Raw genomic sequence first — 48,707 nt, 5'->3', positions numbered from 1 at the left:
TGCGCCTATGGTACTGCCTTCACCGGTGGGAGAGTCGGTCGCCGCCAACCTTTTTTCAGTAATGCCCCTGCCGCTTTCACCAGCCGCAGGGGCATTTTGCTGTTACGCCAAGTTGGGATTTGAGGCAGCAGCATATCTGCTCAATCGTAGCTAGGTGGAGCAATGTTGTCTACCCAAGCCAATTAAGTTGGGCTTGTGTTGGTTACTTATATGGGAGAAGTCAGTGATAGACTTCAGCAGCGCTGATGGTCCCGATGCTGCTAGGGCTATTGTCGAGGGAATCATGTGCCGGACAAGACTTATGGAGGGGATATACGGTATAGTGGAAAAAGCAGCAGATGCCATGGCACGCCTTAATTAGAGGTACTGTTGAATTGTCAATATTGCAGGCATAAGCATGGTCAACGTATTAGTGCATTAGATGGATGAAAGCGTTAATAGTGAGTAAATTAGATGATTCTTGTAAGCGAATACTATTTGCGCATTCATAAAACTTTACCGTTGGGGCAATCCGCTGGATGAAGGAGTGGCGTAGGTGAGGCATCATTCAAAACATCCAAGCATTTCTTCATATCCATGAAAAAGACTCTGTTTTCGCTCGCTTTCGTTGCTTTGTTCAGCGTTGCTACCACTACTACTGTTTCGGCCCAATCCAAGACTAAGACTGTGATGGTGGGCGGTGCCGCTATGTACCCCACGAAAAACATTATTGAAAACGCGGTTAACTCGAAAGACCACACTACGCTGGTGGCTGCGGTGAAAGCTGCTGGTTTGGTAGAGACGCTGCAAGGTGCTGGTCCCTTCACGGTATTTGCTCCTACCAATGAGGCTTTCAACAAGCTCCCCGCTGGTACGGTGGAAACGCTGGTGAAACCCGAGAATAAGGCGACGCTAACCAAAATCCTGACTTACCACGTGGTGGCTGGCCGTATGACTTCGGCTGATATCGCAAAAGCCATTAAAGCTGGTGGTGGCAAGGCTACCTTCAAAACGGTAAGCGGCGGTACCCTGACGGCCATGATGAAAGGCAAAGCCCTTGAGTTGAAAGACGAGAAAGGCGGCATTTCGACTGTTACCATCGCCGATGTGCTGCAGAGCAATGGCGTTATCCACGTGGTGAATACGGTGCTGATGCCCCAGTAAGGCTTTCCGAGCTTCTGAATGCAACTTCGGCAACCGCCGCTGGCTTTGGCTAGCGGCGGTTGTTTGCGTTTATGGGAGGCGCTTTAATGGCAGGCGGCTTGGGCCGTGCGGGCGTATTCGTAGCCTAGGTTCAGGGCGCGACGGTAGAACTCGCAGGCGGCGGTGGAGTCGCCGGTGTGGGCGGCTAGTTTGCCGAGCAGGAAGTGGGTGCGGCCATCAGTGGGGTTGGCCTGGAGTACGCGGAAGTAATCGGCCCAGGCTTCGGGGTAGCGGGCGAGGGTAGCGAAGGCCACGCCACGTAGCTGTACGTAGCGCCAAGGGGCTTTTCGACCGGTGCGTTGGTACTGGCTTAGGCCGGTGGTGAAATCGACTACAGCCAGCGCGGGCTGATGTAGGTCGAGCAGGCGGATTTCGCCGCGGGCAAAGTAGGTGATGCTGCGAGTGCTGTCTAAGGAGAGGGAACGAGTGTAGTTGAAGTCGGCGGTGGTGGCGCGGCCGAGGGCGGCTTCGCAGCGGCCTAGCTGGTACAGCAGGTCGGCGGTGAGGCGGCGGGACTGGGGCTGTTGGAGGGCGGCCTGGAAATCGGCGCGGGCAGCATGGACATCCTGGAGGCTGAGGCGGGCCAGCTCGCCGCGCCGGCGCAGGGCAGGGGCGTAGTCGGGACGGAAGTGCAGGGTTTCATCCATGAAGCTGTACGCCGCTGACCAGTCGCCGCGGACGTAGGCCCGCAGGCCATCGGCGTAGTTGCTGTTGGCGGAGACGCGGTCCATGGTCACTTTCACGGCCATCGCAAAAAGCAAGATGCCGGCGATGAAAAGCAGCGTGAATAGCCAGTCGCGCCGATTGAAGGCGGGGCGTTGGCGCGGAATACGCTGGTAGTGCCGCTCACGGCTGCCGGCGGGCGGGCGAGTACGGAGCGGGGCTGGGGGCGGCATGGGCACGCCGTAGACGTGCTGCGAGACGGGCCGCTGCTGCTGTTGGCGCTGGGCTTCGGCGGCGCGGCGGGCGGCCTGGGCCAGCTGGAAATCATAGGTGGCGCGGCGGCCGGGGTCGCCGAGGATGCCGTAGGCCACGGCGACGGCTTTAAACTGCTCCTCGTAGCGGATGTCGCCACCGTGCTTGTCGGGGTGGAAGCGCACTACCAGCTGCCGGTAGGCGCGCTTGATATCGGCGGCCGGGGCGGTGGGGGCAACTCCAAGAATTTGATAATGATTCTGACTCACGCTAGCGGCAAACACAAAGGTGGGTGCAAAAGTCAGCCACGCGCCGAAATTTTCCGTAGAACCGGCGCGGTCCACTGCTTTTTTCTGCGAAATCAAAGAAACTGTCGGGCTTTTTTTCTTGTGTCACTCCATTTTCGCGCCGCATGTTCAACGACGACGATACCTCCAAAACTCCCCGTAACGACAGCCTGATTGGGAACCTCACAGGTTACCTTGATACCCGCATTGACCTAGTTCGGCTGGAAATTCAACAAAAAGTATCCACCATTTTCGTGGGTACCATTCACGGCGCAACCCTGGCTATTCTGGGGCTGCTGTTCGTCATCTTTGTGAGCATCTTTGCCGGACTGGCTCTTAATGCCGCTCTGAATAGCCCGTATTGGGGCTTTGGTATTGTGGCCGGCTTCTATCTGGTGCTGCTGGTGCTGGTGCTAGTAGGCGTTGATAAAACGGCTTTTCAGGGCCTCGCTAACAAAGTGCTGAAGGATACCATTTACAAATCTGACAAACGCCAAGCTTAAGCCAACCCTAGCATGAGTGAGTTGCAAAACCCCCTGTTCGAAGAGGAAAAGGAATTCCTTGAACGCAAAAAACTGGAATACGAGCGCGCCCTGCGGGGCGATGTGGACCACATCAAGGACCAATCGGTGGTGGTGGGCAAGGTGGCGCTGGTTGGCGCGGGCCTGGCCGGTGGCGTGTGGCTCATCACCAAGTTGATTGGTGGCAAGAAGCGCAAGCGTACTCCGAAGCATGCGGCTGAGCACAACGAGGCCGACCATGACTACGAGTTCGGCGCCGATTATTATTCCAACAGCAAAGGCAAAAAGGATAAGAAGGGCAAAAAAGGCGATGACCTGGCGCATAAGTCGGCCGAAGAATCGGCCCGCGCTTTTGTGGAACATCACGAGCACGCTCACGAAGCCGATGACCTGGGCTTTGGCTCTACAGGGGCACATTCGGGAGAGCATTCTTCGGAGACGGCTTCCAGTGCTCCTTTTGCAGCTGGCGCGGCATTTGCCGATGAGGAATTTGAGGAAGACCCGTTTCAGGATTTGCCTTACGACGACAGCCGCCGTTTGCCCGCTTCGCATGCTTTTGATGAGCCCACGCCGGCAGCCAGCCCGGCTAATTCGCGTTCGCGCATGGTAGGCTCAGTGCTGCAGGCGTTTTTGCAGTCTGATACGGGCAAGGTGCTGGTGGCGCAGGCAGCTGCCCTAGCCTTGGCCATGGTGACGAAAAAAGTAGGTGAGTTTTTCCCGGCGGACAAAAATGCCGACCTTGCGACTTCTCCCGGCTACGCCAAGGCCGAAACCGGGGCTTCTCCCGTCGCCTCGTCTGCTCCTTCTGACTCCTCGGATGCGTCCAACCCCCCTAAGTCTTTATGATGCGCTGCGCGCCCGGCAGCAGCACGGCCGCAAAGCGCTGGCCGTATTGCTCGACCCGGACAACCTAGATGAAACCAGCCTGCTGCACCTGCTCAGCCTGAGCGAGGTGCATCCGGTCGATTACTTTTTCGTGGGGGGCAGCCTAGTGCTTAGTGAGCACCAGGCTGCCCTCATCACGTTAATCAAGGCCCATTCCGATGTGCCGGTGTTGCTGTTTCCCAGCCATAGCATGCACCTGGATGGCCCGGCCGATGGATTGCTGCTGCTCTCGCTCATATCGGGCCGCAACCCTGATTTTCTGATTGGGCAGCATGTGGTGGCCGCGCCGCGCCTCAAGGCCAGCGGCTTGCAGCTGCTGTCGACGGGCTATATGCTGGTTGATTCGGGCCGGCAAACGACGGCTTCCTACATGAGTGGCACCACGCCGATGCCGCACAACAAGCCGGGTATTGCGGCATGTACTGCGCTGGCCGGCGAGCAGCTGGGGCTGAAGCTGATGTACCTCGATGGGGGTAGTGGAGCGCAGAACCCGGTGTCCGGCGCGATGATTGCGGCCGTGCGCGAAGCCGTGAGCGCGCCCCTTATTGTGGGCGGCGGGCTGAATTCGGGTGAGAAGGTGTACGCGGCTTTGGCCGCTGGGGCCGATGTGGTGGTGGTCGGCAACCACATTGAGGCCAAGCCGGAGTTTCTGGCCGAAGTGTCGGAGGTGGTTGCCTCGTTTAATCAGGTGGCAGCTTCGCGGCGCGTTTTTCAATAGCCTTGCGGCTGGCAATTCAATCAAATAAAAAGGCCCTGAAACCATTGTGCGGTTTCAGGGCCTTTTTATTTGGAGCCGATTATTGGACTCGAACCAACGACCTGCTCATTACGAATGAGCTGCTCTACCAACTGAGCTAAATCGGCTTGTGCCCGACCAACGGTTTTGGAAGGGGCTGCAAAGATAGGCAATCCGCCGGAAGCTGCGCAACCGCGCGGGGAGAAAAATTTATTGTTCGTGGCGTGGACTCGGAGTAGGGATAAACCCGACGGCCCGGTAAAATTGCTGCTGTGCTGGCCGTCCGCAGGCGCGGAACCGATAAGCAGGGACGGGCCGTTTGCGTAAAATAAAAGCACCGTTCGCTCGTCAGCAGGGGCTGACCGTACTTTGCAGCGGCGTTTACGTTTCTGACCACATGAAATTCTGGCTCATATTCATTCTGATTTTTTTCGCCGTTCGCTACCTGTTGCCCATCGTGCTGCGGTTGGCGCTGAGCGGCTTTGTACGCAAGCAGATGCGCAATGGGGGCTTTGTGGTGCCGCCACAGGCGCGGCCCGAGAGTGGCCCTACTTCCCGGCCCGGCGAGGTACGGGTGGAGTACGTACCGCCTACGGCAGCCCAAAACAAGCAGCCCCACGACTTCAAGGGCGGAGAGTACGTTGATTTTGAGGAAGTAAAATAGAAGCGCAACGTTTTGGGAAGTAAAAAGAGGTTTTGTCAGGCTAACGCGAGCGTAGCCCGGCGAAACCTCTTTTTATTTCCCAAAACGTCGTGGTGGAAGCGATAGCGCGGTTCTACTGTACCTTCGGGCACGTTTTCATTTTCCCCAAAATTGCCCTGATGGCTGCTGTTGTTTCTGCTCCTTCTGTTTCGTCCGCGCCGTGGTGGCAGCGGGCTTTGCCGCACGTGCTGGCGGTGTTGTTTTTCGTGTTGCTGGCCTGCGTGTATTTCGCGCCCATCATGTTCGATGGCAAAACCCTGGCCCAGCACGATATTACCCAGTTTCAGGGCGGCGCGCACGAGGCGCAGGAATATGCCAAGGCCATGGGCAAAGAGGCGTTGTGGACGAATTCCATGTTTTCGGGGATGCCGACGTACCTCATCAGCCTGCACTTTCCGGGCGACTGGTCGGGGTATTTGCAGAAGGCCATGACGCTGGGCCTGCCCGCCGTGGTAGCCAACCTGTTTCTGGCGCTGCTCTGCGGCTATATTCTGCTGGTGGCGCTGGGCGTGCGGCCGCTCATTGCGGTGGCGGGCGCGGTGGCGCTGGGCTTTTCGAGCTACAACCTGGCCATTCTGGCCGCCGGCCACAACACCAAGAGCCTGGCCCTGGCCTACGCACCGCTGGTGCTGGGCGGCCTGCTCGTGACGTACCGCCGCGATAAGTGGCTGGGCGCGGCCCTGTTTGCCGTCGGACTCACGCTGAACGTGCACGTCAACCACCTCCAGATTACCTACTACCTGCTGCTTCTGGTGGCTATTTTCGGCGTTATTGAATTGGTTTCGGCCGTGCGGGCGGGCCGCCTGCCCGAGTTTGCCAAGCGCACGGCGCTGCTGGCGTTGGGCGCGGCTCTGGCCGTGGGCGTGAGCTTCGGCCGCCTTTATACCACCGCCGAGTACAGCAAATACAGCAACCGTGGGCCTAGTGAATTGAAAACGCCGGCTCCGACTGCACCCGGCCAAGCCCCGGCTCCTAAAACTGAGGACGAAGGCTCGGGCGTGGACCGCGACTACGCTTTCCAGTACAGCTACGGCGTGGGCGAAACCATTACCCTGCTGATTCCCAACTTCTACGGTGGGGCCAGCTCCATGCCGCTCAGCACCGATTCTAACCTCGCCAAAGCGGGTTTGCCGCAGGAATACCTGGGCGCGATGCCAACCTATTGGGGGCAGCAGAGCTACACGGCCGGGCCGGTGTACATGGGCGCGGTGGTGTGCTTTTTGTTTATTCTGGGGCTGTTTGTGGTGGAGAAGCGCACGCGCTACTGGCTGCTGGGCGGTACTATTCTTTCCATTTTGCTGGCTTGGGGTAAGAATTTCGAGACGTTTAACTACCTGATTTTCGACCTGTTGCCAGGCTACAACAAGTTCCGCGCCGTGAGCATGGCGCTGGTGATTGCGCAGCTGGCCATGCCTATCCTGGGTGCGTTGGCATTGAGCCGGGTGCTGCGGCCTCGTCCGGCTACGGCTCCCACATTGCCCGGCACCAAGGCCCCGCTTTCGGCCGACGCGGCGGCTTTATTGCCCAAGGTTTTGTATGCTGGCGCTATCACGGCTGGGCTGTGCGTGCTGGCGTATATGGCGAGCTTCAGCTTCGATTTCGCGGCTCCCGTGGATGGCGAGCTGACCAAGCAGGGCTTCACGCCGCAGCTGCTGGGCGCGCTGCGCGCCGACCGTGCCGATTTGCTCCGCAACGACGTGTGGCGCGGGCTGCTGTTCATTGGCGCGGCGCTGGGTGTGCTGTATTTCCATCTGAAAGGGCAGCTGAAAGTGGTGCCAGCGGCGGCCATTATGGTGGTGCTGGTGCTGGTGGATTTGTGGGGCGTGGACAAGCGCTACCTCGGCGACAATAAATTCCAGCGCGAAACCATCGCCGAGGAATTCCAGCCGAGCCCGGCCGACCAGATGATTTTGCAGGATAAGGACCTGAGCTACCGCGTGCTCAACGTGCAGAATCCCTTCAACGAAGCCCAGACTTCGTACTTCCACAAGAGCATCGGTGGCTACCACGGGGCCAAGCTGCGCCGCTACCAGGACCTCATCGAGCGTCAGATTTCGAACAATAACCAGCAGGTGCTCAACATGCTGAACATGCGCTACCTCATCACCGGCGATGCCAAGCAGCCGGTGCAGCGCAACCCCGGTGCGCTGGGCAATGCCTGGTTTGTGAGCACGGTGAAGCCCGTGGCCAGCCCCGATGCCGAAATGGCCGCTCTCAGCACCCTGAACCCCGCCACCGAGGCCGTGGTGGATGTCAGCAAATTCCCGCAGCAAAAAGCCGCGACCTACGATATTGCCGGCTCCAGCATTGCCCTCACCGGCTACAGCCCCGATGAATTGAAGTACCGTTGCAACGCCACGCAGGCCGGGTTGGTGGTGTTCTCGGAAATCTATTATGCCGACGGCTGGCAGGCTTACATCGACGGCAAGCCGGTGCCGCACATCCGCGCCGATTATGTGCTGCGGGCGCTGCAGGTGCCGGCCGGCACCCACACTATCGAGTTCAAGTTTGAGCCGAAAGCCTACGCCGTGGGCAATGGCGTGTCGTTGGCGGCCAGCATTGCGCTGCTGCTGGTGCTGGTAGGCACGGGCGTGTACGTGGCGCGCCGCCGCGAGCGTAGCGGCGACGAGCTGGCCGATGCGCCGGTGCTGGCGTAGCTTCTGCTTTAGAAGGAATCAGGGAAGGGGATAGGGGAAACGGTTGTTTTTCCAGTCCCCTTTCTCATTTTACCGCCGCTTCGATGCCTGCTTCGTCTCTTCTTCAGCTGCTTGATGAGCCCGTTGCCGCTGCTCACGGTGTACGACTATTGTTGTGGCGCGACGACCTTGTGAATCCGGACCTGCCCGGCAATAAGGCCCGTAAGCTCAAGTATAACCTGATGGCGGCGCGGCATCAGGGGCACCACACGCTGCTCACGTTTGGCGGGGCGTACTCCAACCACATTGCGGCGGTGGCGGCTGCTGGCCGGCTGCTGGGCTTCCGCACCATTGGCCTGATTCGGGGCGATGAACCAGCGGTTGGGGAGAATCTCAACCCTACGCTGGCCCAGGCTGCCGCCGATGGCATGGAGCTGCATTACCTCGACCGCACGGCATACCACCGTCGGGGCGAGCCGGCGTTTATCGCAGAGCAATTGGCCCGCTTCGGCCCAGCCTACGTGCTGCCCGAGGGTGGTACGAATGCGCTGGCCCTGCCTGGCTGCGCCGAGCTGGTAGCCGAAATCCGGCAGCAGGTTGATTTTGATGCGCTGGCCGTGGCCGTGGGTACCGGTGGCACGTTGGCGGGGCTGCTCACCGGACTGGCTGGCCAGCACCACGCGGTGGGCGTGGCGGCGTTGAAGAACGGCGAATTTCTGCGCAGTGAAATCGATGCGCTGACGCAGGCGACGGCTGGACAAGCCTTCGATAACTACTCGCTCCAGACCGATTATCATTTTGGTGGCTACGCTAAATACTCGGCGGAGCTACTAGTGTTTATTCAGCAGTTTCAGGAACGGCACGGCGTGTTGCTTGACCCGATTTATACTGGCAAGCTGCTGTTTGGGGTGCTGGATTTGATTGGGAAAGGCTATTTCCAGCGAGGTAGCACGGTGGTGGCTATTCACACCGGCGGGCAGCAGGCCTGGGCCGGGTGGCAGGAGCGGTTTGGGAGCAAGCGCTAAGCTGTGGCCGTCTTTTTGCCAGCCCACCAGTTGGCTATTTCCAGCGAAGCCAGCACGAATACCACCGTCAGCACTGGGGCCAGAAACCGCACGTCCCAGTCATCGACGGTGAGCATTATGATGGCCGTTTGCAGGAGGAAAATGGCCGCCAGAAACACCCGTGCCGGCCGCCAGATGCTGGCCTGCCGTGCGCCGCGCGCCGCCAGCCAGTAGGCTGGCCACAGCACCACCACGCCGATAACCCGGTGCGCCAGTGAGTAGTGCGGCTTGAGGTAGCTGACGAATACGAACAGCTTGCCCAGCATCAACCGGCCCAGATACAGCGGATTATGCGCGCCGAAATACGCCACCCGCGCCACCGGGCCGGTGCCGGGCGGTGGCATATTGAGCGGTGCGGCTTGGTGCACAGCCCACAGCTGGTAGCGGAAAATCAACTCGCCGCGCTGGTAGGTGTCCATCAGGTAGTAGGTGGCGAGCTGGTGGTTGAGAGCCACCCAGAGCAGGGGCGAGAGCAGCGCCAGGGCCACCAGGGCCGCCCGCCACGGCCGGCGGTCGGGGGCACGATGCAGGGCATCGAGGCCGGCCAGGGCAGCGGCCAGCGCTACCAGAAAGCCGTTGGGGCGGGCCAGGGCGGTGAGGGTTAATACGATAATCAGCCACAGCCAGTCCTGCCGCTGGCCGCTTTGCAGCTTGGTGAAGGCCCCGAATGACAGCGCCACCAAGCTTATAAACAGCGACTCGGTAAGCAGGAAAACGTTAAAGGGCTGAATATCGGGCCAGGCAATGAAGAGAAGCGTGGCCAGCGCTGCCGCGCCGCGCCGGCCGTGACTCAACCGCCGCGTGCCCCGGTAAATGGCCCGCGTAGCCAGCGCCGAAATAGCCATCTGGCCCGCCACTATGCCCCACCAGCCCAAGCCCAGCCGCAGCCACAGGCTCTGGAATAGCGGGTAGAGCACGTAGCGCAAGTTGTGGCCGGGCTCGAAGTAGCCGCGCTCGGCAATATTGGCGGCGTAGGCCAGGTAACGGCCGCTGTCGTTGGCGAAGCGTGGCCCGTGAAACTTGCGCAGGTACACCAGCTGCACCAGAATCCACAGCCCCGCCAGCAGCGCCGGGTGATGCCGCCACAAGCGTTGGGCCAGCAAGCGAAAAGAAGTCGGAACGCGCATCAGCCTGCAAAGCTAGGCCAGCATCCGGCCCAACGCCGCGCCGCGCCCTGCGTACTTTACGCTATATGAATTTAGTCCGCCTCGTCCGCCGCCTGTTGCCGCTGTTGTTTCTCGTGGGGCTGGGGTGGTTTCTCTGGAAGAAAATTGGCCCCACGCTCGCCGACCTCAACCCGCTGAATACGGAGCCCAAAGTCACCGTGACGCACAACACCGTGCTCACCCAGGTCGAAGCCCTGGGCAAGCTGGAGCTGGTGCGCTACAAGTTCAAGGACATTGTGGAGTATCGCCGGGCCAGCCGCTACCCGTTGCTGCCCGATGCTAAAGTAGCCCTCGTGGTGGGCGGCGAAGCCGTGGGCTGCCTTGACCTGCGCAAAATCCGCCCGCAGGATGTCGTGTTCGAGGGCGACTCTATCGTGCGCGTGGTGCTGCCCGCGCCGGAACTGTGCTCCTTTCAGGTGAACCACGACCAAAGCCGCGTATTCAGCACCGAAAACGGCTTTTTTCAGGATGCCGACCTTGTGGACCAGGGTTACAAATACGCCGAAAAGCAGGTCCGCAACGCCGCCCTGCAATCCGGAATCCTGGCCGAAACCCAGCGCAACGCCGAGCAGATTCTCGTGCCCATGCTGCGCACGCTAACCGGGCGGCGTGTGATAGTGGGGCAGCAATTGGTGATGCCGGCGGTGGGAGCTAAGCAGTAAGTAGCGTGGACTCTGCGAGTCCGCGTCTCGCCGCTACGCGGCGAATGCGGGGCTGCGCATAACCCCAACGGCAACAACGATTATTTGCCGCGTGGCGGCGAGACGCGGAATCGCAGAATCCGCGCTACGTGCTACTCGTCATCTTCCGGCGCTTTGCCCAGCTCATCGAGCGCCATTTTTATCAAATCCTGCTCGTAGCCTTTGCCCGTCAGATACTGCGAGATTTTCATGCGACGCACGCGTGGATTTTTCTCCTTTTCCTGACGGTCCTTTTTCTCCATCACCTCCACCAGGTTCTGGTAATACTCTTCGCCATCAATCTCCTTCATACCCGACTTGATGCAGTATTCGCTGATGCCTTTCTGCTTCAATTCCTGCATGATGCGGCGGCGGCCCCACTTCTTCTGGCGGTAGTGGCCGCGCACGAATGCCTGGGCAAACCGCTCCTCATCCAGCAGCTTTTCGCGGCTCAGGCGGATGATGATTTCGCCGGCCTCGTCCTCGTCTAGGCCGTAGGATTTTAGCTTTTGCTCGACTTCCTTTTGGGTGCGCTCCTGATAGGCGCAGAAGGCGGCAATTTTTTGCAGGGCTTCGCCGGGTGTGTATTGTTTGGGGGCTTTGTCGGGGTTTTTGAACATGCGGAGGGGCTTTCGAAAGGCAAGTAACACTCAACAACGCATCAGGAGCTTCGTTACCAATCCGCAGGCAAATATTCGATGGCGCGATGGAATATTTGCCTGCGGCCGGGCAACTCATTGGCGCGCCTGAGAATCAGTAGGGGCAGGGCCGTAACTTGTGCGGGCCTTTTTCTGCCTTTTGCCCGTTGTATGTCACGCACACTGTTTCGTTGGGTTGTATTCGTCTTGCTGCTGAGCGGTGCGCCATTCCTCAGCCGCGCCGGCGTTATCCGGGGCACGGTGAGCGGGGCCGATAAGGCTGGCCTGGCCTTCGCCAACGTGGCCGTGCGCGGCGCGGCCACCAGCACCGGGGCCAATGAGCAGGGCCAGTTCCAGCTGCGGCTGCCGGCCGGGCAGTACGAGCTGGTGTTCCAGTATGTGGGCTACAAGCAACACATCGAGCCCGTGCGTGTGCCCGGCGGCGACTCCACGCTCACCGTCAACGTCACGCTTCAGCCCGAGGCCTACAACCTGGGCGAGGTGCTGGTGAAGTCCTCCGACCGCGACCCGGCCTACGCCATCATCCAGGAAGCGCAGCAGTGGCGGGCCTACCACAAGCGCGAGGTGGCCGCTTACCGCGCCCGCATCTACATCAAAGCCCTGGGCCGCATCACCGACACGCCGGCCAAAATCATGGGCCTGTTCAAGCTGGGGCCGGACATCAAAAAGGGCATTTTCTACCTCTCCGAAACCGTGTCCGATTTTAGCTTCACGCAGCCCAACATCATCAAGGAAAAGATGCTATCGAGCCGCATCAGCGGCGACTCGCGGGGCATCAGCTTCAACCGGGCCAGCGCGGGGCGCAACCTGAGCTTCTATGAGAATCTGATAAATCCCGGGTTTTCGGAGCGCGGGTTCGTGTCGCCTATCGCGGGCAATGCCATGCTGTTTTACAAGTACGAGCTGGTGGGCAGTACCCCGCAGGGCGGCGTGCTGGTGCACAAAATCCGGGTGTTGCCGCGCCGCCGGACGGACCCCGTTTTCGCGGGCTTCATTTACATCGTGGACGGCTCCTGGCGCATCCATTCCGTCGATTTGCACCTGGATAAGGATGCCCAGCTCGACTATGTGGACGAGCTGCACCTGGCCCAGCAATACGCACCCGCGCCGGGCAATGCCAACGTCTGGCTCATCCAATCGCAGCAGGTCACCGCTAATCTTTCAGGTTTGGGTTTCAAAGGTTCGGGCTATATCACGGCCGTGCTTTCCAACTACGCCAACGTGGTGCCCACTTACCCCACGCCGCCCGAACCCAAGGCCGCGCCACCCGTGGTGGCCGAGGGCAAAAATGCCCCCGTAGGCCAGGAAACCGCCGCCCAAATCCGCAAGCGCAAGCCCGACCTGCGCGGCCTCAACGCCCAGGTGCGCAAGAAGGTGAAACAGGCCCAGCGTGACTCGCTCAAAAACGACATCTTCGCCCAGATGCCGCGCGGCGAGGTGCAGCTGGTGGAAAAAGGCGTGAACGAGCGCGACTCGGCCTACTGGGATGCCGTGCGCCCGGTGCCCCTCACCGCCGAGGAACAGAAGGATTACCACGTCAAGGACAGCACCGAAGTCATCCGCCGCTCACGCCCCTACCAGGATTCGATGGACCGCAAGCGCAACGAGTTCGAGCCCATCAGCCTGCTGCTGGGCGGCTACACGCACGTCAATAGCTTCAAGAAAACGTCGTTCTACGTGCTGCCGGTGTCGCAGATTTTTCAGTACAACACCGTGGAAGGGGCCGTGCTCAACGCCCAGGCCACCTTCCGCAAGCGCACCGACGACCGGCGAAATTTCAGCATCACGCCGGTGCTGCGCTACGGTTTCAGCAGCACCGAGCTGAACCCCAGCCTGGAGGCCAGCTGGCAGCTGCACCCGGCCCGCCGCCAGCAAATCGGCCTGAAAGCCGGCCGCACCATCGAGAATTTCGACAAAAACTCGCAGGTGACGCCGCTCATCAACACGCTCTATACGCTGTTTGACAACCGCAATTACGCCAAGCTCTACCGCCGCGACGGGGCCGAGCTCAGCTACCTCACCGAGCCGCTGACGGGCCTCACGCTGCTCACCACCGCCGCCTACTTCGACCGCCACGAGCTGTACAACACCACCGACCGGCTCATCTACGACGTGCCCGGCCGCGCCTTCACCCCCAACCGGCCCGTGAGCGACGAGCTGCCCGATACCGGATTCGGCCGCAGCCGCATCCTCACCGTGGCGCTCTCGGCCGATTTCAAGCCCGGCCAGCGCTACATCAGCCGGCCCGATGGCCGGTTCAACCTCGGCTCCAAGTGGCCCACTTTCAATGTGCAGGGCCGGCTGGCCATCCCGCACGCGCTGGGGGCCGATGTGCGCTACCTGCTGCTGCAAGCCGGCGTGCGCGATGCCGTGCCGCTGGGGCTGCTAGGTACCAGTAATTTCCGTGTGAACGTGGGCGGATTCGTGGGCAAACAGGAGGGGATGACCTTCATCGACTACCGCCACTTTTCCGGTAACCAAACCATCCTGGCCGGCAACTTCAGCAACTATCAGCTGCTGGACTACTACCGCTTCAGCACCAACAACACCTACCTCGAAGCCCATTACGACCACCACTTCAACGGCTTTATCTTCAACAAAGTCCCGCTCTTCCGCAAGCTGAAATGGCAGGAAGTGGCCTCGCTCAATTATCTCACTACCGCCCAAGCCGGCCACTACGTGGAGCTGGGCGCGGGTGTGGAGCACATCCTGAAAGTGCTGCGGGTTGATTTCTACACGGCCCTGCAAAGCGGGGAGCGGCTGGGCACGGGCGTGCGGATAGGCGTGGGTTTCTAGCGGTTGCGGATTGCCCGTATCATATTCGCCAGCGCGGCGGCCGGATAGGCTTTGCCCCGCGAAATCACGGCATCGATTTTTTTGATGTTGGCGATGTCTTCCAAGGGGTTGGCGGTCAGGAGCACCAAATCAGCGTCCTTGCCGGGGGCAATGGCCACGGTTTGCTCGGCCACGCCCATGAAGCGGGCCCCGTTGAGGGTAGCGGCTTGCAGCGCCTGGAGCGGCGTGAGGCCGGCTTTCACCAGCAAAATCACCTCTTCCTGGAGCGAGGCCCCGGGGTAAATGAACGAGTTGAACGGGCCGCTATCGGAGCCGGCCAGTAGCGTGACGCCAGCCGCCTGCATGGCCGGAATCATGCTCATGAACTTGGCTTCCAGATTCTTGCTGAAGTTCTGGCTGGCCAGCGGCTGCACGCGGGCGTTGGTGAGGCGGCGCTGATAGGTGGACTGAATCTTGGGGTCGATATAGGCCAGGAGGGTATCGCGGGCATGGTCGTTTTCGGGCAGCTCGGTCAGCGTTTTGCCGATGTAGAGCGTGGGCACGGCGGCCATGTGGCGCTTGGCCATGAGGGCGAAAATGCGGGCTGCCGCCGCCGGGCTGTAGGTGTCGTACACGGCGGGCAGCGTGGCAAACAGGCCCAGCGGCTTGCTCGTGCTCAGGCTGTTGCGCACCAGCGTAGTGAGGCTGTCTTCTTTGCCGGAGCAGGCTTTGAACACGTAGTACAAGTGCTCCGTCGCATCGAGGCCGCGTTTCACGGCGTCGCTCAGCTTCACGGAGTAGGGCATGTGGCCGGTGGTTTTCAGGCCGCGCCGCTGGGCCTGCCGAATGGTTTCGAGGTAGGCCGCGCCCGAAATCTTGCTGTCGTAAATCTTCACGTAGTCCACCTTTAGCCGCTGCAATGAGTCGAGCGCCTTGCTGATTTGGGCTTTGGTTTCGACTTCCAATGAGCCCGGCCAATAGGCGCCCGGCCCGTCAATTTTGGGGCCGGATGTGAAGATGCGCGGCCCGGCCAGCCGGCCCGCGTCCATGTCGCGCCGCCACTGGAAAATGCTCGGGGTGAGGTCGCCACCCGCGTCGCGCACCGTCGTGATGCCGTGGGCCAGAAACAGCGTCAGGCTTTTTTTATTGGCGGCGGCCAGGCTGTCGCCACCCCGAAAGTGCACGTGCATGTCCCAGAGGCCCGGTATCAGGTAGCGGCCGTTGCCGTTCACGTACTGCCGGGCGGCGTAGCTGTCTTTGTCGGCCAGCTGCACGCTCACGATTTTGCCCTTCGCGATGGCCACCACCTGGTTGGGCGTGAGCTGGCCCGTGCGCACGTCCACGATGGTCACATGGTTGATAACCACGTCGTAAATCTCCAGCTTAGTGGGGCGGCGGGCGCAGGTAGTAAGCAGCGCGGCCGCCAGCAAACCAAAAACAACTCGGGACAATTTCATTGCGGGCGGTGACAAACAGGGCCGGCAAAGTTAGCCCGGCAGGCGCACCGTGAACCGGGTGAATTTTCCTTCCTGCGTTTCGACGGTCAGCGTGCCCTGGTGGCCCTTCGTAATAATATCATACGCCAGCGACAGGCCCAGACCGGTGCCATCGCCGGCCGGCTTGGTGGTGAAGAAGGGCTGAAACACCCGCTCCGCCACGCTGGCCGCGATGCCGAAGCCGTTGTCGTATATTTCTACTTCTATCCATTCGCCCACGCGGCGCGTCTGTACGCTCACCTGGGGCTGAAAGCCGGGGCCGCTGGTGTGCTGGTGCTGCCGCACCGCATAAAAGGCATTGGCAAACAGGTTGAGCAGTGCCCGACCCAATTCCTGGGGCACGGCGGCCACGGTACCCACGGCCGGGTCGAAATGGGTTTCGAGCTCCACGGCGGGCGTGATTTCCTGGGCCGGCGCGCCCTGGTAGGCCAGGCGCAGGTTTTCGGCCACCAGGGCGTTGAGGTCGGTGGGCACGGGCTGCCGGGGGCCGGGGCGGGCGTGGGCCAGCATATCGGCGATGATGGCCGAGGCTCGCTGTCCGTGCGCGCTGATTTCGTGCAGATTCTGCTTCAAGCCGTCCAGTATCTGCTGCTCCAGGCCTTCGGGCTGAGCCGTGCCGTCGTGGTTTAGCAGGCCCACGCTCACGTCGGCAAACTTGCGCATGAAGGCCAGCGGGTTCTGCAGTTCATTGGCAATACCGGCCGAAAGTTCTCCCACAAATGCCCATTTCTCGGCTGCCACCAGCTGTGTCTGGATGGCGCGCACCTCGGTCAGGGCCTCGTCCAGAGCGTTGCGTTGGGCTTCAATCTGGGCGTTGCGCTCGTTCAGGAGGCGATTGGCGCGGCGCTGGCGGCGGTTGGCCCAGCCCAGCACCAGCGCTACCGTTAGCACCACCCCCAACAAGCTTAGCAGGCCGGCGCGCTGGTAGCTGGCGGTTTGCTGCTCCTGCGCCGCCCGCTGCCGGAGCTGCTGCTGCTGCTCAGTGAAAGCCAGTAATTCCAGCTGCCGAAACTTCTCGGGGCCAAAAAGGCTGTCGCGCGCCACCCCCGCCAGGCTCTGGTAATAAAAGGCACTGTCCGGGCGGTGGCGGGCCTTATAAAGCCGCGCCAGCAGCGCCCCGGCATCCATCACCGTGAGGCGATATGAGACGGCCTGGGCCTGGTGCAAGGCATCGCGGGCGTGCAGCAGGCTCGAATCGGGCTGGTGCAACTGCTCAAACAGCAGAGCCATGTGGTAGTGCGCCATGGCCCGGTTGCGCAAGTCGTTGGTAGCCTGGGTTTCGTGCAAGGCGCGGCGGTAGTAGGCAAATGCCTCCGGGTAGTGGCCCAGACGGGCCTGCACCATGCCCATGTTGCGCAGGGCCAGCGCCACGGCCAGCCGGGGCCGCAGGTTTTGGGCAAGGAGCCTTTCGGCCCGCTGCTGGAGGGCCAGCGCCGAATCGAGTTGATTGAGCTTCTCATAGCAACTGCCCAAGTTGGTGAGGGTGCCCGCCACCCACGGCAGCCGGTGCAGGCGGCGGTACAGCCCTTCCGAAGCCCGGTAGTACCTGATGGCCTGAGGGTACTGGCGCAAATCGAGGCTGATATTGCCCAGGCAGTTTAGGTTGTAGGCTTCACCTTCCAGGTCGTGGCTTTGACGGCTGAGCTGGAGGGCGATTGACTGATTGGCGTAGGCCTGGGGCAGCTCGCCGCGCTCGCGCAGCACCATGCCAATCATGCCCTGGGCACGGCCCCGGCCCTTGTCAAAATTCAATCGGCGCGAGAGCTGCCAAGCCTCCTGAGCCAGGTACATGGTCGAATCGGGCTGCGAGGCCCGGTAGGTGCGGCCCAGCTCTAGGAGCAGCAGCACCCGGGCCGAGTCGGCCGGGGTGTGAGCCAGGATGCGCCGCAGGCTATCGGTAGCTGGGCTTTGGGCGCGGGCATAATGCCCCCAGCCAGCGAGGGATAGCCACACAAATAGCAGCAGCAGGCGTGCGGCCGGAACAGGCATTGGAGGAGCGGAAAGAAGGAAGCGGAAAGGACGAAAGGCTTGCAAGCCCCGGGCTGGGAGAGGAACGCTAGGACGGCTTGCGAATTGCAGGTAGTTACGTAAAAACCGAGATAGTCGGCTTGCCGATTAAATTGAAAACAAAATAGTCTGCAGAAGTATCCGAGGAATTTTTTAATAGGGCATAATGTGTTGAAAATAAATATAATGCCAACAAATTTTTCGGCTGCCAAGCTTGCCGCAATGGTGCCGCGCAGTGCGCGCCAGGGCTTGGCAATGGCTTGATTGGTCGTGCAGATTATTGGAGTGAGACATGAAAAAGGCCGTTTCGAGCAATCGAAACGGCCTTTTGAATTTTATTGTCAGCGCGTTGTACTCAGTGCTGTGCTACCGCGCTACATCGGCTTCTTGCGCGTCTCCTGAAACTTCTTCAGCTGCGGGTCAATCTGCTTTTTATCGCCCACCACCACAATGGTCATGGCTTCCGGCCGCACGTACTTGCGAGCGGTTTCGCTCACCTGCTGGGGCGTCACGGCGTTGATGTTTTTGACTTGCTCGGTGAGGTAGGTTTCGGGCAGGCCGTGGAGGTCGAGGGTGTTGAGCTGGCCAATGATGCCGCCGGGGTTGGAGTTGCGCAGCACAAACATGCCGCCCTCGTAGTTCTGAATGCCTTTCAGCTCCTCGGCGGTGGGCGGCGTCTTTTGCAGGCGCTCCACTTCGTTCATGATTTCGCGCAGCGAGTTATAGGTGTCGGCGGTGGTCACGTCGGCGTTTTCGCTCCAGTTGCCGGTGCGGTAGTGGGTTTCCACGTAGCTGTAGGGCGAATACGTGTAGCCCTTGTCTTCCCGGATGTTGCGCGTAATGCGCGAGCCAAACGAGCCGCCGAGCAGCGAGTTCATCACCCGCAGGCGGATGAAATCGGGGTTTGTGGGGTCGATGACCGGCAGGCCCACCACGATGGTGGACTGCGGCGCGTTGGGCCGGTCCTGGGTCAGCACATCGCCCCGCGTCAGCGGCTTGGCTACCTCGATGAGCGGGGCCGGGCCTTTGGTGAAGTCTTTCCACGCACTGGTAATGGCCTGGCGCAGAGCAGGGCTATCAAAGCGCCCGGCCGCGTACACGCTGATGCGCTGGGCTCCGTATTGGTTTTTGTAGAAGTTCTGCACCATTTCCAGCGTCAGCGCATCGAGCTGGGCATCGGTCGGCAGCGGGCGGCCATACGGGTGGCTGCCGTAGATGGCGGCCGAGTATTTCTGGCGGGCCTGGGTGCCGGGGTAGGAGCGAGCCAGGTTCATCTGGCGCTTCAGGTCGGCTTTGAGGCGGGGCAGCTCCGAGGCCGGCAGTGCCGGATTCATCACCACCTCGGCCAGGAGGGCGGCCAGCTGCGGCGCGTACTCGCTCAGGCAACTGGCCCAGAGCGTAGTCTGGTCGGCCCCCGCCGAAATACTGAGCGAGCCGCCCATGCGTGCCACTTTCTCGGCCAGTTGGGTGGCCGTCATGCTCGGGGTTCCTTCTTGCAAAAGCTTGGCCAGCAGGTCGGCCACGGCCACTTCGTTGGCGGCTTCGTGCACGTTGCCGGCCTGAATGGCCACCATCATGGTCACTTTGGGGACTTGGCCGTAGGGCACCAGCCGCGCCTTCAGGCCATTATCGAGGGTGAATTCTTCCTTGGCGGGCAGGGCAAAGTCGCGCGGGGCGCTGCCGGGCGGGGGCGTCTGCTTGGGCGCAGCCGTAGCGTTGGCGGCGGCCACGGCTTTGGCCACGCTGGCGGCCCGCGCGGTGGTGGGTTTGGCTGTTGGTTTGGATTTGGCTGGGGCTTTCTGGGCCTGCGCTCCCGGCGCAGCCGTAGCAACAAGGGCGGCACTGAGCAGCCCGATAATCAGCTTGTTCATGGCGATGAGTAGGAGGGAAGGCTAGCTCTTGGCCAGCGGGTTGACGGTGAGAATGGTGCGGTTGCCGGGCCGCAGGTATTCCTTGATGGTCTTCTGCATCAGTTCAGGCGTCACCTTGCGGAACTCGCTCTCGATGCGGTTGATGCGCGCCGGGTCGTTATCAAACAGCGCAAACGCCGCCAGCAAATCGGCCCGCCCAAAGTTGTCGGACCCGCTCACCTGGTCATAAAAAGCAGAGCGGATTTTCACCATCGCCAAATCCAGCGTGGCCTGGTCGATGCCGGTTTTGGCCAAGCGGTTAATTTCCTGGTCGAGCACGCCCACCACCGAGTCGGCCTGCACGCTGGGGTCGTACACGAGGCTGCCCATCCACAGCATCGGGCCGTTGTAGTTGAACTGGTTGCCGAGGTCCGAATTGATGCCGCCGCTCACGCCGTCGGAGTAGCCGCGTTTCTGCACCAGCGCCTGGTAGAGGCGGCTGTCGTTGCCTTGCAGCAGAATCTGGTCCAGCATCACCAGCGCATAATACTCGGGCGTGTTGCGCTCGGGCATGTGGTAGGCGAAGGCCAGCGCCGGCTTGTTGGCCAGCTTGTCGTCCTTCGAAAACCGCTGTTCCTGTTCCTGGCGCGGCTCCGTAAGGTCGGGCTTGGGCGGCTGCGGGGCGCTGGGAATATTGCCGTAGTATTTCTGCACCCAGGCCTTGGCTTCGGCAGGCTCAAAGTCGCCCACCACGGCCAGCACAGCGTTGTTGGGGGCGTAGTAGGTTTTGAAAAAGTCCTTGGTATCAGCCAGGTTGGCCGCGTCGAGGTCCTTCAAATCGCCGTAGAAATTGTGCGCGTTGTTCCAGTTCTTGTTGGCCTTCTGCGGCATATCCAGCCACGGAAAGCCGCCGTAGGGCTGGTTGAGTACGTTCACGCGCACCTCGCTTTTTACCACGCCCTGCTGGTTGGTCAGGTTGCTTTGGTTGATGGCCAGCCCGCGCATCCGGTCGGCCTCGGCCCACAGAATGGTTTCCAGTTTATTGCTCGGCACCACTTCAAAGTAGTTCGTGAAATCGAACCGCGTCGAGCCGTTCAATGCCCCGCCGTTCTTCTGAATCAGCTGAATAAACTCGGCCTTGCCCAGGTTCTGCGAACCCTGAAACATCAGGTGCTCAAACAAATGGGCAAAGCCCGTCCGGTTGCGCGGCTCCGTCCGGAAGCCCACCGCGTAGTACGCCGCCACCGTGGCCGTGGGCGCGGTGTGGTCGGGCGAGAGCACCACCCGCAGCCCATTCGGCAGCGTGTAGTACTCCACCGGAATCTCAAAGGCGGGCCCGGCCGGCGTGGGGGCGGCCATCGCAGTGGGAGCGGCGCTGGGCGCGGCCGGGGCCGTGACTACCGACGTGGCTTGGTGGCTGCACGCCCCCAGTGCCAGCGCGGCGGCCGGCAGCCCCAGCAGCCTAAGGCCGAGATTATTAAACTGTCTCATAGGTGAAAAGGTGTGAAATGGGAGTAAAGTGGATTCGATTTACAAAATATTGAGCAAAAGCTGGTAATGCCTTGCTGCCAACCGGCGGCTAATGGCTTCTGCCGCACAGATGCCGCGTTTGCGCCAGGGGTTGTTCGCCATCAGCTGAAAAGCCACTGCCGAAAGCCCGCACCGTTTTTTGCCGGACCTTTGCCCCATCATGCTCTTCCCCCGCTTCCTCGACCTGCCCGCCCGCGTATCCGGCCACCTGCTGCAAGCCCCCGCCGATGCCTCGGCCGAAGTGCGCCACCTGCTGCTCGATAGCCGCCGCGTGGGCCCGCCCGCCGGGGCCGTGTTCTTCGCCCTGCGCGGCCCCAGCCACAACGGTCACCGCTACCTGCCCGACCTCTACGCCCAAGGCGTGCGCCAGTTTATTGTGGAAGAAAATGCGGCCCTGCCCGGCGGCCTGGCCGCTTATGCCGGGGCCGGCATCCTGGCCGTAGCCAGCCCACTGGCGGCCTTGCAAGCGCTGGCCGCCGCCCACCGCGCCGAATTTCACGGCACGGTCATCGGCATCACCGGTTCCAATGGCAAGACTATCGTGAAGGAGTGGCTGGCCCAGCTCCTGAGCCCAGATGAGGATATCTGTCGCTCGCCGCGCTCCTACAACTCGCAGGTGGGCGTGCCGCTAAGTGTGTGGGAGTTGAACCCCGCGCGCCACACGGTGGGGATTTTTGAAGCCGGCATTTCCGAAGTAGGGGAGATGGCCCGGCTGGCCCACATCATCCAACCCACCGAAGGCATTTTTACCAATCTGGGCACGGCCCACGACGCCGGCTTTGCCTCCGAAGAACAGAAGCTGCGGGAGAAGCTGCAGCTGTTTCAGGGTCCGGGTTTCCAGCGCTTATTCTACTGCGCCGACCAGCCAATGGTGCGCACAGCCGTGGCCGCACAGCAAATCCCGACCTTCTGCTGGACGCGCCTGCCCCAGCAACCCGCCGACCTGCGCTTCACCACCGAAGCCAGCCCCGCCCACACCACCCGTCTGCACGCCGACTACCCCGCCACCGGCCTCAGCGCCGCCTTCACGCTGCCCTTCGCCGACGAGCCCTCCATCGAAAACGCGCTGCACTGCTTGGCCGTGCTGCTGCACCGGCAGGTAGAGCCTGCCGAGATTCAGCGCCGCCTGCTGCGCCTGCACCCCGTGGCCATGCGCCTGGAAATGAAGCTAGGCCGCCACGATTCCTACCTGCTCGACGATACTTATAATAACGACCTCGCCGGCCTGGCCCTGGCCCTCAATGCCCTGGCCCGCCAGAGCCGCCCCGGTCGCCGCACCCTCATTCTCAGCGATGTGCTGGAATCGGGCCTGAGAAGCCCGGAGCTATATGCCCGCGTGGCCGCCCTGCTGCCGGCGGCCGGCGTGAGCCGGCTGGTGGGCATTGGAGAGGAGATTTCTCAGTTAAGGGTTGGCGCTTTAAGCATTGAGTCCAACGAACCAGCCAACCAGCTCTCAACCGAATTCTTCCCCACCACCGAAGCCTTCCTCGCCCAACTCAACCCTACGGATTTCGCCCACGAAACCATCCTTATTAAAGGAGCGCGCCGCTTTGGGTTCGAGCGCATCGTGGCCGCCTTACAGGCCCAGCAGCACGGCACGGTGCTCGAAGTCAACCTCGACGCCCTCAGCCACAACCTCCAGCACTACCGCCGCCAGCTGAACCCCGGCACCAAGCTCATGGTGATGGTGAAAGCCTTCGCCTACGGCGCGGGCTCCTACGAAGTGGCCAGCCTGCTCGAATTTCAGCGGGCCGACTACCTCGCCGTGGCCTACGCCGACGAAGGCATCGCCCTGCGCGAAGCCGGAATCAGCCTGCCCATCATGGTGATGAACGCCGCCCCCGATGCCTTCGAAGCCCTCCGCCGCTACCGCCTGGAGCCCGAAATCTACTCCTTCGAAATGCTGGACGAGTACCTTGCCACCTTCGATATTCCCACCGAAAACGCGCTGCCCGCCCCCAAAATCCACCTCAAGCTCGATACCGGTATGCGCCGCCTCGGCTTCGACGAAGCCGACCTGCCGGCCTTGGCCGCCCGCCTGCGCCAGCACGCCACCCGCCTGCCCGTGGCCAGCATGATGACCCACCTCGCCGCCGCCGACGACCCCGGCCACGACGATTTCACCCACGAGCAGTTGGCAGCCTTCCGCCGCATGACCACCGCTCTGGAAGCCGCCCTGGGCCATCCTGTGCTCAAGCACGCTCTGAACTCGGCCGGCATCCTGCGCTTCCCGGAGGCGCAGTTCGACATGGTGCGCCTCGGCATCGGCCTCTACGGCGTGGATGCCAGCAACACCGCCGACCCCGCCACCCTGCGCCCCGTGAGCCAGCTGCGCACCACCATTTCCCAGATTAAAACCCTGCCCGCCGGCTTCACCGTGGGCTACGGCCGCCGGGGCACGGCCGCCGCCACCGAGCGCCGCATCGCCACGCTGGCCATTGGCTACGCTGATGGCTACGACCGCCGCTTCGGCAACGGCACGGGCACGGTGCTCATCCACGGCCAGGCAGCCCCACTGGTGGGCTCGGTGTGCATGGATATGTGCATGGTGGACGTGACAAATATCCCGGCCGCCCGGGCCGGCGATGTGGCCCTGGTCTTCGGCGAAGGCCTGCCATTGCCGGAGCTGGCCGGCCGCATCGGTACCATCGCCTACGAGCTGCTCACCAACGTGAGCGAGCGGGTGAAACGGGTATTCGTGAGCGAATAAGCGTTGCGATTCAGTGACTTGAGGGCTCTGCCAACGTGCATAAGTTGCTGATTTTGCCCTGTAAGTCAGCCAAATTCAGCCGGCAAAATGCTTGGTCCAACGCCGAAATATGATATTTTTTTGTGCTGAGGTCCGTGCGCGTAATGTTGGCAAGGTATTTATTTTGCTACTTTACATCTGGTGTAATGCGCCCGGAATACCTTTGGGGTAGCCCAGAGCTTTGTGATGCTCTTTAGTAATATGAAAACCAATACGTTCTTTCCTCTTCGCTTCGTCAGCGGTGCCTTTTTCTGCTTGGCCCTGGCGGTTTCTGCGCATGCTGATTCTCAGGCTCAAACGCCCGCTCCCGTGGCCGCTGCCGCCACCGATGTGCCGCCCCTCGATGGCCTCTGGAAAGGCCCGCTTAAAGTGCCCGGCGGCCAGCTCGAAGTCATCTTCCGCTTCGTGAAACTCACCGGCGGCGAATACTTCTGCACCCTCGATGTACCGCTCCAGAAAGTGAGCCGCATGAACGTGAAGACTGAAATCAAAGGCGACACCGTGCGCCTGTACGCCGAAGAAGCCGCCACCCGCTTCGTGGGCCGTGTCTCGGCCGATGGCAAGCAGATGGCCGGCACCTGGCAGTCGCCCGGCTTCAAAGTGCCGATGACGCTCACGTTCAGTGCCCTGCCGGCCATGAATGCCAAAAACGTGCGCCTCACCCCGCCCTACCGCGAGGAAGAAGCCACGTTCAGCAACCTCGCCGTGAATGCCCGCCTCAGCGGCATGCTCACAATTCCGGCTGGTCCGGGGCCGTTCCCGGCCGTGGTACTGCTCAGCGACAGCGGCCCGCACGACCGCGACGGCACCGTGGGCGATTTCGCCCCGCTGGGCCAGTTGGCCGACTACCTCACCCGCCGCGGCGTGGCCGTGCTCCGTTTCGATGACCGGGGCGTGGGCAAGTCCGGCGGCACCCCCGCCGTCACTACCGAAGACCTGGTGACCGATGCCCAAGCCGGCCTAAATTTCCTGCGCACCCGCCCCGAAATCGACCTGTCGCACTTGGGCCTGGTGGGCCACGGCGAGGGTGGCAACGTAGCCTTGCTGGCTGCCGCTCAGCCCTTGCCCCCCGCTTTTGTAGTCACGCTGGCCGCCTACGGCCTGCCCGGCCGCGACATTGTGGTGCAGCAACAGGCCACCACGCTGCGCACCCTGGGCACCGAAGGCGCTCAGATTGAAGCCGCTACCAAGCGCCAGCAGGCCATGCTCGAAATCATCCGTCAGACCACCGACAATGCCCAGGCTCAGGCCATCGTGGCCAATATGCTGAAGCAGAACAACGCCGCCATCGACAACGCCACGGCCCAGGCCAGCGCCGCCGAAATGACTTCGGCCCGCTACCGCTACTTCCTGGCTTTCAACCCAGTCGATAAGCTGCCGGCCGTCAATTGCCCCGTGCTGTTGCTCAATGGCACCTCCGACCTCACCATCAACGCCGACGCCAACATGACGGCCCTCACCAAAGGCCTGAAAAACAACAAGAACATCACGGCCAAGAAGCTGGTGGGCGTCAATCACCTCTTCCAGCCCGACCCGTCTAAGTGGCCGGTTATCAACGGCCAGCCCCAGCCCAACTTCTCGCCCGAAGCCGAGGAAACCATTCGGGAATGGATTGTAGCCCAGTCCAAGAAGTAAAGCCTGCTTGGCTTGTCCAATCAATACAGCCAATAAAAAAGGCCCTGCTGATGAGCAGGGCCTTTTTTATTGGCTAATGCGCTGTCGAGCTGAATCACTCAGCCCGCTTGCATTACTACTTAATCATATCAACCTCGGCCTTAATCATGGCGTTGTAGCGGCGGCCCTGGCCGTTGGCCAGCGTCAGCAGGTTCCAGCCCTTGCCGATGGTGTAGCTCCAGGTGCGGCTTTCCTTGTATTCGAAGGTGGGACGCATAATCTGGCCATAGGGCGTGTAGTTGTCCATGAAGTTGGTGGTGTAGAACTTATCACCGCCCACAATCCACTCCATGGCTACGAAAAAGCCTTCCTCGGGTGCCGGGATGTTGTAGGTGCTCAGGTCGATGGTGTACCACTCGCCGCCCCGGGCGGCCGACACTACCACGTTCTCGGTGAGCAGGTCGGTATTGGGGGCGTTGTAGTTGCCGTCGGCCTTATAGATACGAACACGGAATGGCTCACGCGGGAAACCGTTCTCACCAATGTAGAAGGACACGGTGCGTACGTTGCCGAGCTTCTTCTGCTTGTCGTTCTTCACGAAGAAAGCGTACTGCGAGCCCGGCAGGCCCTGAATCATGCCCTCGCCGGGGTTGTTCGACTTCGAGCCCAGCTCCAGGTTTTTGAGCTTGCCGCCCTTCACGGTCACGTTCGACAGCTCAATCACGCGCTTTTTCAGCTCGATGATGAGGTCTTCGGTGCTGCCACGCTTGATAAATACGGCGCTGCGCTCGTAGCCGAGCGTCATCACGATAAGGGAGTCTTGGCTGGTTTTTTCGAGACCGGCCAACTGGAAATAACCGTATTCGTTCGTGAGCGCCCCGGTGCCCTCTTCGCGCAAACCGATGGAAGCGAACGGAACCGGGTCCTTGGTTTTGGCATCCACGACGCGGCCCGTAATGCGGTTTTCCTGCGCCCAGCTCAGCGCCGGCAACAGCAACAGAAAGACCAGAGCGAGAAAAGGTATGCGTTTCATCATCGCCAAAAATAATTTATAATGGGTTGTAGTCTGGCAAATTTACAAATTTTGAGTCACTCTGGTAACATCCTTTCTTCTACAAGGCACGTATTAGCGCGCTATATGTAATTTTTTTTTCTCTGCGTAACCGCGGGAGTCTGATTTTATTGCTGTACAACCCCATCGGACTGCGCTGGACGCTTTTGAAGGAACCCGGTAATAATACGTCCGGCAAATGGAAAAATAAAAAAATTAACATTACTGAATGCTTCCCCGTATTGGGACCGGAATCGTTTTCCAGAACTTACCCACTTCATTTCATGAAAAAATCCTTCTTTTCCCTGTTGGCAGTTGCTACACTGCTGGCTAGCTGTGAAACCAAACATTCTGAAACCAAAGACCAACTCGGCGAAGCCGGCCAGGACACGGCCGTGATGGCCCGCGATGGGAAAACAGTGGCCGATGTGGCCAACTCCGCCGGTGCCGCCGTCGACAATGCCTGGGATATGGGCAAAGCCAAGCTGGCCGACGTAAAATTCAAAGAAATCACCCTGCCCGGCGTGTCGGTGCGCGGCGACAGCACCTATAACGTGTACAGCGTCGACGAAAAAGTGCTGTTCGATACCGACAAAGCCGACATCAAGCCCGGCGCCGCCGAAGCTCTGAAGCAAGTCACCGGCTCCATCAACCAGCGCTACAACGCCAGCCAGGTGCGCGTGATGGGTTTTGCCGACTCGCGCGGCGACAAAAGCTACAACAAGGACTTGAGCGCGAAGCGCGCCGAGGCCGTGAAGAACTATCTGGTCGCCAACGGCAACATTGCCGCCACCCGCGTGAGCGTGGAGCCGATGGGCGAAGCCATGCCCGCCGCCACGAACGCCACAGCCGCCGGCCGCCAAGAAAACCGCCGGGTAGAAATCGCGGTTCGCACCAAATAAGCAGCCCAGTAGCGTGGCCGTCGGCTTAGGTTGCTGATGCCCACGATATGCAAACCAAAAAGCCCCTGCGGTATATCGCAGGGGCTTTTTTTGATTTTAATAATATAGCCCTGAGTAAGAGCGGATAGGAATAAAGCTGAACCATAACAGGGCGTTTTGCGGCAATGTTGATAACGCCTCATATTGCAGCAGTAGCACTACAGTGCAAATATTTATCTGTTATTTTGTATTGCTGTTTTAAGGATTCGGGTTCCAATACTGAGTAAATGAATTTACTATATACAGTATGCTAATGCTTATCTTTCGGGGCCATAAGTCCAGTTAAGTTTTTATAGAATGAGAAGAAGTTTACTATGCGTTCTTCTGTTGTTGGGGATAACGAGTGCCGTTTTGGGCCGGGCCACCGTGCGGGCTCCCCAGAGCCGTTTGCCCTTGGGAGGCCTGTGGAAGGGTAAGCTCCCAGTGTTGGGTGGCAACCTGGATTTGACCATCAGTGTGATTCCGCTGGCGGGTGGCAAGTATTTTGCCGCCCTTGATGTGCCTGCCCAGAAGGTGAGCCGCATGGTGACGGAGGTGACCGTGCGCGGCGACTCAGTGCTGCTGTGGATGCCGGCCGCCGGCAGCCGCTACGCCGCCCGCCTCGACACGGTGCGCCGCGAACTGAACGGGGTCTGGACGCAGGCGGGGGTGAAGTCGGCGGTGCGGCTGCTGCATTCGCCCATGCCCTCCGTTACGGGCCAGGGCACGCGCTTGGCCCCGCCCTATCGCGAAGAAGAAGTGGTGTTCAACAACCCCTCGGCCCGCCTCAATTTTGCCGGCATGCTGACCGTGCCCGCCGGCCCGGGGCCCTTCCCGGCTGTGGTGATGGTGAGCGACATCGGTGCCCAGGACCGCGACGGTACCGTGGGCAACTACCACCTGATGGGCTCGTTGGCCGACTACCTTACCCGGCGTGGCATCGCTGTGCTGCGCTACGACGACCGGGGCGTGGGCCAGAGCGGCGGCAGCACCAGCGCCGCCACTACGGCCATGCTGGTGAGCGACGTGCAGGCTGCCGTGAACTTCCTGCGGGCGCGCTTGGAAATCAATATCAACCGCATCGGCGTGCTAGGCCACGGCGAAGGGGCCAACGTGGCCTTGCTGGCGGCCGGCCAGCCCTTGCCGCCGGCCTTTGTGGTGGCGCTGGCGGGCTATGGCCTGCCCGGCGAGCAAACCCTGCTGCAACAATTAGTTGACGAGCAACGGGCCAAAAAAGTGGCCCCGCTGGAAATCCAGGCGGCTTACGAGCGCAAGCGGACGATGTACGACATCATCCGGCAAACCAATCCGCCGCAGTCGCAGGCCATTGTGAGCAACATATTGCGGCAGGACCAGCCCACGCTGGAGCCCCAGGCGGCCCAGGCGGCGGCCGCCCAGCTGCTCACGCCCTGGCGGCGGTACTTCCTGTCCTTCGACCCCATTGCCGACCTCGACCAAGTGCGCTGCCCCGTGCTGCTGCTCAGCGGTACCGACGATGCTGAGGCTCCCGCCGACCTGCATTTGGTCGCACTGGAAAAAGAGCTGAAAAGCGTGAACCATAACGTCACCGTGAAGCGCCTGCCGGGCGTGAACCACCTGTTTCAGCCCCCAAAAACCGAGTGGACGCTGATGAACGGCGAGATGAAACCCCTGTTTTCGCCCGTGGCGCAGGAAACCATCCGGGAATGGCTGGTGAGCCTGGATGCGAAGAAGCAGCCCACTAGTAAGGCCGACCACTGATAGATACACTGCAAGCACCATGCTATATCAAAAAAGGCCCTGCTACCAGCAGGGCCTTTTTTGATATAGCATGGTGCTTGCAGTGTATTGTCGAGCTGAATGGCTGATAGGCAGGTGATTGTAGTTACTTAATCATGTCAACCTCGGCCTTAATCATAGCGTTGTAGCGCAGGCCCTGGCTGTTAGCGGCCGTGATGAGGCTCCAGCCCTTGCCGATGGAGTAGTTCCAGGTGCGGCTTTCCTTGAACTCGAAGGTGGGACGCATAATCTGGCCGTAGGGCGTGTAATCGTCCATGAAGTTGGTGGCGAAGAACTTATCGCCGCTTACTACCCACTCCATGGCCACGAAGAAGCCTTCCTCGGGGGCCATAATGTTGTAGGGCGTGAGGTCGACGGTGTACCACTGGCCGCCTTGTGGGGCCGATACCACCACGTTTTCGGTGAGCAGGTCGGTGTTGGGGGCGTTGTAGTTGCCGTCGGCCTTGTAGAGGCGTACGCGGAAGGGCTCACGCGGAAAGCCATTTTCGCCGATGTAGAAGGACACGGTGCGCACATTGCCGAGCCGTTTCTGCTTGTCGTTCTTCACGAAAAAAGCGTACTGCGAGCCCGGCAGGCCCTGAATCATGCCCTCGCCGGGGTCGTTGGAGCGGGCTCCCAGGCCCAGGTTCTTCACCTTGCCGGCCTTCACCACCACGTTGCTGAGCTCGACGGCCCGCTTGGGCACTTCAATGGTGAGGTTGGGCAGAGCAGCGCCGCGCTTCACCAGCACGGCGCGCCGTGCATAGCCCAGCGCCACCACAATGAGGGAGTCGTCGGCATTCTTGGTGGGAGCGGGCACAATGAACTGGCCGTGCTCGTTGCTAAGAGCGCCGATTTGCTCGCTTTTCAGGCCGATAGACGTGAATGGCAGCGGCTCTTTCGTGTCTTTATCAACGATTACCCCTTTTATCTGAATTTGCTGGGCCCAACCGGAGGTTGCAGCAAAGGCTAAAAATAGTGCTATAAGTGGTAGGCGTGTAGACATAGTAGGCGGTATAGACCGAACAAAATTACAAAATCCAACGCCGAAAGTTATCAGAAATTATTAGCAGATGCAACCGAATAATCCAAAACGCTGGTTGGAAGGCACGTGAGGCCGACACAAGGGGATTGTTGGCCGTCAAAAAAAAGGCAATGGGCCGAAAAGCATTTAGTGGCGTACCTTTGTTTGTATTCTTTCTAAATAAGGTTTAGCCCGCTCAACGCCCGTGTCATTATTTCGTCGTTCCCCGCAAAAGGCCGTCATTAGCACCGCTACCCGGCGCACTGCCAAGGACTTGCGCATAGGCGAAACTGGCACCATCTGCTGCCTCGAAGACCCCGAAATGGCCTTGAAACTGCTGGAAATGGGCTGCGTGCCCGGCGTGCAGGTGCGCCTGAGCGGTCGCGCGCCCCTCGGCGACCCGCTGATGCTGGTGCTGGGCGACCAGGAATATACGCTGTCGGTGCGGGCCAGTGAGGCAGCTACCATTTTGCTGAAGGAATAGCAGATGCGCGATGGCGGCCACAGTAAGTAATTCAACAACAGCAGCAATTGCAGCGCCGGTGCCCGGCCCCGAGGCCGGCGCCCGGCCCCTGCGCATTGCCCTCATCGGCAACCCGAATAGCGGTAAAACGTCGCTGTTTAACCAACTCACCGGCCTCAATCAGAAAGTAGGCAACTTCCCCGGCGTGACGGTGGACCGCAAAACCGGCGTGGCGCAGCTCACGCCCACCCAGCGGGCCGAGATTATTGACCTGCCGGGCACCTATTCGCTCTACCCTAAGAGCCTGGATGAGAAGGTGATTACGGATTTGCTTTATGATAAAGCGGCCGATAATTACCCCGATTTCGTGGTGGTGACGGTGGATGCCAACAACCTGCGCCGCAGCCTGTTGCTGTTCACGCAGCTCGGCGACCTGGGGCTGCCGGCGGTGCTGGCGCTCAATATGATGGATGTGGCCGAACGCCACGGTGTGAACATTGATTTGCCGGCGCTGGAGCGGGAATTGGGCGTGCCTATTATTCCGATGAACGCCCGGAAGGGCATTGGCGTGGCGGCCCTTAAGATTGTGATGGCCCAGCGGCTGGACGCGCCGCCGGTGCGCTTCTGGGAGCCGGATGAAAAGCTGCTGCCGCTGGTGCGCCAGATTCGCTATTACTTCAACCTGCACAACGACTACCTAGCGCTGCACTATGCCCAGCAGTACCGGCAGATTGGTTTTCTGACGGCCGAGGAAAAGGCCCATATTCAGGAGCTTACGCAGCAGGCGGGGTTTAATGCCACGGCCGCGCAGGCGGCCGAAACCATCGGGCGCTACGGGCGCATCAACGAGATTCTGCTGGAAACGGTGACGGTGGTGCGGACGGAAAAGCGTGAGCCGATAAGCAACCGAATTGACAAGGTACTGACGCACCGGGTGGGCGGCTATCTGATTTTTCTGAGCATTCTGTTCCTACTGTTTCAGGCCATTTTTGCCTGGGCGCAGTACCCGATGGACTGGATTGACCAGGGGATTTCGGGGCTGAGTGCGGCCATTCAGGCCAACTTCTCGGGGCCGCTGGTGCGGCTGCTGACGGAGGGCGTGCTGGCCGGGCTGGGCGGCGTGCTGGTGTTCATTCCGCAGATTGCGCTGCTGTTTGGCTTCCTAGCGGTGCTGGAGGAAACGGGGTATATGGCCCGCGTTACCTTTTTGATGGACAAGCTGATGCGGCCGTTCGGACTGAGCGGAAAGAGTGTGGTACCGCTGATTTCGGGGCTGGCCTGCGCGGTGCCGGCCATCATGGGGGCGCGGGTGATTGAGAGCTGGAAAGACCGAATGATTACGATTTTCGTGACGCCGCTCATGTCGTGCTCGGCGCGCATTCCGGTGTACACGGTGCTTGTGGCGCTGGTGGTGCCAGACCAGGCCGCGTGGGGCATTTTCAACCTGCGCGGCGTGGCCCTGATGTCGCTGTATCTGCTTGGGCTGTTCTCGGCGCTGGGCTCGGCCTGGGCCTTGAAGAAGCTGCTGAAGGCGCGGGAGCGGAGCTACTTCATCATGGAATTTCCGGTGTACCAGTGGCCGCGCTGGAAAAACGTGGGCCTCACCATCTATCAGAAGGTGAGTGCGTTTGTGTTGCAGGCGGGCCGGGTGATTGTGGCCATTTCGGTGCTGCTGTGGGTGCTGGCCAGCTACGGCCCCGGCCAGCAGCAGCAAGCGGCTGAAGCGCAGGTGCGGCGAGAAGCCACAACGCGTGGCTGGGACGCAGCTGAAACCAGCCGGCAGGTGGCCTCGGCGCGACTGGAAACTTCCTACGCCGGGAAATTCGGCCATGTGCTGGAGCCGGCCATCCGCCCGCTGGGCTACGACTGGAAAATTGGCATCGCGCTGCTCACCTCGTTTGCGGCGCGGGAGGTGTTTGTGGGCACCATTTCGACCATCTACAGCGTGGGGCAGGACGCCGATATGGGCACGCTGCAACAGAAGCTCAGCGCCGAAAAAGACGCGGCCGGGCAGCCGTTTTTCACGCCGGCGCGGGCGTTTTCACTGTTGGTGTTCTACGTATTTGCCATGCAATGTATGAGCACGCTGGCCGTGACTTACCGCGAAACCAAGAACTGGCGCTGGCCGCTGGCGCAACTCGTGTACATGACCGGGCTTGCTTACGCGGCGGCGTTTGTGGTGTACCAGGTCTTGGCCTAGGAAGCGGGCGTGGGAGCGGGCAGGCTGCTGTTCCAAATGTCTTGGTGCAGCTTCCATTGGCCCTGCTGATGTTTCCAGACCACGAGGTATTTGCCCTGGTCTATGGGTTGGGCATTGGGGCCAAGCAGCGTGTAGTGGCCTAGCTCGATGGCGGTATCGGCCATTTCTTCCACTTCTTCGGTGTGCAGCTGCACTTGCTTGATGCCCATGCCCATAGCGCCTTCCCAAAAGGCCTGAATGCCCGCCGTACCCTGGATTGCGTCCATGCCCGTGGGGAGCAGCACGCCATTGGGCGTGTAGAGGCTGGCGATGGCAGCGGCATCGCTCCGCTCGAAATTGGCTTCAAAAAGGTCGTTAGCGCGCCGGATTTCGGCGGCTACGGGAGTCGCGGTGGCAATCATATGGAATGGCTTTTTGGTGATTGTTTATACAATATATAGATTTATTTGTAAAAATTAGCTGATTCGGCTAATTTATCGGGTAGCATCAGTGAGATGTCTCCCTGCGCAGGTTTTGAAAAGGAAGTAGTGAGCAGGTGTCCGGTTTAGGGCCGGATGTTCATAAATGGACACTTTTTAAGAATGTATGGAATTGATAATGTTTATTTAATGATTGAAAATCAAATGTTTGTCTGATTGGCACGCGGCTTGGCGGCAGATAGAGGAAACACTCTTCTTTCTGCACGAAAATGGACAGAGCCATTGCCGATTCTATTCAAACCCAACGCAAGCGCCGCCGCTGGCTCGCGGTAGCTGCTGGCGTACTACTGATGCTGGGCGCGGTGCTGGCCTTCCGCACGGTGCTGAAACCCAGTCTGCGCCGCGGTGATATCTTGACTACCACCGTGGAAAGGGGTGAGGTAGAAGCCTCGCTTACTGCCGCCGGCACTGTGATTCCGGGCCGCGAGGCGGTCCTGACCAGCCCCATTCAGAGCACCATCCGGCGGGTGGCGGTGGCGGTGGGGGCGCGGGTGCAGCCCGGCGAAACTATTCTGGAACTCGATAAGGAATTAGCCAATTCGAGCTTGGCAAAGCTGGATGACGAGCAACTGCGCAACCAGAACAAGAACTCGCAGTTGCAACTCACGCTGGAGCGCAGCCTGACCGATTTGCGCGCCCAGGCCCAAGTGCAGGCGGTGAAAGTGCGCAGCCTGCAGTCGGCCCTGCGCGACGAGCAGCAGCTGTTGAAAATTGGTGGTGGCACCGCCGAAAACGTGCGACAGGCCGAGCTAAACCTGACCGTGGCCCAACTGGAAGCCGACCGCCTGACGCGCCAGATTCAGACGCAGCAGCGTTCCAACGCGGCCGATGTGCGGGAGCTGGGCTACACCGTGTCGATGCAGCAGCGCAGCATTGCGGAGCTGGCCACCAAGCTGCGGCAGGCCAACATCAGCAGCCAGCAGGCGGGCGTGCTGACTTGGGTGAACGACAACCTCGGCACCACCGTGCAGGCCGGCGACGCGCTGGCTCGGGTGGCCGATTTGAGCAGCTTCCGGGTGCGGGCCACGATTTCGGACAGCTACGCCGATGCCCTGCACCAGGGCGACCCGGTGAAGGTGCGCATCAACGACCTCGACCTGCGCGGCACGGTAGCTAGCATCAGCCCGAGCGTGGAGAAGGGCGTGGTCACGTTTTATGCCCAGCTCGACAACCCGCACCACCCGGCGCTGCGGCCCAATCTGCGCGCCGACGTGTTTGTGATAACCCGCGCCCACCACGGCGTGCTGCGCGTGAAAAACGGCCCGTTTTACCAAGGCGGCAAGGAGCAGCCGGTGTTTGTGCTGACCAACGACGGACGCGTGGTGCGCCGTACGGTGCGCTTCGGCGACAGCAATTTCGACTTCGTGCAGATTACCGGCGGCCTGCGGGCGGGCGAGGAAATCGTGGTGTCGGACATGAAAGAGCATCTGGATACACCGGAGCTGAATCTTCACGACTAAGGTGGCGCGACGATGAAACTCCGAATCATTCAGCTTCTTTTGCTTCTCGCGCCGCTGGCGTTGCTGCGGCAGCCGGTGGCAGCCCAAGTAGTGCAACCCACCGCGCCGACCCTCACGCTGGCCGAGGTGATTGCCCAAGCGCTCGACCACTCGGCCGCCGGCCAGCAAACCCTCACCAACCGCGAAACCGGCTACTGGGCCTGGCGCGGCTACCAAGCCAACTACCGGCCGCAGCTGGGCCTGACGGGCACGCTGCCCAATTTCAGCCGCGTGATTACGCCCGTGGTCCAGCCCGACGGAACCACCGATTTCCGGGCCGTGCGCATTAACAATTCCAACCTGGCTCTGACTTTGAGCCAGAACATTGGTGTAACTGGGGCGCAAATATTTGTGGGCGCGGAAGTGCAGCGGTTTGATGATTTCAACGGCGGGCTGAAGCGGTATAACAACCAGCCCTTCACGCTAGGAATCGTGCAGCCGCTGGGTCAGTTCAATAACCTGAAATGGGCGCGGGCCATTGAGCCGCTGCGCTATCAGGAAAGCAGCCGGGCCTACGTGGAGGAGCGCGAAACCGTGGCTCAGCGCGTGACGGAACTGTATTTCGACGTGCTGCTGCAACAGGTGAATGCCGCGGTGGCCGGCCAGAATGCCCAGGCCACCGCCGAGCTACTGCGCATCGGCCGCGAGCGGTTTGCGCTGGGCCGGCTCTCGCAGAGCGACTTATTGCAGCTGGAATTGAACCTGCTGGATGCCCGTCAGGCGCAGAACCAGGCGCGGCTCGATGCGGAGATTGCGGCGGTGGCTTTGCAGGCCTACACCGGCCAGCCAGCCGCCGAAGGCACCCTGGCGCTGGCCGTGCCCGCGCCGGCTCCGCAGCCGGCCGTGGCTCCCGTGCAGGCGCTGACCGAGGCGCGGCAGTTCCGCAGCACTACTCTGACTCTCCGCCGCCGGCTGCTGCAGGCCGAGCGCGACGTGGCCCAGGCGCGGGGCACCACCGGCTTTCAGGCCAGCCTCACGGCCAACCTGGGCTACGTGAACCAAGCCCCGAACCTGATGGACACTTACCTGAACCTGCAAAATCAGCAGCAGGTGCGCTTGGCCTTTTCGCTGCCGCTTGTGGACTGGGGCCGTCGCCAGGCCATCGTGAAAACCGCCGAGCTCACCCGCGCCCAGACCCGGCACGACGTGGCCCAGGAAGAGAGCAGCTTCGAGCAAACCGTGCTCACGCAGGCCGGGCAGCAGCCCGCGCTGGCCGAGCAGATTGCGCTGGCGGGCCGGGCCGACTCGCTGGCCCAGCGCCGCTACAACATTGCCCGCGCCACCTACCTGCTGGGCCGCATCAGCCTGACGGATTTGACCCTGGCCTCGGTAGCCAAGGACGGGGCGCGGCGCGGCTACATTTTCGCCCTGCGCGCCGGCTGGGTGGCTTATTACCGCCTACGGGCGCTGACTCTATTCGATTTCGAAACCCAAACTCCCCTCCTCAGATGAGGAGGGGATGTTCGAGCCAACGGCTCGGACGGGGGTGGTTGAACTCGTTAAACGATATCCGAACGTCAGTTTGAACGATACTCAAACAAACAGTTGCAACAAACCCGCAACGACCCTGACGCGAGTCGTTCAACGACTTCAACCACCCCAGCTGACGCTTTGCGCCAGCGTCCCCTCCTCATCTGAGGAGGGGATTTGACCGCCATTTCTGCTTAATTCACCGCCAAACTCCCCTCCTCAAATGAGCCCGGAAACCGACCTCCTCCAACCCGTTGCCGCCGCGCCCGACCGTGCCGCGCCCGTTCTTCGCCTTCGCGACATCGAGAAAGTTTACCAGACCAAGACCATCGAAACGGTGGCGCTAAACAGCGTGAACCTGACCGTGAACCGCGGCGAATTTGTGTCCATCATGGGGCCGAGCGGCTGTGGGAAATCGACGCTGCTGAGTTTGATGGGCCTGCTGGATGAGCCCACCAGCGGCACGATTGAGGTGGACGGCCGGGCCGTGACTTCCTACTCCGACAAGGAACTGGCCGGGCTGCGCAACCTGAAAATCGGCTTCGTGTTCCAGAGCTACCATTTGATAAACGACCTGTCGGTAGTAGACAACGTGGAGCTGCCGCTGCTGTACCGGCCCGGCATGGGTGGGAAGGAGCGCCGCCAGCGCGCCCTCGATGCGCTCGATAAGGTAGGGCTGAATGCCCGCACCAGCCACTTCCCAGCCCAGCTATCGGGTGGGCAGCGGCAGCGGGTGGCCATTGCGCGGGCGCTGGCCGGCGGGCCAGAAATCATTCTGGCCGATGAGCCGACGGGTAACCTCGACTCGGTCATGGGGGAGGAGATTATCGACCTGCTGCTGGAGCTGAACCGCGAGCAGGGCGTGACCATCGTGATGGTGACCCACGACCTGCAGCAGGCGCTGAAGACGCAGCGCGTGATTCGGTTCTTCGACGGTAGCCAGGTGGGCTGAAGGCCAGCAGATGACGTTCTAAATAAGCTCCAAAGTCATGTTACTCTCTTACTTAAAAATTGCCTGGAAGGTGCTCATGCGCCGCAAGTTCTTCACCTTCATCAGCCTGTTTGGCGTGAGTTTTACGCTGATGATATTGCTGGTGGTGATGGCCATGTTCGACCACTTGGTGGGGCCGGGCACGCCGGTGAAGCGCGTGGACCGCATGCTGTTTGTGAACGTCATCCGACACCAGCGCCAGGACAACCACGGCTGGATGAACATGCCGGCCAGTATTCATTTCGTGGACGATTACGTGCGGAAAATGAAAACCCCGGAGCTGGTGGGCATCAGCACGGGCGCTTCCAATGCCACGGCCTTCACCAAGAACAAGCTGCTGCCGCTGGACGTGGCCTACACCGACGGCAACTTCTGGCAAATCATGGACTTTGATTTTCTGGGTGGGCGGCCGTTCACCAAAGCCGAAGTGCAGCAGGCCCAGCAGGTGTGCGTGATTAACGAGGCCACGGCCCGCGACTATTTTGGCAGCACCGACGTGGTGGGCCGGCTCATCGAAATCGACCTGAAGCGCTACCGCGTGGCGGGCGTGGTGCGCAACGTGTCGGCCGCGCGCGTGTATGCTTATGCCGACGTATGGCTGCCCTACACCCTAAGCACCGAGTATTTTAAGGATAACCGCCTCAACGGCATCTTTCTGCCGGTGCTGCTGGCGCCCTCGGCGGCGGCGGTGCCGGCCATGCGCGAGGAATACCGCCAGATGATGCGGCGGGTGGAAATCCCGAATCCGAAGGAAGTGAAGGCCGTGTTCTCCTACGCCGACCCCATTCTGGCGGGTGTCACGCGGGTAATGCTTAATCACCAGGACCAGACCGTGGACGACGACAACCTCGGCGCTTTTTACCTGATAGTGGGCGGGCTGGCGCTGCTGTTTATGTTGCTGCCGGCCCTGAACCTGGTGAACCTGAACGTGACGCGCATCCTGGAGCGCTCGGGCGAGATTGGGGTGCGCAAGGCCTTTGGGGCCACGGGCAGCAATTTGGTGGGGCAGTTTCTGGTCGAGAACGTGGTGCTGGCCCTGGTGGGCGGGCTGCTGGGGCTGGCCCTGGCCGCCGGGGCGCTGGCCCTGGTGAACGAGGCCCACCCCGTGGCCTACGCCCACTTCGCCCTGAGCTGGTCGGTATTTGGCTGGGGCATGCTGCTCACGCTGGTTTTCGGGCTGATGAGCGGCGTGTACCCGGCCTGGAAAATGTCGCGCCTGAACCCCGTGGCCGCCCTGCGCGGCAGCGGCGAACAGAAGTGACGGGTTGAATTATGAATTAGAAATTATGAATTATGAATTGAGGCAAAGCCTCGCTCATTCTCATACTCTTCAATTCATAATTCATAATTTCTAATTCATAATTACCTAATCAATGCTCCGCCACCTTTTCACCCTCATCTGGAACCGCAAGCGGGCCAACCTGCTGCTGATTTCCGAAATCTTTTTCTCCTTCGTGGTGCTGTTTGGGGTGGGCGCGGTGCTCATCACCACGGCCAAAAACTACCTGGCCCCGCATGGCTTCAACTACGAGCAGGTGTGGCGGCTGGAAGTGCGCGCCGGCCAGAACCTGAAAATGCCCCGCGCCGAACTCGACGACGTGCTGCGCCAGGTGAAGGCCCTGCCCGGCGTGCGCACGGTGGCCCTCACCAGCGGCAACGTCCCGTTCATCTTCAACACCAACAACACGGTGTTTCAGTACAAGGGCAAGAAGTCGCCCCAAACCAACTACTACCACGCCGACGACCATTACAACGAAGCCATGCAGCTGCACCTGCGTGAGGGCCGCTGGTTTGCGCCCGCCGACGACGGCAGCAACCACCGCCCCGTGGTCATCAGCCAGGACCTGCGCGAAAGCCTGTTTGGCAACGGCCCGGCCCTGGGCAAAATCTTCACCTGGGAAAACCCCGGCAAAGAAGCCATCAAGCCCGAGGACCAATTCCAGGTGATGGGCGTGGTCGAGCCGGTGCGCATGGAAAGCGACTTCTCCGCGCCCATTCCCTCGGCGTGGCTGCGCCTGCTGCCCTACGACACCACCCACTGGGAAACGGCCAACGTGCTGGTGCGCGTGGCCCCCGGCTCGGGCGGCGAGCTGCAGGAGAAAATAGCCCGCACCGTGGCCGGCGTGACGCGCCAATGGAGCAGCCAGGTGCGCGTGATGAACGACGAGCGCCTGCACCGCCGCCGCTACACGCTGGTGCCCGTGGTGGGCCTGTGCATCATGGGCCTGTTCCTGATTATTAATGTGGCGCTGGGGCTGTTTGGGGTGCTGTGGTACAACATCAGCCAGCGCCGGGCCGAGATTGGGCTGCGCCGGGCCATGGGGGCCACGGGCGCGGGCATCGGCTGGCAGTTTTTGGGCGAGATGATGGTGGTCACCACCTTCGGGGTGCTGCTGGGAGCGCTGCTGGCGGCCCAGTTTCCGCTGCTCAACGCCTTCGACCTGCCGGCCCAGCCCTACCTGCTGGCCATTGCGGCGGCGGCCGGCGCGGTATACGCCATCACGGCGCTGTGCGCGTGGCAGCCCAGCCGGCTGGCGGCGCGCATTCACCCGGCGGTGGCCCTGCGCGAGGAGTAGCCGGGCGGCCGATTATCTTGCCGCAGCTAGCTAATAGCGCAGGCAACTCCCGGGACGCCCGCTGCATCTGTCGCTTCAGCAACGCTGCTTCACACCCTCACCTTTTTTCTGTATCCGTTATGAAAAACCTCACCGCCACCGCCTTTTTCTGCCTCCTGAGCACGGTCGCCGCCTTTGCCCAAACCGCGCCCCAAGTGCGCAACGTAGCCAGCTTCCACGCCGTAGAGGTGAGCAACGGCATTGAGCTGCGCCTGAGTTCCGGCAGCACCCAGCGCGTGGTAGCCAGCGCCGAGGAAGCCGACCAACTCGACCGCATCCTGACCGAAGTGCGCGACGGCGTGCTCAAAATCAGCTTCGACCGCGAGTGGGCCGAGACATTGGGCCTGAAAAACGTGCGCCACATGCGCGTGGACGTTACGGCCACCAGCCTCACGGCCTTGCACGCCAGCAGCGGCGCGCACGCCGAAGTGCTGGGGGCCTTCACCACCCAGGGCCTGGACGTGGCCGCGTCGTCGGGCGGCATCGTCAAGGCCACCTTCATCAGCACCGATGTCAACGCCCACGTGAGCAGCGGCGGCATTGCCACGCTGGCCGGCACCGCCCAGCGCCTCGACGTGGGGGCCAGCAGCGGCGGCGTGTTCAAAGGCGATGGCCTGGTGGCCCGCGTCTGTGATGCCTCGGCCAGCAGCGGCGGCAACCTGAGCGTGACCGTGCAGGAAACCCTCACCGCCGATGCCAGCAGCGGCGGCGACGTGCGCTACTCCGGCTCGCCCCGCGTGAGCAAGCGCACCAGCAGCGGCGGCAGCGTGAAAAGCCGCTAAAAGTGGTTTTCACCGCCTGTCATGCAGAGCGTAGCGAAGCATCTTTACCGCTCAACGCAATCAAAAAAGATTAGTGGGAGCGGACAAGATGCTTCGCTACGCTCTGCATGACGGCCTTTTCTGACCAGCTAAGTACCCAAACCACCATGTTTCTCATTGTCGACGACGACCTGGCCATCCGCACCTCGCTAAAGCTGCTGCTGAAGCAGGCCGGCTACTCCGCGCAGGCCGTGGCCACGCCCACCGAGGCCCTGGCCGTGGTGCGCGAAGCCCCGCCCCGGCTGGTGCTGATGGACATGAATTTTTCCCTCGACACCAGCGGCCACGACGGCCTGGCCCTGCTGGCCCAGGTGAAGGCCGTGGCCCCGCAGGTGCCCGTCATCCTCATCACCGGCTGGGGCAGCATCGCGCTGGCCGTGGAGGGCATGAAGGCCGGCGCGGCCGAATTCGTGACCAAGCCCTGGCACAACGACTCCCTGCTCCAGACCATCCGCACGGTGCTGGCCGTGCGCGAAAACCCGCCCGAAACCGAGCCCACCGAAGCCCCCGCCCGCCAGCGCCGCCAGCTCGACCAGCAGTTTGCCTTCCGGGATATTATCGGCCAGGATGCCCACTTGCTGCACGTATTGCGCCAGGTAGGCCAGGTGGCCGCCACCGATGCCGCCGTGCTCATCGAAGGCGAAAGCGGCACCGGCAAGGAGCTTATTGCCGAGGCCATTCACCGCAACAGCCCGCGCCGCAATCAGTCCTTCGTGAAGGTGAACCTGGGCGGCATCTCATCTTCTTTATTTGAAAGCGAGATGTTCGGTCATCGCCGGGGCGCGTTCACCGATGCCAAAACCGACCGCGTGGGCCGCTTCGAGCTGGCCAACGGCGGCACCATTTTCCTCGATGAAATCGGGGAGCTGGAGCTAGCCTCGCAGGTGAAGCTGCTGCGCGTGCTGCAGGACCGCACCTACGAAGTCCTCGGCGACTCGAAACCCCGCCGTCTCGACATCCGCGTCATCGCCGCCACCAACCGCAACCTCGCGGAGATGGTGGCGCAAGGCCGCTTCCGCGAAGACCTGTTCTACCGCATCAACCTGATTTCGGTGCGTCTGCCCGCCCTGCGCGAGCGCGCGGCCGACATTCCGTTATTGGCCCAGCACTTCCTCGACCAACTCCGCGCCACCTACCAGCGCCCGGCCCTGCGCGTGAGCACCCGCGCCCTCCACTGGCTCCGGGAGCAGCCCCTGCCCGGCAACATCCGCGAGCTCAAAAACCTGGTGGAGCGCGCCGTCCTCGTCAGCGGCAAGGAAGAGCTTGGCCCCGAAGACTTCCAGGCCAATACCCTGCACCTGCCCACCCGCGCCCCCGCCCCCGGCGAGCTGCCCGCCCCCGGCACCATGACCCTGGATGAGCTGGAAGCCCAAATGATTCGGCAGTCGCTGGCGCACTACGACGGCAACATCAGCCGCGTGGCGAAGGCGTTGGGGCTGAGTAGAGGTGCGCTTTATAGAAGGTTCGAGAAGCACGGCATCCCGTACGATGCGTAGGCTGACTGCTGGCGTGCGTCTGAGACGCGTGCCGGCTGGCTTTGCGTCGGAGACGTAACGGTAGAACGACCCGTCTGCCATCGTTCACGCCGCGAGCCAGAGGCTCGAAGCCAGTCGGCACGCGTCGGAGACGCGCGCCAGCGTCCTGCACCGGCGTCCTGCGTCTCAGACGCGCGCCAGCATTCTGTGCCAGCGTCCCGCGCATGATGTTCTTTTACCCCATTCATGTCCCTCCGTCTCCAGTTCCTCCTCTTTACTACCCTCATCCACGTTGTGCTCATTGCGCTGGCGGCCCAGCTGCGCACCACCAACGTGCCACTGTTCATCGGGAGCGAGGTTTTATTGCTCATCAGCATCGCCGTCACCGCGCAGCTCTACCGGGGTTTTGTGCGGCCGTTTCAGCTCATCGCGGCGGGCACGGCGGCCATCCAGGCCCAGGATTTCAGCATGAAGTTCGTGCCCGTGGGCCAGCGCGAAATGGACCAGCTCATCCTCGTGTATAACCAGATGATTGACGCCCTGCGCCACGAGCGCGTGAGCCAGCACGAGAAAAGCTTCCTGCTTGAGCGCCTCATCCAGGCCTCGCCCGCCGGCATTCTTATTCTGGATTTTGAAGGCCGGATTGAAAGCGCCAACGCCGCCGCCGCCCGTTTTATCGGCCAGCCCGCCTCCGCACTGGCCGGCCAAATCCTCGCCGAATTGCCCGCGCCATGGGGCCCGGCCCTGGCCACCCTGGCCGAAGACCAGCCGCAGGCCCTGCGCCTCTCCGGCCTGGCCACCTACCGCGCCCACGCCGCCCACTTCCTGGACCGGGGCTTCACGCGCCGCTTCATTGTGCTGGAAGAGCTAACCCAGGAGCTCATCAAGCAGGAAAAGCAGGCCTACGGGCAGCTCATCCGCATGATGTCGCACGAAATCAACAACTCCATCGGGGCCATCAACTCCATCCTGCACAGCTTCCAGCACTACGCCCTCCAACTCGACCCCACCGACCAGCCCGACTTCACCCAGGCCCTCGATGTAAGCATTGCCCGCAATACCCAGCTGGCCAATTTCATTGCCAACTTCGCCCACCTCGTGCGCCTGCCCCCGCCCGCGCCGCGCCCCACCGACCTCCACGCCCTGCTGCGCGGCATCGCCCGCCTGCTCCAGCCCCTGAGCGAAGAGCGCCACATTACCTGGCACCTGGAACTGCCCGCGGCCCCGCTCATGCTCGACCTCGACGCCCAGCAGCTGGAACAGGCCCTGCTCAACGTGGCCAAAAATGCCCTCGAAGCCATTGGCCACGACGGCAACGTGTGGGTGCGCACCACCCTCAGCCCGCCCGCCCTCACCATCGAAAACGACGGCCCCGGCCTCACTCCGGAAGTGCGCCAGCGGCTGTTCACGCCCTTCTTTAGCACCAAGCGCGACGGGCAGGGCATCGGCCTCACACTGGTGCGCGACGTGCTGCTGGCCCACGGCTTCCGCTTCCGCCTCGAAACGAATGAGGCCGGCCGTACCGCTTTTAGTATTGATTTCTAGTTGTGTTTGATTTTGATAGACTGTTTCGGAAAAATGGGCAATAACTAACGTTTGTGAGTGTAAATATGAAAGGGGGTAAGTAAAAATTATTTGATATCTTCGGTCAAGTGCCTCTAAATTTACCCCACTATGACTCGGAAAAGATATTTAGCTGCGGCCTGCCTCGGGGCCATTCTATTATTAGCCGGCGTGGCGGCCTTCCTGCCCCAAAACCACCCCGATGCCCTCCCCAACGCCTTCAACTCCGCCGATTTGGCCTGGATGCTCTCCGCCTCCGGCCTCGTGCTGCTGATGACCCCCGGCCTGGCCTTCTTCTACGGCGGCATGGTGAGCAAGCGCAACGTCATTTCCACGATGCTCCAGAGCTTTATCGCGCTAGGCGTTATCTCGGTGATGTGGTACGTAGTGGGCTTTTCGCTGGCGTTTGGCGACAGTATTGGCGGCGTTATCGGCAATCCGCTCACGTTCTTTATGTTCAATAATGTGGGCACGGCCCCGCACCCGCGCCTGGCCCCCAACCTGCCGCTGGTGCTCTATGCCGCCTTCCAGTTGAAATTCGCCATCATAACGCCGGCCCTCATCAGCGGCGCGTTTGCCGAGCGCATCCGGTTCTGGGGCTACCTGCTGTTTATGTGCCTGTTCAGCCTGCTCATCTACTGCCCGCTGGCCCACTGGACCTGGCACCCCGACGGCTTCCTGCTGAAATGGGGCGTTCTCGATTTTGCCGGTGGCACGGTGGTGCACATCTCGGCTGGCTTTGCGGCGCTGGCGGGTGCGCTGGCCCTGGGCCGCCGCCACAGCCACCTCGAAGGCCATACCCACGTGCCGCCCAACGTGCCGTTCATCCTCATCGGCACGGGTCTGCTGTGGTTCGGCTGGTTTGGTTTTAATGCAGGCTCGGCGCTGGCGGCTAATGCGACGGCGGTGCAGGCGTTCTTCACCACGCACATGGCCTCAGCCGCTGCTATGCTCACCTGGATGATGATTGAGGCCGTGCGCGGTCAGCGGCCCTCGGCGGCGGGCGCGGCCATTGGTGCGGTGGTGGGCCTGGTAGCCATCACGCCGGCGGCGGGCTACGTGAGCTACGGTCCGGCGCTGTTTATCGGCGTGGTATCGGCCGCCATCAGCGCTGGCGCGGTCGATTTGAAGAACCGCACGAAGCTCGATGATACCCTCGACGTATTTCCCTGCCACGGCGTGGGCGGCATCGTGGGCATGATTCTCACTGCCATTTTCGCCAAGGACGGCGGCCTGGCCACCACCGGCTCCTATACGCTGCTGCTGCACCATCTCGGCGCGCTGGCCTTCATCTCGGTCTACACCTTCGGCGGCTCGTACCTGCTCTATAAAGTAACCAACGTCCTCATCCCCATCCGGGTAAACGCCATCCACGAAGCCGACGGCCTCGACCTGAGCCAGCACGGCGAAACGGTATTGCCCGCCCCCCAGGAGTTGGAGCCCGCCAAGGAGCTGCGCTTCGTAGTGCGGGCCTCGTAGCGTGGACTTTTAGTCCGCGAGTTACGCGACTGACTCGCGGACTAAAAGTCCACGCTACATCCCAATCACAAACACCGTCGGAATCTTGTGCAGTTCCGGGGCTGGTAGCCGCTTCCAGTCCGATACAGTCAGCGTTTTAATAAACTCGCCCGCGCCCGTCACATCCGCCGCCACACACAGGCGCGTGCCGGGCTGCAGATGCGCCAGCAAATCGGCAAATAATGCCCCATTCCGATAAGGCGTCTCAATAAACAGCTGCGACTGCTGCCGCTGCTGGGCCTCCTTCTCCAGGGCCTTGATGGCCGCCACGCGCGGCGCTTTCTCAATGGGCAAATACCCGTGGAAAGCAAACTGCTGACCATTCAGCCCCGAAGCCATGAGCGCCAGCAGCAGCGACGACGGCCCCACCAGCGGCCGCACCCTCAGGCCCTGCCGGTGAGCCTCCCGGGCTAGTGCTGCGCCAGGGTCGGCAATGCCGGGGCAGCCCGCTTCGCTCAGAATTCCGGCGTCAATTCCCTCTTTCACCAGCGGCGCGAGGGCTGCGCGTACCTCGGCATCAGTGCTGTCTTTGTCGATGACGACGAAGCGGATATCCTCAATGACGCGGTGCGGGGCCACGCTTTTCACGAAGCGACGGGCGGTGCGGGCATTCTCCACCAGGAAGTAGGGGAGGGCGGCCACGGCGGCCACCACTTGCGGCGGCAGTACCTGCGGGGCCGTATCGTCGGCCAAAGGTGTGGGGATGAGGAAGAGGGTTCCGGGCATTGGGCGCACAAATAATGAGCTGCAAAGGAACGGCACCACCGTCCGACAATTCTCCCGGCCGCTTCATCGAATGGTTTCTCCGATGTTCAAACGTACTGCGGTCAACAAACCGCTCAAACAGAAAACGCCCCACTTCCACAAGGAAAGCGGGGCGTTTTACTGAAGGCCAGCGGCCGTTGGAGCTAGTCGCGTTTCAACAGGCGGGTGACGCGCTGGTCGCCCTGGCGGGCTTGCAGAGTGTACACGCCACTAGCCAGTGCGCGAACATCGAGTTGGAAGCGGCTGGCGCCGGCCGCCGCTGTTTCCTCGCGGTGGATGAGTACGCGCCCGGCCATGTCGTAGAGGTCAATCTGGACTGGACCCGTGCCTGAAGTCATCAAGTCCAGGGTCAGGTATTCCTGCAGCGGCACGGGGTAGGCTTCAAGCTTGAAGACCATGGAACCGGCAAAACGCACGGCCAGCACCTTGCTGAGCTGGCTATTGCCTTCGGTGTCGAGCTGCCGCAGGCGGTAGAACAGCGTCGCCCCAAGCTGGCTCGCGTCTTTGTCGATGGCCGTGGAGGCGGCCGGCGACCACCGCTGACTAGCAACTACCTGGCGGCTGATTTCCTGCCACTTCTGCTGGTCCGTGGAGCGTTCGATGACGTACCAGCCGTTGCTCGGCTTCGTGGTTGTCGACCAGGTCAGGATGGCATCGGAGCTGCGGGCCGTGCCCGAAAACAACGTTTGGGCCAGGGGCGCTACAGCGGGGATGCTGTTCAGGCTCACCGTGTACCAGGCGTTGAGCTCGGTAGTGGCCACGGCTACGGTGCGGGCCAGGGCGGGCTGCGGCTCGCCGGCTTTCACCCAGGTTCGGCCCTGGTCGGTGGATTGCCACACCTGGGCCAGGGCCCCGCCGAAGTCGAGGCCGTGGTCGTTGTCGGCCAGCCAGCTCAGCGACAGCTTCACCGCTTTGGTCGGGTTGCGCTCATCGGCGGTGCTGAGCCGCCAGATGCGGTCGATGCCCTGCTTGCCCACAAACGCCGGGCTTTGGGCGTAGGAATAATTGGGCTGGTTCAGGCCGGTGCGGCGGTCCACGGTCAGCGTCAGCGCTTGGCCGTTGGGGTTCAGCCCAAAGCCCATGTTGCCGAAGCTGACGGTTTCGGTGCCGCGCACGGCTTGCTGCTGTACGAGGCTCCCTTTCACGTAGTGGTTGTCGTCCTCGGTGCCGGCCGGGCCGGGGCCGAAGAGCCGGGCGCTGGATTCCAGGCGCAAGCTATAGGCATTGGTGGTAAGCAAGTTGCCGGTGGCCAGACGCAGGCTGGCAGTTACGCTGGCCTCGGAACCCAGGGTGGTGCCGGCCGGGTTGTCGAGGCGCAGGTGGTAGAGCGTGGCCCCGTTCAGGCTAAGCACGTGGGGCGTCAGGCCCATCAGCACTACTGTGCTGTGGGCGGCAGTGAAGGTACCGGTGTTGAGCAGGCTGCCTTCGTCGATGAAAAGCCGGTTGGCGGCCAGGCCGTCCGTGCGCGTCAGGTCGAGCTCACCGGCATTCTCCACATCGCCGCGCACGTAGCGCACCGAATCGGAGAGGGCCACCAGGCCGCCTTTACCGTTGTAGAGGCCCTGGGCCTGGCTGGTGTGCAAGGCCGAAGCCCCACACACCAGCAGCAGCGCAAGCGCGACTTTGGGAGGTTCGAAACGTTTGAGGAATCGGTTCATGGTAGTAGCTATTAAAATAGTTGAATCCATGCTGACCCAGTGTACATAAAGAGGCTTGTCTTATTTGCAGCAATAGTTAAACTACTAACAGTTACAGGAGTAGCATTGGTATTCCGCAGGTATATCAAGCGCCCGGTGGTAGTGGCAGGGAGGGTATAAGGAGTGCTATTACCACCGTTTAACGTAACAAAGTTGAATCCATTTATAGCTGTTGTTAAATCAGCGTTGCCCGTATTGGCTGGAATACTAGTAGGGTTGACGGTCGTAGCAACAGGACCAGCAGCACCTTGTGGCACGGTAAAGGTCAAAACAGGGGCTACTGGATTGGTATTGTTAATGCTAACATTAGCCGTACCAGTGGTAGTTGTGCCCAAGCTAAAGACAGGTGTAGTGCCGGGGTCTCCTTTCACGCCCTGAGGAACGGTAAAGGTCATGATAGGAGCTGCAGGGTTCGTATTGTTGATACTCACCGCCGCTGGGCCAGTGGTCGTGGTTCCCAGGCTAATGACGGGAGTCGCACCGGTTGCGCCTGCGGTACCCTGAGGACCAGCAGCGCCAGTCGCACCTTGAGAACCAGCTGGGCCCTGAGGGCCAGCAGCACCAGTAGGAATCACAAAGTCGAACTTAGCCGCGGAAGAAGTGCCAGCGTTGATAACCGATGCAAAAGAACCAGCGGCACCCGTAGTAGTAGAGTTTATAACTACTGTGGCAGCAGTTCCAGCCGTGCCTTGTGGGCCAGTTGGACCAGCAGGACCAGTAGCGCCAGTCAGACCTTGGGCTCCTGTTGCCCCGGTAGCGCCGTCATGACCGTCTGCCCCGTTATCACCTTTCGCACCTGCTGGGCCAGCTACGCCTTGAGCACCATTAGCACCCGTTGCGCCGGTATCGCCTTTGGCGCCGTCAACGCCGTTGGTGCCGTCTTTGCCAGCTGCGCCGGTATCGCCTTTGGCGCCGTCAACGCCGTTGGTGCCGTTGGTGCCGT

Annotated in this window: 37 protein-coding genes and 1 tRNA gene; 24 read left to right on the top strand and 14 right to left on the bottom strand. The window is 61.4% G+C overall.

The features are described 5' to 3' along the window. The first annotated feature begins 576 nt into the window (after window positions 1-576). A complete protein-coding gene (locus ACYU70_RS22380) occupies window positions 577-1,143 on the top strand; it encodes a fasciclin domain-containing protein (RefSeq protein WP_342299309.1) in 567 nt (188 codons plus the stop codon). A gap of 83 nt (window positions 1,144-1,226) precedes the next feature. On the opposite strand, the gene ACYU70_RS22375 is transcribed toward ACYU70_RS22380, so the two are convergent. After that, a complete protein-coding gene (locus ACYU70_RS22375) occupies window positions 1,227-2,381 on the bottom strand; it encodes a DnaJ domain-containing protein (protein WP_342299310.1) in 1,155 nt (384 codons plus the stop codon). Window positions 2,382-2,509: 128 nt separating this feature from the next. Here ACYU70_RS22375 and ACYU70_RS22370 point away from each other — a divergent pair, with 128 nt between their 5' ends. The 3 genes from ACYU70_RS22370 to ACYU70_RS22360 are packed head-to-tail and all read left to right on the top strand — an operon-like array spanning window position 2,510 to window position 4,508. Further along, window positions 2,510-2,887, top strand: a complete 378-nt coding sequence (locus tag ACYU70_RS22370; protein WP_342299313.1) for a phage holin family protein — start codon at window positions 2,510-2,512, stop codon at window positions 2,885-2,887. A gap of 12 nt (window positions 2,888-2,899) precedes the next feature. Beyond that, window positions 2,900-3,751 carry a hypothetical protein gene (locus tag ACYU70_RS22365; RefSeq protein WP_342299315.1) on the top strand — a complete coding sequence of 284 codons (852 nt, stop codon included), beginning with the start codon at window positions 2,900-2,902 and terminating at the stop codon, window positions 3,749-3,751. Further along, window positions 3,723-4,508: a geranylgeranylglyceryl/heptaprenylglyceryl phosphate synthase gene (locus ACYU70_RS22360; RefSeq protein ID WP_342299317.1), complete on the top strand. Its 786-nt coding sequence runs from the start codon at window positions 3,723-3,725 to the stop codon at window positions 4,506-4,508. The genes ACYU70_RS22365 and ACYU70_RS22360 overlap by 29 nt, the downstream gene beginning before the upstream one ends. Before the next feature lie 70 nt (window positions 4,509-4,578). Here the strand turns inward: ACYU70_RS22360 and ACYU70_RS22355 are convergent. Then, window positions 4,579-4,654: transfer RNA gene (locus ACYU70_RS22355), tRNA-Thr, on the bottom strand. A 269-nt stretch (window positions 4,655-4,923) separates the two neighbouring features. Between ACYU70_RS22355 and ACYU70_RS22350 the strand changes: the two genes are divergently transcribed. The 3 genes from ACYU70_RS22350 to ACYU70_RS22340 all read left to right on the top strand — a co-directional run bounded on the left by ACYU70_RS22350 (window position 4,924) and on the right by ACYU70_RS22340 (window position 8,890). After that, a complete protein-coding gene (locus tag ACYU70_RS22350) occupies window positions 4,924-5,190 on the top strand; it encodes a DUF4834 family protein (protein ID WP_342299320.1) in 267 nt (88 codons plus the stop codon). Between the two features lie 158 nt (window positions 5,191-5,348). Continuing rightward, entirely contained in the window at window positions 5,349-7,886 is a 2,538-nt protein-coding gene (locus ACYU70_RS22345) for a YfhO family protein (protein WP_342299323.1), read from the top strand. Window positions 7,887-7,969: 83 nt separating this feature from the next. Beyond that, entirely contained in the window at window positions 7,970-8,890 is a 921-nt protein-coding gene (locus ACYU70_RS22340) for a 1-aminocyclopropane-1-carboxylate deaminase/D-cysteine desulfhydrase (protein WP_342299325.1), read from the top strand. Here ACYU70_RS22340 and ACYU70_RS22335 read toward each other — a convergent pair. Continuing rightward, entirely contained in the window at window positions 8,887-10,056 is a 1,170-nt protein-coding gene (locus tag ACYU70_RS22335) for a glycosyltransferase family 39 protein (RefSeq protein WP_342299326.1), read from the bottom strand. The genes ACYU70_RS22340 and ACYU70_RS22335 overlap by 4 nt on opposite strands. A 65-nt stretch (window positions 10,057-10,121) precedes the next feature. Here ACYU70_RS22335 and ACYU70_RS22330 point away from each other — a divergent pair, with 65 nt between their 5' ends. Beyond that, window positions 10,122-10,757 carry a DUF4230 domain-containing protein gene (locus ACYU70_RS22330; protein WP_342299327.1) on the top strand — a complete coding sequence of 212 codons (636 nt, stop codon included), beginning with the start codon at window positions 10,122-10,124 and terminating at the stop codon, window positions 10,755-10,757. A 131-nt stretch (window positions 10,758-10,888) separates the two neighbouring features. On the opposite strand, the gene ACYU70_RS22325 is transcribed toward ACYU70_RS22330, so the two are convergent. Further along, complete coding sequence (locus ACYU70_RS22325; protein ID WP_342299328.1) at window positions 10,889-11,395, bottom strand: regulatory protein RecX; 507 nt, start codon at window positions 11,393-11,395, stop codon at window positions 10,889-10,891. A 189-nt stretch (window positions 11,396-11,584) separates the two neighbouring features. Between ACYU70_RS22325 and ACYU70_RS22320 the strand changes: the two genes are divergently transcribed. Further along, the gene (locus tag ACYU70_RS22320) at window positions 11,585-14,230 is read left to right on the top strand and encodes a DUF5686 and carboxypeptidase regulatory-like domain-containing protein (protein WP_342299330.1); all 2,646 of its coding nucleotides are present in this window, start codon (window positions 11,585-11,587) and stop codon (window positions 14,228-14,230) included. Here the strand turns inward: ACYU70_RS22320 and ACYU70_RS22315 are convergent. From ACYU70_RS22315 to ACYU70_RS22300, 4 genes are all read right to left on the bottom strand, one after another. Continuing rightward, window positions 14,227-15,666: an amidohydrolase family protein gene (locus tag ACYU70_RS22315; RefSeq protein ID WP_342299332.1), complete on the bottom strand. Its 1,440-nt coding sequence runs from the start codon at window positions 15,664-15,666 to the stop codon at window positions 14,227-14,229. The two genes, ACYU70_RS22320 and ACYU70_RS22315, sit on opposite strands and share 4 nt — an antisense overlap. Window positions 15,667-15,696: 30 nt before the next feature. Next, on the bottom strand, window positions 15,697-17,694 hold the full coding sequence (locus ACYU70_RS22310; RefSeq protein ID WP_342299333.1) for an ATP-binding protein: 1,998 nt from the start codon (window positions 17,692-17,694) through the stop codon (window positions 15,697-15,699). Window positions 17,695-18,086: 392 nt separating this feature from the next. After that, the gene (locus tag ACYU70_RS22305; RefSeq protein WP_342299335.1) at window positions 18,087-19,583 is read right to left on the bottom strand and encodes a M16 family metallopeptidase; all 1,497 of its coding nucleotides are present in this window, start codon (window positions 19,581-19,583) and stop codon (window positions 18,087-18,089) included. 21 nt (window positions 19,584-19,604) lie between these two features. Further along, entirely contained in the window at window positions 19,605-21,053 is a 1,449-nt protein-coding gene (locus tag ACYU70_RS22300) for a M16 family metallopeptidase (protein WP_342299337.1), read from the bottom strand. A 199-nt stretch (window positions 21,054-21,252) separates the two neighbouring features. Here ACYU70_RS22300 and ACYU70_RS22295 point away from each other — a divergent pair, with 199 nt between their 5' ends. Together ACYU70_RS22295 and ACYU70_RS22290 are read left to right on the top strand one after the other, a co-directional pair. Further along, window positions 21,253-23,802 carry a bifunctional UDP-N-acetylmuramoyl-tripeptide:D-alanyl-D-alanine ligase/alanine racemase gene (locus ACYU70_RS22295; RefSeq protein ID WP_342299339.1) on the top strand — a complete coding sequence of 850 codons (2,550 nt, stop codon included), beginning with the start codon at window positions 21,253-21,255 and terminating at the stop codon, window positions 23,800-23,802. A gap of 240 nt (window positions 23,803-24,042) precedes the next feature. Beyond that, window positions 24,043-25,476: an alpha/beta hydrolase family protein gene (locus tag ACYU70_RS22290; RefSeq protein WP_460616135.1), complete on the top strand. Its 1,434-nt coding sequence runs from the start codon at window positions 24,043-24,045 to the stop codon at window positions 25,474-25,476. Between the two features lie 115 nt (window positions 25,477-25,591). Here ACYU70_RS22290 and ACYU70_RS22285 read toward each other — a convergent pair whose 3' ends face one another. Further along, window positions 25,592-26,488: a carboxypeptidase-like regulatory domain-containing protein gene (locus ACYU70_RS22285; protein ID WP_342299343.1), complete on the bottom strand. Its 897-nt coding sequence runs from the start codon at window positions 26,486-26,488 to the stop codon at window positions 25,592-25,594. A gap of 302 nt (window positions 26,489-26,790) precedes the next feature. On the opposite strand from ACYU70_RS22285, the gene ACYU70_RS22280 reads away from it, so the two are divergent. Both ACYU70_RS22280 and ACYU70_RS22275 read left to right on the top strand, forming a co-directional pair. Continuing rightward, window positions 26,791-27,408: an OmpA family protein gene (locus ACYU70_RS22280; RefSeq protein ID WP_342299344.1), complete on the top strand. Its 618-nt coding sequence runs from the start codon at window positions 26,791-26,793 to the stop codon at window positions 27,406-27,408. A 426-nt stretch (window positions 27,409-27,834) separates the two neighbouring features. Further along, window positions 27,835-29,166 carry an alpha/beta hydrolase family protein gene (locus ACYU70_RS22275; protein WP_460616134.1) on the top strand — a complete coding sequence of 444 codons (1,332 nt, stop codon included), beginning with the start codon at window positions 27,835-27,837 and terminating at the stop codon, window positions 29,164-29,166. A gap of 124 nt (window positions 29,167-29,290) precedes the next feature. On the opposite strand, the gene ACYU70_RS22270 is transcribed toward ACYU70_RS22275, so the two are convergent. Beyond that, window positions 29,291-30,190, bottom strand: a complete 900-nt coding sequence (locus tag ACYU70_RS22270) for a carboxypeptidase-like regulatory domain-containing protein (RefSeq protein WP_342299347.1) — start codon at window positions 30,188-30,190, stop codon at window positions 29,291-29,293. A gap of 223 nt (window positions 30,191-30,413) precedes the next feature. Between ACYU70_RS22270 and ACYU70_RS22265 the strand changes: the two genes are divergently transcribed. Both ACYU70_RS22265 and feoB read left to right on the top strand, forming a co-directional pair. Beyond that, a complete protein-coding gene (locus ACYU70_RS22265) occupies window positions 30,414-30,692 on the top strand; it encodes a FeoA family protein (RefSeq protein WP_342299349.1) in 279 nt (92 codons plus the stop codon). 58 nt (window positions 30,693-30,750) lie between these two features. Continuing rightward, the gene (gene feoB, locus ACYU70_RS22260) at window positions 30,751-32,871 is read left to right on the top strand and encodes a ferrous iron transport protein B (protein WP_342299351.1); all 2,121 of its coding nucleotides are present in this window, start codon (window positions 30,751-30,753) and stop codon (window positions 32,869-32,871) included. Here the strand turns inward: feoB and ACYU70_RS22255 are convergent. Beyond that, on the bottom strand, window positions 32,868-33,272 hold the full coding sequence (locus tag ACYU70_RS22255; RefSeq protein ID WP_342299352.1) for a YybH family protein: 405 nt from the start codon (window positions 33,270-33,272) through the stop codon (window positions 32,868-32,870). The two genes, feoB and ACYU70_RS22255, sit on opposite strands and share 4 nt — an antisense overlap. A 287-nt stretch (window positions 33,273-33,559) precedes the next feature. Between ACYU70_RS22255 and ACYU70_RS22250 the strand changes: the two genes are divergently transcribed. The 9 genes from ACYU70_RS22250 (at window position 33,560) to ACYU70_RS22210 (ending at window position 45,263) form a co-directional block, all read left to right on the top strand. Continuing rightward, window positions 33,560-34,810 carry an efflux RND transporter periplasmic adaptor subunit gene (locus ACYU70_RS22250; protein ID WP_342299353.1) on the top strand — a complete coding sequence of 417 codons (1,251 nt, stop codon included), beginning with the start codon at window positions 33,560-33,562 and terminating at the stop codon, window positions 34,808-34,810. A gap of 12 nt (window positions 34,811-34,822) precedes the next feature. Next, window positions 34,823-36,301 (top strand): TolC family protein, encoded by a 1,479-nt coding sequence (locus ACYU70_RS22245; RefSeq protein ID WP_342299354.1) that lies wholly within the window; start codon window positions 34,823-34,825, stop codon window positions 36,299-36,301. 241 nt (window positions 36,302-36,542) lie between these two features. Further along, window positions 36,543-37,271: an ABC transporter ATP-binding protein gene (locus ACYU70_RS22240; protein WP_342299356.1), complete on the top strand. Its 729-nt coding sequence runs from the start codon at window positions 36,543-36,545 to the stop codon at window positions 37,269-37,271. A gap of 37 nt (window positions 37,272-37,308) precedes the next feature. Then, window positions 37,309-38,571, top strand: coding sequence for an ABC transporter permease (locus tag ACYU70_RS22235; protein WP_342299358.1), 1,263 nt, complete (start codon window positions 37,309-37,311; stop codon window positions 38,569-38,571). 112 nt (window positions 38,572-38,683) lie between these two features. Beyond that, on the top strand, window positions 38,684-39,886 hold the full coding sequence (locus ACYU70_RS22230; protein ID WP_342299360.1) for an ABC transporter permease: 1,203 nt from the start codon (window positions 38,684-38,686) through the stop codon (window positions 39,884-39,886). A gap of 119 nt (window positions 39,887-40,005) precedes the next feature. Then, window positions 40,006-40,707 carry a head GIN domain-containing protein gene (locus ACYU70_RS22225; protein WP_342299362.1) on the top strand — a complete coding sequence of 234 codons (702 nt, stop codon included), beginning with the start codon at window positions 40,006-40,008 and terminating at the stop codon, window positions 40,705-40,707. 146 nt (window positions 40,708-40,853) lie between these two features. Then, complete coding sequence (locus tag ACYU70_RS22220; protein WP_342299375.1) at window positions 40,854-42,242, top strand: sigma-54-dependent transcriptional regulator; 1,389 nt, start codon at window positions 40,854-40,856, stop codon at window positions 42,240-42,242. Window positions 42,243-42,467: 225 nt separating this feature from the next. After that, on the top strand, window positions 42,468-43,766 hold the full coding sequence (locus ACYU70_RS22215) for a sensor histidine kinase (protein WP_342299363.1): 1,299 nt from the start codon (window positions 42,468-42,470) through the stop codon (window positions 43,764-43,766). Window positions 43,767-43,895: 129 nt separating this feature from the next. Then, a complete protein-coding gene (locus tag ACYU70_RS22210; protein ID WP_342299364.1) occupies window positions 43,896-45,263 on the top strand; it encodes an ammonium transporter in 1,368 nt (455 codons plus the stop codon). A gap of 54 nt (window positions 45,264-45,317) precedes the next feature. On the opposite strand, the gene ACYU70_RS22205 is transcribed toward ACYU70_RS22210, so the two are convergent. The 3 genes from ACYU70_RS22205 to ACYU70_RS22195 all read right to left on the bottom strand — a co-directional run bounded on the left by ACYU70_RS22205 (window position 45,318) and on the right by ACYU70_RS22195 (window position 48,159). After that, a complete protein-coding gene (locus tag ACYU70_RS22205) occupies window positions 45,318-46,028 on the bottom strand; it encodes an SAM-dependent methyltransferase (RefSeq protein WP_342299366.1) in 711 nt (236 codons plus the stop codon). Window positions 46,029-46,210: 182 nt separating this feature from the next. Then, entirely contained in the window at window positions 46,211-47,725 is a 1,515-nt protein-coding gene (locus tag ACYU70_RS22200) for a T9SS type A sorting domain-containing protein (RefSeq protein ID WP_342299369.1), read from the bottom strand. An 11-nt stretch (window positions 47,726-47,736) separates the two neighbouring features. Beyond that, a complete protein-coding gene (locus tag ACYU70_RS22195; RefSeq protein WP_342299371.1) occupies window positions 47,737-48,159 on the bottom strand; it encodes a hypothetical protein in 423 nt (140 codons plus the stop codon). Between the last annotated feature and the right edge of the window lie 548 nt (window positions 48,160-48,707).

It is taken from the genome of Hymenobacter segetis (assembly GCF_054776495.1).
This window is presented reverse-complemented; position numbering and strand designations above follow the sequence as displayed.

Bases quoted from the DNA above. Each gene is read 5' to 3' on its own strand.
- ACYU70_RS22245 (WP_342299354.1), top strand. From the start codon at position 34,823: ATGAAACTCCGAATCATTCAGCTTCTTTTGCTTCTCGCGCCGCTGGCG.
- ACYU70_RS22220 (WP_342299375.1), top strand. From the start codon at position 40,854: ATGTTTCTCATTGTCGACGACGACCTGGCCATCCGCACCTCGCTAAAG.
- ACYU70_RS22310 (WP_342299333.1), bottom strand. From the start codon at position 17,694: ATGCCTGTTCCGGCCGCACGCCTGCTGCTGCTATTTGTGTGGCTATCC.
- ACYU70_RS22300 (WP_342299337.1), bottom strand. From the start codon at position 21,053: ATGAGACAGTTTAATAATCTCGGCCTTAGGCTGCTGGGGCTGCCGGCC.
- ACYU70_RS22250 (WP_342299353.1), top strand. From the start codon at position 33,560: ATGGACAGAGCCATTGCCGATTCTATTCAAACCCAACGCAAGCGCCGC.
- ACYU70_RS22330 (WP_342299327.1), top strand. From the start codon at position 10,122: ATGAATTTAGTCCGCCTCGTCCGCCGCCTGTTGCCGCTGTTGTTTCTC.
- ACYU70_RS22325 (WP_342299328.1), bottom strand. From the start codon at position 11,395: ATGTTCAAAAACCCCGACAAAGCCCCCAAACAATACACACCCGGCGAA.
- ACYU70_RS22240 (WP_342299356.1), top strand. From the start codon at position 36,543: ATGAGCCCGGAAACCGACCTCCTCCAACCCGTTGCCGCCGCGCCCGAC.
- ACYU70_RS22340 (WP_342299325.1), top strand. From the start codon at position 7,970: ATGCCTGCTTCGTCTCTTCTTCAGCTGCTTGATGAGCCCGTTGCCGCT.
- ACYU70_RS22255 (WP_342299352.1), bottom strand. From the start codon at position 33,272: ATGATTGCCACCGCGACTCCCGTAGCCGCCGAAATCCGGCGCGCTAAC.
- ACYU70_RS22195 (WP_342299371.1), bottom strand. From the start codon at position 48,159: ATGACCTTTACCGTTCCTCAGGGCGTGAAAGGAGACCCCGGCACTACA.
- ACYU70_RS22225 (WP_342299362.1), top strand. From the start codon at position 40,006: ATGAAAAACCTCACCGCCACCGCCTTTTTCTGCCTCCTGAGCACGGTC.
- ACYU70_RS22315 (WP_342299332.1), bottom strand. From the start codon at position 15,666: ATGAAATTGTCCCGAGTTGTTTTTGGTTTGCTGGCGGCCGCGCTGCTT.
- ACYU70_RS22205 (WP_342299366.1), bottom strand. From the start codon at position 46,028: ATGCCCGGAACCCTCTTCCTCATCCCCACACCTTTGGCCGACGATACG.
- ACYU70_RS22335 (WP_342299326.1), bottom strand. From the start codon at position 10,056: ATGCGCGTTCCGACTTCTTTTCGCTTGCTGGCCCAACGCTTGTGGCGG.
- ACYU70_RS22210 (WP_342299364.1), top strand. From the start codon at position 43,896: ATGACTCGGAAAAGATATTTAGCTGCGGCCTGCCTCGGGGCCATTCTA.
- ACYU70_RS22370 (WP_342299313.1), top strand. From the start codon at position 2,510: ATGTTCAACGACGACGATACCTCCAAAACTCCCCGTAACGACAGCCTG.
- ACYU70_RS22360 (WP_342299317.1), top strand. From the start codon at position 3,723: ATGCGTCCAACCCCCCTAAGTCTTTATGATGCGCTGCGCGCCCGGCAG.
- ACYU70_RS22290 (WP_460616135.1), top strand. From the start codon at position 24,043: ATGAAAACCAATACGTTCTTTCCTCTTCGCTTCGTCAGCGGTGCCTTT.
- ACYU70_RS22345 (WP_342299323.1), top strand. From the start codon at position 5,349: ATGGCTGCTGTTGTTTCTGCTCCTTCTGTTTCGTCCGCGCCGTGGTGG.
- ACYU70_RS22320 (WP_342299330.1), top strand. From the start codon at position 11,585: ATGTCACGCACACTGTTTCGTTGGGTTGTATTCGTCTTGCTGCTGAGC.
- ACYU70_RS22305 (WP_342299335.1), bottom strand. From the start codon at position 19,583: ATGAACAAGCTGATTATCGGGCTGCTCAGTGCCGCCCTTGTTGCTACG.
- ACYU70_RS22350 (WP_342299320.1), top strand. From the start codon at position 4,924: ATGAAATTCTGGCTCATATTCATTCTGATTTTTTTCGCCGTTCGCTAC.
- ACYU70_RS22285 (WP_342299343.1), bottom strand. From the start codon at position 26,488: ATGAAACGCATACCTTTTCTCGCTCTGGTCTTTCTGTTGCTGTTGCCG.
- ACYU70_RS22365 (WP_342299315.1), top strand. From the start codon at position 2,900: ATGAGTGAGTTGCAAAACCCCCTGTTCGAAGAGGAAAAGGAATTCCTT.
- ACYU70_RS22280 (WP_342299344.1), top strand. From the start codon at position 26,791: ATGAAAAAATCCTTCTTTTCCCTGTTGGCAGTTGCTACACTGCTGGCT.
- ACYU70_RS22270 (WP_342299347.1), bottom strand. From the start codon at position 30,190: ATGTCTACACGCCTACCACTTATAGCACTATTTTTAGCCTTTGCTGCA.
- ACYU70_RS22230 (WP_342299360.1), top strand. From the start codon at position 38,684: ATGCTCCGCCACCTTTTCACCCTCATCTGGAACCGCAAGCGGGCCAAC.
- ACYU70_RS22380 (WP_342299309.1), top strand. From the start codon at position 577: ATGAAAAAGACTCTGTTTTCGCTCGCTTTCGTTGCTTTGTTCAGCGTT.
- ACYU70_RS22200 (WP_342299369.1), bottom strand. From the start codon at position 47,725: ATGAACCGATTCCTCAAACGTTTCGAACCTCCCAAAGTCGCGCTTGCG.
- ACYU70_RS22215 (WP_342299363.1), top strand. From the start codon at position 42,468: ATGTCCCTCCGTCTCCAGTTCCTCCTCTTTACTACCCTCATCCACGTT.
- ACYU70_RS22235 (WP_342299358.1), top strand. From the start codon at position 37,309: ATGTTACTCTCTTACTTAAAAATTGCCTGGAAGGTGCTCATGCGCCGC.
- ACYU70_RS22295 (WP_342299339.1), top strand. From the start codon at position 21,253: ATGCTCTTCCCCCGCTTCCTCGACCTGCCCGCCCGCGTATCCGGCCAC.